This window comes from Trichocoleus sp. ST-U2, from assembly GCF_039961875.1.
Taxonomy (GTDB): domain Bacteria; phylum Cyanobacteriota; class Cyanobacteriia; order Cyanobacteriales; family FACHB-T130; genus FACHB-T130.
The window spans coordinates 115,343-173,013 of sequence record NZ_JAMPJY010000005.1 but is presented as its reverse complement, the minus strand read 5'-3'; the positions used below and the strand labels follow the sequence as shown (position 1 = coordinate 173,013).

39 protein-coding genes and 1 pseudogene (1 of these 40 cut by a window edge) are annotated in these 57,671 nt (G+C 46.9%); 19 read left to right on the top strand and 21 right to left on the bottom strand.

Annotated elements, in window-relative coordinates; translation table 11 throughout:
* Both NC996_RS05115 and ureC read left to right on the top strand, forming a co-directional pair.
* Positions 1-2,141 carry the 3' portion of a DEAD/DEAH box helicase gene (locus NC996_RS05115; RefSeq protein WP_190688504.1) on the top strand. The gene continues 379 nt to the left of window position 1, outside the view, so only the last 2,141 of its 2,520 coding nucleotides appear in the window; its start codon lies off the left edge, out of view; its stop codon occupies positions 2,139-2,141.
* Positions 2,142-2,203: 62 nt separating this feature from the next.
* Positions 2,204-3,928 (top strand): urease subunit alpha, encoded by a 1,725-nt coding sequence (ureC, locus tag NC996_RS05110; protein WP_190688502.1) that lies wholly within the window; start codon positions 2,204-2,206, stop codon positions 3,926-3,928.
* A 59-nt stretch (positions 3,929-3,987) separates the two neighbouring features.
* Here the strand turns inward: ureC and NC996_RS05105 are convergent, their stop codons facing one another.
* Positions 3,988-4,422: a hypothetical protein gene (locus NC996_RS05105; protein ID WP_190688499.1), complete on the bottom strand. Its 435-nt coding sequence runs from the start codon at positions 4,420-4,422 to the stop codon at positions 3,988-3,990.
* Between the two features lie 610 nt (positions 4,423-5,032).
* Here NC996_RS05105 and NC996_RS05100 point away from each other — a divergent pair.
* Positions 5,033-6,172, top strand: a complete 1,140-nt coding sequence (locus NC996_RS05100) for a hybrid sensor histidine kinase/response regulator (RefSeq protein ID WP_190410228.1) — start codon at positions 5,033-5,035, stop codon at positions 6,170-6,172.
* Positions 6,173-6,250: 78 nt separating this feature from the next.
* Positions 6,251-7,627, top strand: coding sequence for an aldehyde dehydrogenase (locus tag NC996_RS05095; protein ID WP_190688496.1), 1,377 nt, complete (start codon positions 6,251-6,253; stop codon positions 7,625-7,627).
* A gap of 112 nt (positions 7,628-7,739) precedes the next feature.
* On the opposite strand, the gene NC996_RS05090 is transcribed toward NC996_RS05095, so the two are convergent.
* From NC996_RS05090 to NC996_RS05080, 3 genes are all read right to left on the bottom strand, one after another.
* On the bottom strand, positions 7,740-8,333 hold the full coding sequence (locus NC996_RS05090; protein WP_190440199.1) for a sulfite oxidase-like oxidoreductase: 594 nt from the start codon (positions 8,331-8,333) through the stop codon (positions 7,740-7,742).
* 124 nt (positions 8,334-8,457) lie between these two features.
* Positions 8,458-8,631: a 50S ribosomal protein L32 gene (rpmF, locus tag NC996_RS05085; RefSeq protein WP_190410231.1), complete on the bottom strand. Its 174-nt coding sequence runs from the start codon at positions 8,629-8,631 to the stop codon at positions 8,458-8,460.
* Positions 8,632-8,796: 165 nt separating this feature from the next.
* The gene (locus NC996_RS05080; protein ID WP_190688494.1) at positions 8,797-9,729 is read right to left on the bottom strand and encodes a hypothetical protein; all 933 of its coding nucleotides are present in this window, start codon (positions 9,727-9,729) and stop codon (positions 8,797-8,799) included.
* A gap of 170 nt (positions 9,730-9,899) precedes the next feature.
* On the opposite strand from NC996_RS05080, the gene NC996_RS05075 reads away from it, so the two are divergent.
* Together NC996_RS05075 and NC996_RS05070 are read left to right on the top strand one after the other, a co-directional pair.
* On the top strand, positions 9,900-10,448 hold the full coding sequence (locus tag NC996_RS05075) for a DUF2808 domain-containing protein (RefSeq protein WP_190688490.1): 549 nt from the start codon (positions 9,900-9,902) through the stop codon (positions 10,446-10,448).
* Positions 10,449-10,614: 166 nt separating this feature from the next.
* Complete coding sequence (locus NC996_RS05070; RefSeq protein ID WP_190688487.1) at positions 10,615-12,210, top strand: DUF1565 domain-containing protein; 1,596 nt, start codon at positions 10,615-10,617, stop codon at positions 12,208-12,210.
* An 82-nt stretch (positions 12,211-12,292) separates the two neighbouring features.
* Here NC996_RS05070 and NC996_RS05065 read toward each other — a convergent pair whose 3' ends face one another.
* Positions 12,293-13,924, bottom strand: coding sequence for a chemotaxis protein CheB (locus NC996_RS05065; protein WP_190688484.1), 1,632 nt, complete (start codon positions 13,922-13,924; stop codon positions 12,293-12,295).
* A 568-nt stretch (positions 13,925-14,492) separates the two neighbouring features.
* Here NC996_RS05065 and NC996_RS05060 point away from each other — a divergent pair.
* Positions 14,493-15,674 carry a GNAT family N-acetyltransferase gene (locus NC996_RS05060; RefSeq protein WP_190688481.1) on the top strand — a complete coding sequence of 394 codons (1,182 nt, stop codon included), beginning with the start codon at positions 14,493-14,495 and terminating at the stop codon, positions 15,672-15,674.
* Positions 15,675-15,784: 110 nt separating this feature from the next.
* Positions 15,785-16,168 carry a DUF4346 domain-containing protein gene (locus NC996_RS05055; protein WP_190410237.1) on the top strand — a complete coding sequence of 128 codons (384 nt, stop codon included), beginning with the start codon at positions 15,785-15,787 and terminating at the stop codon, positions 16,166-16,168.
* On the opposite strand, the gene NC996_RS05050 is transcribed toward NC996_RS05055, so the two are convergent.
* Positions 16,165-16,890, bottom strand: a complete 726-nt coding sequence (locus NC996_RS05050) for a TPM domain-containing protein (RefSeq protein ID WP_190410238.1) — start codon at positions 16,888-16,890, stop codon at positions 16,165-16,167. The genes NC996_RS05055 and NC996_RS05050 overlap by 4 nt on opposite strands.
* A 176-nt stretch (positions 16,891-17,066) precedes the next feature.
* On the opposite strand from NC996_RS05050, the gene NC996_RS05045 reads away from it, so the two are divergent.
* Both NC996_RS05045 and NC996_RS05040 read left to right on the top strand, forming a co-directional pair.
* On the top strand, positions 17,067-17,306 hold the full coding sequence (locus NC996_RS05045; RefSeq protein ID WP_190410239.1) for a hypothetical protein: 240 nt from the start codon (positions 17,067-17,069) through the stop codon (positions 17,304-17,306).
* Positions 17,307-17,705: 399 nt separating this feature from the next.
* Complete coding sequence (locus tag NC996_RS05040; protein ID WP_190524250.1) at positions 17,706-18,695, top strand: pentapeptide repeat-containing protein; 990 nt, start codon at positions 17,706-17,708, stop codon at positions 18,693-18,695.
* A 289-nt stretch (positions 18,696-18,984) separates the two neighbouring features.
* On the opposite strand, the gene NC996_RS05035 is transcribed toward NC996_RS05040, so the two are convergent.
* Together NC996_RS05035 and NC996_RS05030 are read right to left on the bottom strand one after the other, a co-directional pair.
* The gene (locus NC996_RS05035) at positions 18,985-19,314 is read right to left on the bottom strand and encodes a DUF3140 domain-containing protein (RefSeq protein ID WP_190410241.1); all 330 of its coding nucleotides are present in this window, start codon (positions 19,312-19,314) and stop codon (positions 18,985-18,987) included.
* 9 nt (positions 19,315-19,323) lie between these two features.
* Positions 19,324-19,536 (bottom strand): DUF2945 domain-containing protein, encoded by a 213-nt coding sequence (locus tag NC996_RS05030; RefSeq protein WP_190410242.1) that lies wholly within the window; start codon positions 19,534-19,536, stop codon positions 19,324-19,326.
* A 777-nt stretch (positions 19,537-20,313) separates the two neighbouring features.
* Between NC996_RS05030 and NC996_RS05025 the strand changes: the two genes are divergently transcribed.
* The 4 genes from NC996_RS05025 to NC996_RS05010 all read left to right on the top strand — a co-directional run bounded on the left by NC996_RS05025 (position 20,314) and on the right by NC996_RS05010 (position 25,589).
* Complete coding sequence (locus NC996_RS05025; protein WP_190535936.1) at positions 20,314-21,771, top strand: heme peroxidase family protein; 1,458 nt, start codon at positions 20,314-20,316, stop codon at positions 21,769-21,771.
* Positions 21,772-22,136: 365 nt separating this feature from the next.
* A complete protein-coding gene (locus NC996_RS05020; protein ID WP_190430038.1) occupies positions 22,137-23,594 on the top strand; it encodes a sensor histidine kinase in 1,458 nt (485 codons plus the stop codon).
* A complete protein-coding gene (locus NC996_RS05015) occupies positions 23,587-24,033 on the top strand; it encodes a response regulator (protein WP_190410245.1) in 447 nt (148 codons plus the stop codon). Before NC996_RS05020 ends, NC996_RS05015 begins: the two co-directional genes overlap by 8 nt.
* 8 nt (positions 24,034-24,041) lie before the next feature.
* The gene (locus tag NC996_RS05010; RefSeq protein ID WP_190688479.1) at positions 24,042-25,589 is read left to right on the top strand and encodes an ATP-binding protein; all 1,548 of its coding nucleotides are present in this window, start codon (positions 24,042-24,044) and stop codon (positions 25,587-25,589) included.
* A gap of 106 nt (positions 25,590-25,695) precedes the next feature.
* Here NC996_RS05010 and NC996_RS05005 read toward each other — a convergent pair whose 3' ends face one another.
* From NC996_RS05005 to NC996_RS04990, 4 genes are all read right to left on the bottom strand, one after another.
* Positions 25,696-26,994, bottom strand: a complete 1,299-nt coding sequence (locus tag NC996_RS05005) for a response regulator (protein ID WP_190688476.1) — start codon at positions 26,992-26,994, stop codon at positions 25,696-25,698.
* Positions 26,995-27,176: 182 nt separating this feature from the next.
* Positions 27,177-28,988, bottom strand: coding sequence for a GGDEF domain-containing response regulator (locus NC996_RS05000; protein ID WP_190688473.1), 1,812 nt, complete (start codon positions 28,986-28,988; stop codon positions 27,177-27,179).
* Positions 28,989-29,260: 272 nt separating this feature from the next.
* Positions 29,261-33,967 (bottom strand): MHYT domain-containing protein, encoded by a 4,707-nt coding sequence (locus tag NC996_RS04995; protein WP_190688470.1) that lies wholly within the window; start codon positions 33,965-33,967, stop codon positions 29,261-29,263.
* Between the two features lie 717 nt (positions 33,968-34,684).
* Positions 34,685-38,434 (bottom strand): hydantoinase B/oxoprolinase family protein, encoded by a 3,750-nt coding sequence (locus NC996_RS04990; RefSeq protein ID WP_190688468.1) that lies wholly within the window; start codon positions 38,432-38,434, stop codon positions 34,685-34,687.
* Between the two features lie 248 nt (positions 38,435-38,682).
* Between NC996_RS04990 and NC996_RS04985 the strand changes: the two genes are divergently transcribed.
* Both NC996_RS04985 and NC996_RS04980 read left to right on the top strand, forming a co-directional pair.
* Entirely contained in the window at positions 38,683-39,612 is a 930-nt protein-coding gene (locus NC996_RS04985; RefSeq protein ID WP_190688466.1) for a ribonuclease D, read from the top strand.
* A 129-nt stretch (positions 39,613-39,741) separates the two neighbouring features.
* On the top strand, positions 39,742-41,724 hold the full coding sequence (locus tag NC996_RS04980; RefSeq protein ID WP_190535920.1) for an alpha-amylase family glycosyl hydrolase: 1,983 nt from the start codon (positions 39,742-39,744) through the stop codon (positions 41,722-41,724).
* A gap of 47 nt (positions 41,725-41,771) precedes the next feature.
* Here the strand turns inward: NC996_RS04980 and NC996_RS04975 are convergent, their stop codons facing one another.
* The 3 genes and pseudogenes from NC996_RS04975 to NC996_RS04965 form a co-directional block, all read right to left on the bottom strand.
* Positions 41,772-42,371: a metalloregulator ArsR/SmtB family transcription factor gene (locus NC996_RS04975; protein ID WP_190535918.1), complete on the bottom strand. Its 600-nt coding sequence runs from the start codon at positions 42,369-42,371 to the stop codon at positions 41,772-41,774.
* Positions 42,372-42,444: 73 nt separating this feature from the next.
* The gene (locus NC996_RS04970) at positions 42,445-43,284 is read right to left on the bottom strand and encodes a M28 family peptidase (RefSeq protein ID WP_190688464.1); all 840 of its coding nucleotides are present in this window, start codon (positions 43,282-43,284) and stop codon (positions 42,445-42,447) included.
* A gap of 13 nt (positions 43,285-43,297) precedes the next feature.
* Positions 43,298-43,462: pseudogene (locus NC996_RS04965) on the bottom strand (DUF4351 domain-containing protein); the annotation flags it as partial.
* A 150-nt stretch (positions 43,463-43,612) separates the two neighbouring features.
* Here NC996_RS04965 and NC996_RS04960 point away from each other — a divergent pair.
* Entirely contained in the window at positions 43,613-44,554 is a 942-nt protein-coding gene (locus NC996_RS04960; protein WP_190688463.1) for a DUF5996 family protein, read from the top strand.
* A gap of 273 nt (positions 44,555-44,827) precedes the next feature.
* On the opposite strand, the gene NC996_RS04955 is transcribed toward NC996_RS04960, so the two are convergent.
* From NC996_RS04955 to NC996_RS04930, 6 genes are all read right to left on the bottom strand, one after another.
* Entirely contained in the window at positions 44,828-47,119 is a 2,292-nt protein-coding gene (locus NC996_RS04955; RefSeq protein WP_190688461.1) for a nitrate reductase, read from the bottom strand.
* 102 nt (positions 47,120-47,221) lie between these two features.
* Positions 47,222-48,067, bottom strand: a complete 846-nt coding sequence (locus tag NC996_RS04950; protein WP_190430024.1) for a nitrate ABC transporter ATP-binding protein — start codon at positions 48,065-48,067, stop codon at positions 47,222-47,224.
* A 79-nt stretch (positions 48,068-48,146) separates the two neighbouring features.
* On the bottom strand, positions 48,147-50,147 hold the full coding sequence (locus NC996_RS04945) for a nitrate ABC transporter ATP-binding protein (RefSeq protein ID WP_190430023.1): 2,001 nt from the start codon (positions 50,145-50,147) through the stop codon (positions 48,147-48,149).
* Between the two features lie 179 nt (positions 50,148-50,326).
* A complete protein-coding gene (gene ntrB / locus NC996_RS04940; protein ID WP_190440140.1) occupies positions 50,327-51,169 on the bottom strand; it encodes a nitrate ABC transporter permease in 843 nt (280 codons plus the stop codon).
* Between the two features lie 90 nt (positions 51,170-51,259).
* Positions 51,260-52,594 carry a CmpA/NrtA family ABC transporter substrate-binding protein gene (locus tag NC996_RS04935; RefSeq protein ID WP_190440138.1) on the bottom strand — a complete coding sequence of 445 codons (1,335 nt, stop codon included), beginning with the start codon at positions 52,592-52,594 and terminating at the stop codon, positions 51,260-51,262.
* An 80-nt stretch (positions 52,595-52,674) separates the two neighbouring features.
* The gene (locus NC996_RS04930) at positions 52,675-54,210 is read right to left on the bottom strand and encodes a ferredoxin--nitrite reductase (protein ID WP_190688459.1); all 1,536 of its coding nucleotides are present in this window, start codon (positions 54,208-54,210) and stop codon (positions 52,675-52,677) included.
* 474 nt (positions 54,211-54,684) lie between these two features.
* On the opposite strand from NC996_RS04930, the gene NC996_RS04925 reads away from it, so the two are divergent.
* Both NC996_RS04925 and NC996_RS04920 read left to right on the top strand, forming a co-directional pair.
* Complete coding sequence (locus tag NC996_RS04925; protein WP_190688456.1) at positions 54,685-56,934, top strand: DICT sensory domain-containing protein; 2,250 nt, start codon at positions 54,685-54,687, stop codon at positions 56,932-56,934.
* Between the two features lie 171 nt (positions 56,935-57,105).
* Positions 57,106-57,531 carry a photosystem I reaction center subunit II PsaD gene (locus NC996_RS04920; protein WP_190425504.1) on the top strand — a complete coding sequence of 142 codons (426 nt, stop codon included), beginning with the start codon at positions 57,106-57,108 and terminating at the stop codon, positions 57,529-57,531.
* The last annotated feature ends 140 nt before the right edge of the window (positions 57,532-57,671 follow it).

The following is a 57,671-nucleotide window of genomic DNA, read 5'->3' as shown; positions in this document are numbered from 1 at the left end:
TTCTTATCTGTACCTATCAAGCTCTTTTTAACGGTCGTAGCCGATTTGGAGTTCGTGGCATTAAGCAGGCTCACATGGCAGCAGCCATAATACTTGACGATGCCCATGTTGCTTTTTCAGCGATGCGTGATACGTTCACGCTACGTGTTGATAAAGACAGCCAACAAGAGAATTACACCTATCTGACGAATTTATTTCGTAATGATTTTCAAATGTTTGGCAAGTTAGGAACATTTGATGACCTTGTGAGCGGGGCAGATCATGGCATTTTGGAAGTACCCTATTGGAGCTGGCAAGCAAAATCGACTGAGATAAGGGAATTTTTACGCAGGAAATCTGAGTCTTATCAATTTGTTTGGTCATTTATCCGAGACAATTTTGATTATTGCCATTGTCTCATTAGCCGCAAAGCTTTCGTCATCACACCAATTTCTCCATTAGTAGATATGATTCCAACGTTCGCAGATTGCCCCCGCCGCGTCTTTATGTCGGCAACAATCAGCGACGACAGTGCTATTGTACGGACATTTGATGCAAACCCTGATTCTATAGCCAAGCCCATTACGTCAAACTCATTAGCTGGTGTGAGCGAACGAATGATTCTTGCCCCAGAACTTATGCCGTTCTCTAGCGATGATGTGCCGCAAATGCTCAGAGAACTGGCTAAGGAGATGGCTAATCAACAAAAGGTAGGAACAGTAATTCTTGTACCGTCTAATGCTTCCGCCAAGCTGTGGGAGGATGTTGCCATTTTTTCAGATTCAACTGAGAAGGTAGCTGCCCATGTCAAAGAACTTCAAGAAGGCAAATCGCATGGGCCTTTCGTGTTTGCCAATCGCTACGACGGCATAGACCTTCCTGGTTCAGCTTGTAGACTGCTGATTTTATCTGAGTTACCTATTGGAAGTAGTGAGTACGATCAATATCGGGCAAATACTTTCATAGGTGGATCTGAACTTAGTAGTGCTTTAGCACAGCGTATTGAGCAAGGCATGGGAAGGGGAGCGCGGGGCGGTGCTGACTATTGTGTAGTGATAGTTACTGGTAAAAACCTCACGGCATGGCTTGGTCGTGAGGGTCATCTTAAGTTCTTGACAAAGAGTACCCACGCTCAGTTTGAAATGGGAGTAGAGATCAGTAAAAGTGTTGCTGATAAAAAAGATTTGCACGAAACGATTATGCGCTGCTTGGAGCGCGATAAAGACTGGATTGAATACCACGCAGAAACATTAGCTGAGCTGACTGAAGCTACTCAAGAAGATAATAACTTCCTAACTCAAGCTGCGGTAGAGCGAAAAGCATTCCAACTGATGCGTGACGGTTATCTTGAGAAGGCAATTGCTAAGTTAGAAAAGCACTGGCAGGAAGCAGTCGAACTTGATCAAAAGAGCAGAGGATGGCTGAAACAACTTGCAGCTCGTGCAGCTTATTACTGGGGCGAAACTGATAAAGCTCAACAGCTTCAGCAGCAAGCATATGCTGATAATAATAATTTGTTGCGTCCTCAAGTTATTCCTCCATATGTACCACTTACAATACCTGGCAAGCAAGCTGAAGCAATTGTAGAGCGGTTTGCACAATATAAACCCCATCGACGTGCTTATATTGCATGGATTGATCAACAAGTATCGCATCTGGTTCCAGAAGCATCGGCTAGTCAATTTGAGCAAGCTTTAGAAAACCTTGGCTATATGCTTGGTTTTTGTACACATAGACCGGAAAAACTATACCGCAAAGGGCCAGACATTCTGTGGTTGTTAAACGATAATGTAGGTTTAGTTATTGAGGCGAAGAGCCGCAAACATCAGAATAACGTCCTCACCAAGAATGAACACGGTCAACTATTGAATGCAGAACAATGGTTTAAGAAAGAATATCCGAATCACTCTTGCATACGTGTTTCAGTTCATCCAAATATTGGGGCTACAAAGAATACGGTAACTAACGATTCCAAGGCTTTAACCCTTGAAAAGTTAAATCAACTCATCACTGACGCACGTACTCTGCTTGTAGAGCTATGTGAGTCAGTCGTGTCTGAAGATGAACTTGTTGTTAGGTGTGAGCAACTTTTGGCTGATTCTACACTAAGACCTCAGTCACTTATTGAGCAGTATCTTGTGCCATTCGAGGAGATGGAGTAATTAATTGTAAATACGATTAGTGGCAGTAACGTGAATTTTTTCTAGACAATTAGGAGTAAAGGATGAGTTATAGAATGGATCGCCGCGCTTATGCCGAAACCTATGGCCCGACAGTAGGCGATCGCGTTCGTCTTGCTGACACCGAATTATTCATCGAAGTCGAACAAGACTTCACTACCTACGGCGATGAAGTGAAATTCGGTGGCGGCAAAGTCATCCGGGATGGTATGGGACAATCCCCCATTTCTAATGCCGACGGTGCCGTCGATCTGGTGATTACCAACGCCTTAATCCTCGACTGGTGGGGGATTGTCAAAGCCGATATTGGTATTAAAGATGGCAATATTTTCAAAATTGGGAAAGCGGGAAATCCCTATATTCAAGACAACGTAGAGATTATTATTGGCCCTGGAACCGAGGTCGTTGCCGGAGAAGGAATGATTCTCACCGCAGGCGGGATTGATAGCCACATTCACTTTATTTGTCCGCAACAGATAGAAGTCGCGATCGCATCCGGCATCACTACCATGATCGGCGGTGGTACTGGCCCCGCTACGGGTACAAATGCGACCACTTGCACTCCTGGCCCGTGGAATATGTACCGGATGCTGCAAGCCGCTGACGCCTTCCCGGTAAATCTAGGCTTCTTGGGGAAAGGGAATAGCAGCCAACCCCAAGGACTAATCGAACAAGTCTTAGCCGGGGCGATAGGTTTAAAACTGCACGAAGACTGGGGCACCACACCCGCGACGATTGATACTTGCTTGAACGTTGCGGATAATTATGATGTGCAGGTAGCCATTCATACCGATACCTTGAACGAAGCCGGTTTTGTAGAAACCACCATCGCCGCCTTTAAGAATCGCGTTATTCACACTTACCACACCGAGGGAGCCGGGGGCGGTCACGCGCCGGACATCATCAAGGTATGCGGCGAAGCGAACGTCCTGCCCTCTTCCACTAACCCGACGCGCCCTTATACCGTCAATACCCTAGACGAACACCTAGATATGCTGATGGTGTGCCATCACCTCGACCCCAGCATTCCGGAAGATGTCGCCTTTGCCGAGTCGCGGATTCGCCGGGAAACCATTGCCGCTGAAGATATCCTGCACGATTTGGGCGCATTCAGCATGATTTCCTCTGATTCTCAAGCGATGGGGCGGGTAGGAGAGGTAATTATTCGCACCTGGCAAACGGCACACAAAATGAAAGTGCAGCGGGGAAACCTCTCCCCATTGTTACCAGGAGCGGGGCAAGAAAGAGCAGATAATTTCCGGGCGAAGCGCTATGTTGCAAAATATACAATCAATCCAGCGATTACCCACGGCATTTCGCAGTATGTTGGTTCCGTAGAAGTGGGGAAACTGGCGGATTTATGCCTCTGGCGTCCGGCATTTTTTGGCGTCAAGCCAGAGATAGTCATTAAAGGCGGGGCGATCGCTTACGCTCAAATGGGCGATGCCAACGCTAGTATCCCCACACCGCAACCCGTGCATATGCGCCCGATGTTCGGCAGCTTTGGAGGAGCGATCGCTGCCACTTCTCTAACTTTTATTTCCCAAGCGGCACTCGAACAAGAGATTCCCAGCCAGCTTAAGCTACAAAAGCCAGCCGTTGCCGTCAGCGGTACGCGGCAGCTCAGTAAGCGAGACATGAAATTAAACGATGCCCTGCCTCACATGGAAGTAAATCCGGAAACCTACGAAGTGCGAGCCGATGGGGAATTGCTGACTTGCGAACCGGCAACCGTTCTCCCATTAGCACAACGCTACTTTTTATTCTGATTAAATTGGTAGTAGAGAAGCGATTAACTTGCTAGAGATGCAACTAATCGCTTCTCTACTTATCTATTTTTCAAAACTAATACCCCTTCCGGATTCACCTCGTATTGTGCCCCCACATAACCAGTGCGGTCATACAGAATTTGGTGAATGTGTTGGTCTAGTTTTGCTTCATCAGAAAATTGAGGTCGATAATATTCCTTGATTTGCTCCTCGACGCCCATTACCTCAAGACGGTCGTGAAGTGCTGCGGGTTCTCCTGCTAAATAAGCATTTCGTGCCGCATCATCGCTCAAGAAGCTCATCAAGATTGGCAACGGAACCCCGCCAATCGTCATCCTGCCACTGCTCAGCAGTAGCACCCCTAGAAAGATAGATAAAAGTATAGAAAAGTAGATGCCCGCGATCACTTTTACAGGAACTTTAGGCGAAGGACGGTAATCAGGGCGTTGTTGTTTGCGAATGGTTCGACTAGATTCAGGTGCTAAGCGACCCATACTTTCCAACTTTAGAATCTTCTCTTCAATTGATGACTGAAATTGGGGGGGTCGGTCAATCTATCCGGAGGCGTAAAAATTTAAAGAGTGGGGAAACAACGCAGTCAACATAGAACGCAGACCGCTAAGTAGCGGAGCGTTTAAAGCGATCGCTTCCACGTCCATCCTGTAGATAAAGCTGTCTCATTACCAACCACTCAAATTTCTATCTTGAGCGCGATCGCCCAAAAGACCTCTTTTACCTATCCATCCGCACGAGGAAATTGACTTCGCTACTGCCTATCTTTCCCGTTTTGCTTAATTTATAGATGTAAATAAACTAGATATCTGCGATTTTTTCTTTCCAGCAATGAGCAGCCAGATGTATCAGATGACAGAAAAGTATGACCGTCATCCTAAAGGTTTATAATTAATTTTCTGTTGCTAAGGTCATTTGGCTAGTCCAGACACTGGATAGAAGCCAAAGAAGCAAAGATTCGGTAAAGATCCTCAACAATCCTTCTGTAGAATGAGGCAAAATGATACCTTAGGCGTAAAGAATGTTACGTGATGCACGATTAATTTACAAAAATTAATTTCAATAAACTTGAGTTGTTAACCTATCGCTTCCATGAAGAATCATTCGAGTCTCAATCAACCTTCTAAAACTGACCGCATTCTCGTTGTGGATGATTCTCCCGATAACTTGTTTTTGGTTCAAACCATTTTAGAAGAAGAGGGATATCAAATTACCTTGGCGGAAAATGGTCGTTCTGCCTTAAACGAGATTGAACAATCTCCACCAGACTTGGTCTTGTTGGATGTGATGATGCCGGGGATGGATGGATATGAAGTCACGAGGCGAGTCCGTGATAATACTAAGTTGCCATTTATCCCGATTTTACTGATCACAGCCCACGATCACGCCAGCGTGGTAGAGGGATTAGATACCGGAGCAGATGATTTTATTCGCAAGCCAGTGCAAGTTGACGAATTGCTGGCGCGGGTGCGATCGCTTCTGCGGCTGAAGCATAGTGTGGACGAACGCGATCAAATTGCCCGTCAGCGAGAAGATTTCGTTTCCTGGCTCACCCACGACTTGCGGACGCCGATCGTCGCCGCAGAGCGGATGCTGGCTTTATTTAGGCAAGGAGCCTTAGGAGAACTCTCGCCAGGAATGCAAGAAGCGATCGCTACAATGGATCGCAGCAACCGCAACTTGCTGGCGATGGTGAATACTTTGTTAGAAGTCTATCGCTATGAAGCCGGTCGTAAAACCCTGAGCTTCTCACCAATTGACCTGCGGAAACTACTTCAGGAAGTAGTTCAAGAACTTTCTCCCTTAGCAGAGGAAAAGAACCTCACCCTGAAGCTGGATTTAGGGGACAGCGCCGACAATCATCCGCTTGATTTCAAAGTAGTCGGCGATCGCATGGAAATCCATCGGGTTTTAACGAACTTAATCGGAAATGCTATCAAATTTACAGATAACGGTTCAGTTGCTGTCCATGCGTCGGTAGGCTCCCATACAAGTAACTCCGCTAATCCCGCCATCGTGATTGACGTTAACGACACAGGTCCTGGCATCACCCTAGAAGACCAGAAAGTTTTATTTGAGCGGTTTCGCCAAGGGAACCACAAGCGTTCTGGCAGCGGTTTAGGGCTGCATCTATCGCGTAGAATTGTGGAAGCTCACCAAGGTGAAATAGAAGTCAAATCCGAGTTGGGTAAAGGTAGTTTATTTAGAGTTCGCTTGCCTGCTCAAATATGAAATTTTATTGTTGGATTTTAGATTTTGGATTTCAAAGGGTATAGAGTCTAAAATTTAAAATCCAACATTGGAGAAAAAATGCTAGTACCACCAAAAGTTAGTAACATCGTATTTCAGCAACGAAAGTTTTTTGTAACTGGAAAAACTAAAGACATATCATTTAGAATTCAACATTTAAAGCTTTTAAAAAGAGCATTATTAGAGAATGAAGCCGCTATTTTTAAGGCTCTGCAAACCGACCTGAACAAATCAGTGTTTGAAGCTGCTTTATCAGAAATAGGAGTTTGCTTAGAAGAAATTAATTATGCGTTAAAAAATATTAATACCTGGACAAAACCCAAGAAAATAAAGGCACCAATTACCCAATTTATAGCCTCCGCTCAGGTTTATTCTGAGCCGTTGGGTGTAGTTCTAATCGTGGGAGCTTGGAACTATCCCTTGCAGCTACTAATTTCCCCTCTAGTGGGTGCGATCGCAGCCGGTAACTGTGCGATTCTAAAACCGTCAGAACTCGCTACAAATACATCGCATCTATTAGCTGAGATTATCCCTAAATACTTTAATCCAGAAGTAGTGGCTGTTGTAGAAGGCGGTATCGAAACCAGCCAGCAGCTACTGGAAGAAAAGTTTGACTATATCTTTTTTACAGGCGGCAGCGAAGTTGGAAAAATTGTTATGGCGGCAGCAGCCAAACATCTGACGCCCGTTACCCTAGAATTGGGCGGCAAAAGTCCTTGTATTGTAGATGCCGATACTCATCTGGAATACACTTCCAAAAGGATTGTTTGGGGTAAATTCATGAATGCAGGTCAAACTTGTATTGCCCCAGATTATCTTTTAGTAGATAAAAGAATTAAAAGAGATTTGCTCGCACAAATCAAAAATTGTATTCACGATTTTTATGGGGATGAACCGGAAAAAAGCCCTGATTATGGCAGAATTATTAATCAAAAACACTTTAACCGTCTTTGTAAATATCTAGATGGGGATGTTTTGATTGGTGGAGAGACTAATCCATCTGAGCGATACATTGCTCCTACCGTCATCGATCGCGTGGGCTGGGAAGATCCAGTCATGCAAGAAGAAATCTTTGGTCCAATTCTGCCAGTCCTAGAATATACAGAGTTGAACGAAGCGATCGCGCTTGTCAACGCCAAGCCGAAACCCTTAGCCCTCTACTTCTTCTCGAAAGACAAACAAAAGCAACAAACCGTCTTGCAACAAACCTCTTCAGGGGGTGTTTGCATCAATGATACCGTTATGCAAGTTGGCGTCCTAGATTTACCCTTCGGTGGCGTTGGAGAGAGCGGCATCGGTCGTTATCACGGCAAGGCAAGTTTTGAGACATTCTCCCATCAAAAAAGCGTACTCAACAAATCTTTTCTCGTTGATATGAAGTTGAGATACGCTCCCTATAAAGACAAGCTCAAGATCCTGAAGTGGCTGATGAAATAATTAGTTAAGAGGAAAAAGTTTTAAATTGTAGAGGCGCGATTTATTGCGTCTGAGTTTTGAATTAAAGAATTCTTTTATAACTCAAAACTCAAAACTCTCTTTTCCTACTCCCTTAATAGCTATATCGCTCTTCTGCCCACGGTTCTCCCCGCCGGTGGTAGCCATTGCGCTCCCAAAAACCCGATTCCTCTTGCGGGAGAAATTCTAAGCCGTTAATCCATTTGGCGCTTTTCCAGGCATAAAGGTGAGGGACAACTAGCCGCATCGGTCCGCCATGTTCCGCCGGTAGGGGTTCCCCAAATAGAGTGTGAGCAAAAAAGTTTTCTTCTCGCAGAAAGTCTTCTAAAGGAATATTCGTGGTGTAGTCGCCGTAGCAGTGTTCCATAACATGAACGGCTTTCGGGTCAACTTCCACCAGCTTCATAAAGTCTGTCACCTTAACGCCAGTCCACTGCACGTCGAGTTTAGACCAGCGGGTGACGCAATGGAAATCGGCAGTAAAGTTATGTTGGGGCAGAGCCATAAAATCTGCCAAGCTGAAAGTCTTTTCGGTTGCCAAACCCCAGACGCGAAATTGCCAGTTGTCAGTATCGATCTGCGGAGTGTTGCCGTAGGTCAGCACCGGGAAGCCTTTCGTCAGATATTGACCGGGAGGAACCCGTTCGCTCTGCTCCGATTCTGGTTTTTTGAAAAATTTTCCTAGCATGAGTCTAGTAGAGATGGCGTTTTTTGTACTCTAATTCTTAATATGCACTTATATCCAAAAAAATAGCGCCCAAAGGCGCTCGGAAATTCTAGGAGGCTGAGACGAAAAGCAACCTCTAGGATAATTATTCTTCTTCGGCTTCTTCTTCCTGCGTTGGATACACAAACTTAGAACGCCCAGTCAGAATCGATTTGCCCAAAGAGAGAGCTTTCTGAGCTTGAATTGTCGCCTTGTGCTTCCAGGTAGCTTTGCGCTTATCGCGCTTGGATTTTGATGTTTTCTTCTTAGGAACCGCCATGATCGTAACTCCAGCAATCGTTTACAGCCTTCCTATTCTAAGAGATCCCTTGACCAGTTCAATCTAGCCGGGCGAATTTCTCGACTGTCTCACCCTTGTTCGTTCCCGATGAGGCACTGAGCAGAGAGGTGTGCGCGGTGGTTCACACGCTGATTTGGGCGGTTTTTATCGCCCCTGTCCGGTGGTTCCCGTTCCAGTGGTTGGCGTAGTGGGATTGGGAATGTTCTCTGTTGGATTGGGAATGTTTTCTGTTGGATTGGGAATCGTTTCCGTGGGATTTACATTACCGCCAGGAAATGCTGGTGAAGAGGGAATCGTTGGCGAGGTGGGAGCAGTTGGTGCATTTGGTGCAGTTGGGGCTGCGGTTCCGGGTGCCTGGTTCTGAGGAGTACCGGGGGCTGCGGGAGCGGCTGTTCCCGGTGTCTGGTTCTGAGGAGTCCCTGTAGCCGCTCCGGGCGCGACATCCCTAATGTTACCGGGCACTGCGGTTGGTGGGGGAGGTGTAGCAGGTGCCCCCTGTGCTGGTGCTGGGGGGGGTTCGGCAGTAGCAGGAACGGGCTGATCGGAAGGCGTCACGTCATCCACAAAACCGAGTAAAGACTTGGTATTGGGGAAGTAGGTTGCCCAGCGGGGGGTATCGGGGCGGCTTCTCCAGGCTCCGCGAGTTACTTTTAAAGAAAGAATCGGCGCGATCGCTCCCTGATTTTGCCCCAGAATCATTACGGCAACATCAGTCACTAAGATGTCGCGATCAAAGCTGCGCTGCGCCGCCGCCCTAGCCACTACCTCGGCTCTGCGGACAAAACCTTCGTAAGTTTCTGCTGGCTGACGAACCAAGGCAACTTCAGAGCGAGCAGTGTAAGCTTGGGCAATCTGCGGTATAAAAGCAGCCGTTGCCAGCCAAGTTGCTCCCCCACAACCGAGCAATGTCACTAAACTAATGGGTGCAATTCGCTTAGCTGCAAAAGACTTCATCCAATTAGCAGTCCTCTGACTCCACCCTCTCCCTTGAAACTCGATTGCTGATAAAACCTTCAAACCATCAGAACCCGATTCGTGCATAGTTGCCACCCGGTTTTTGCCCCGCCCTAGAATCACCGATTTTCGCCTTCCTACTTTAAAGATAATGCCCAACAAAAATGTAGTTCATCTACATCATGGCTGAGAATTACCTCCCACTGTAGAGGGATTTTGCCATAGATCACGACAAAATTAAATTCAAAATAGTTCCGAGTAAATGAATCTTTTCTTGTCTTTGGTACTTGGCTATGCGTTCTTTTTTAGTTTTCAGCTCAACCCTAGCGGTAATAGCTAGCATTTGGGGAGTCTTGAGTCCTTCATCTAGGGCGATTCAGCTAGCAGATGGAACTGTTTCCTTTGAAAAACCGCCTCGCTTAATAGATGCTACGACTACCTTTGACCGGATTAATGTCTGGGGAGCTACCTATTATTTCACCGTCAGTCTGCCAGAAAATGCTGGTGAACCGCTTGGGCAAGTGACGATTACCCAAAACGAGGGATTAGAGATAATTCGATTTAAACTTAACGACAGCGAAGCATTTGTAGGGAAGCCTGAAAACAAAGGTGAGAAGTTAGGGCTGGGAAAAGTCATAAGAGATAGCCAGACAAACACCATTTCAGTCATGTTTTATCCTCCCGTACCTCCAGGTAAAACCGTTACGATTGGTCTCGATCCGGTACGTAACCCCTTCAGTAGCGGCGTATATCTGTTCCGAATCAAAGCTTTTCCAGCCGGAGAGAAAGCTTACGGTTTAGATTTGGGAGTAGGACGCCTGCACTTCTATTCGCCCTTTTAAAAGCTTGTCTTTCTCTTAACCATCATTGCCGAATTTTCCGGATAGGCTCTTATAGGGGATGTAGCCGTCTGAATTGCTTGCATAAAACAAGTAAATTTGCAAGCGAGCGCTACTCTGGTTGCAGATTTTTGTTACCACACCCCAATTACTCTGTTTCAATATCACTATGGCTCAAACTTTTTTTATCAATCCAGCGACCGGAAATGATAGCGCTGCTGGCAGCCAGTCAGCGCCGTTTAAAACGATTACCAAAGCTCTCCAACAAGCACAATCTGATACGACCATTCAACTGGCAGTCGGGAACTACAATGCAGCCAGCGGTGAAGTCTTTCCCCTCAAGGTGCCGGCTGGGGTCAAGGTTGTGGGGAATGAAGCCAATAAAGGCAGTGGCATTTTGATTGAAGGAAGCGGAACCTACAGCAGCCCCAACTCTTCTGGCGGTCAAAATGTGACGGTCACTTTAGCCAATAATGCTCAACTCCGGGGCGTCACTGCAACCAATCTGGCTACACGCGGAACTGCTGTCTGGATAGAATCAAACGGCTCCACGGTTGCCAATTGCACCTTCACCAATAGCAAGCGCGAGGGAGTCTTTGTAACGGGTGATGGCAACCCGGTCGTTACCAATAATGTATTTACTAAAAATCTGGGCAATGGCATTTCGCTAGCAGGAAATGCCAAAGGCGAAATTCGAGGCAATACTTGCCAAAATACGGGTTATGGCATGAGCATTGCGGATAGTGCCTCTCCATTGGTGGTAGATAACCAAATTTCAGGCAACCGATCTGGGATTGTCATCTCTGGAAATGCGCGTCCCAAGCTGCGGAATAATCTGAGCGAACGAAACTCTGATGATGGTGTGACAGTGATTGGAAATGCCTTACCGGATCTGGGCAGTGCCACCGAAGCAGGAAAAAATATCCTGCGCTACAACACTAAATTTGATTTACAAAATAGCAGCTCAAACCAGCTGGTTGTGGCGGGAAATCAAATGAATCCCGACAAAGTAAAGGGAAGCGTAAACTTGCTCGACAATCAGCTTCCTCCTACTGATACGGCTGGCGGTGGCGGTGGTAGTGGCGGTGGTAGTGGCGGTGGTAGTGGCGGTGGCGGTGGCAGTGGCGGTGGCAGTGGCGGTGGCAGTGGCGGTGGTAGTGGCGGTGGTGGCGGTGGCTCTCCAGTCCTTGAGCTAACCGATATTAAAGGTCATTGGGCTGAGACTTTTATTCAAGAATTAGTGAAGCAAGAGATTATCAGCGGTTTTCCTGACAAAACCTTCAGACCCGATGCCAGTCTGACGCGAGCGCAATATGCTGCCTTATTGACAAAAGCCTTTACCCCACCTGCCAAACGAGAAGCGATCGCTTTCAAAGATGTGGCAAACAGTTTCTGGGGTTACGCTGCGATTCAACAAGCCTATCGCGGTGAATTTCTCTCTGGGTTCCCCGATAAAACCTTCAAACCGAACGACAATGTCCAGCGCGTCCAAGTGATTGTCTCCTTGGTGAATGGACTAAAGTTAACCGGGGGCGCTCTCACCGCGTTAAACTTCTTCGATGACCGCACGGGCATTCCTGACTATGCCAAGGACGAGGTCGCAACAGCCGCCCAAAAGCAGCTGGTTGTCAATCATCCAACGCTCAAAAAACTTAACCCCACCCGCGATGCAACGCGGGCGGAAGTAGCGGCAATCGTTTATCAAGCCTTGGTGAATGCTAACCGAGTCTCAGCTATCAACTCACCCTATATCGTGACGGCTTGATCGAGGCTGGAACTGCTTGACCTTGATTAAATGTTTCGACCGCCTTTAGGGGCGAACAGTTGTTCGCCTCTACTTCTCAAATCTACACTGGAGAAACCACGAGATTTACGAGGGTAGACCCGATCTCGTGGAGGGGGAGAACGAAATCTACACTTCCCGTCTCAATGGCGGCGCGAGGCATCTCAAAAAATTCCGATGTACTTTCATCTTGGGCGATCGCTAATCCACCCATCTTATGAATTGCCTGCACCCCGGTTGCACCATCGCTGCCAATTCCAGAGAGAATAACCGCGATCGCCCGTTCTTTAAAACTCGCCGCCAGTGACTGCAATAGCAAGTCAGCAGAGGGGCGTGCAAAGTCCACGAGTACCGCCCCAGACAGGCAAAAAGTCCCCTCCGGGGTGACGAGTAGATGCTGATTTGGAGGAGCCACGTAGACCATCCCCGGTTTTAATGGCTCTCCTTCTTGTGCCTGCTTGAGTGGCAAGGTCGTAGGGCGATTTAAAGCGTCGGTTATCAAACTGGAGGCAGACTGAATGTCGGGTTTTTGCACCACAATAATCGCTGCCGGAAAGTCCGGGGGGAAGGCAGGCAGGATGTGGCTTAAGGCTCTCAGCCCCCCCTCAGATGCCGCCAGCACCACTACTTTGAAAGGGGAGTGCGAATTTCCATTTCCGTCTGCACTCTTGCCTGATTGCTCACTCTCGGCTAGGGGTACTGTCGCAGGCAATTGACCTTGGAAAAGCCCCTGCCGGATGAAATCAGAGCGTTGTTCCGCTTCTTTAGCTTTTGCTTCATAACGCTGTGCTGACAAGGTTTTGTTGCGATCGCGCGAATACTTCGCCATCTTATACATCAGCTCCGCACGCTCTTCTAGAGAACGGATTGCGGCCCACAGCGCCTCCTCCTGAGCCTGAGACTGCCCCGCTACCAGAGTCTCTGCTGAATAAGCGTGCCCCACGCGACAGCGGTACTGGAGCAATCCTCTCTCATTCAGTTGGAACAAACTCCCGCCACAATCTGGACAAGTAAAGCTTGAGTGGGTTCCAGGCTTTCCCCGTTCCCGTAAAGCGGCTCCATCCACTTCCACAATATCGGTATCCGTATCAAATTCGCTTTCGCTAGACACAGTGCTGGCTCCTTCCTCTGCCACAGTTTCATGGGCTAGACGCACTAAAGCAGGGGCGATTGACGACAGCGGCAGGATAAAATCAACATCTGCGTGTTCGATGGCGCTCTTTGGCATCCCTGAGAAAAAAGCGTCCGTTGGGTCTTGAACGACTGCCACGCCCCCTTGCCGCTTTAAATCGATCAGTCCCGCCGTGCCATCGTCGAGGGTACCCGACAATACCACCCCGACTACTCGGCGTTTGTACGCTCTCGCTGCGGTGCGAAACAGGGGATCGACTGCCGGACGAGCGTTGTTTTCTTTTGGCCCCTGCACCAAGCGGATATATCCGCGCTTCACCAGCAGGTGATAATCTGGCGGTGCTACATAGATTCGCCCATACTCAATCTTCTCATTGTTTTTAGCATGGTCTGCGTGCAAGGAACCATTCAAAAGCTGCGGCAGAATACTCTTACCCCACGCTGGAAAGTGAACGACGACGAAAATCGCAGCCGGAAGATCCGACGGCAAATCAGCGACCAATTGAGTCAAGGCTTCTACCCCCCCGGCGGAAGCTCCAATAACGATAATGTCGTGACCAGGCATTTGCCTCTCCTGATGGAACACTGCGGAAAAATCCATCCGATTGATGGAATGGGGTGAAAACTCTGCTCAATTAGTGATGATTGTACCTACGGCAGTTTTAGCTGAATTTCTACAAGGAAAATGTGCTTGGCGAGAAGCTCTATCCTTCTCTCGCCAAGCATCTTCTTGAGAGAACCACTATTTTCTGCCTCCCCTGTAAAGCTTGCAAGGCAGTGGAATTTTTAAAGCTTTGGCTTACTTATAACTAATGTAACTACTCGTGTTGCACCCATCTTCTAGCTGGGGAATGAGTTCACTATGAACTTCATAAGTGACCATAAATACAAAAAGCCTTGATGATTTACAGCACTAGAAGCTTGGTACTAGCGGCTGCTTTTTATTAAATTGCGTCTTGAAGCAGCCAGCAGACGTTGCTGCGGATTCAAAATAAATAATTTATAAGTTTTTGCACAAGCGATCGCTTTCTCTTTGCTTTCTCTTTGATGAGATCGGGAAAGTTCCATTACCCTAGAAGAGGCTTTCTCATCCAGTCTGAGTCGCAACCAACGCTCTACCCCCAATTTCTTAAATGGTGGAACAACTTAAACCCCGCTATTCTGTTGCTTGGATTAGTAAAATCGCTGAAGTGCCCCAAGCCGAGTGGGACGCGATCGCTCTGCCGTTGAAAACGCCTTTCCTAGAATGGGATTGGCTCAACAATATGGAAACTTCTGGTAGCGTCGGCGCTAAAACGGGTTGGCTACCCACTCACCTAACGATATGGCGAGACAGGCAGCTAATTGCGGCTGCACCGCTCTATCTGAAAGGGCATAGTTATGGTGAATTTGTATTTGACCATCAGTGGGCAGATTTAGCCCAACGCTTAGGGGTGCAATACTATCCAAAATTACTGGGAATGTCTCCGATGACCCCAGCGGAAGGCTATCGCTTCTTAATTGCCCCTGGCGAAGATGAGGATGAACTAACTGAGCTAATGGTGGAGGCGATTGACCATTTTTGCCAAAAAAATCGGATTAGTGGCTGTCATTTCCTCTATGTAGACCCCGAATGGCGACCGATTCTGGAACGACACGGTTTTACGCCGTGGCTGCACCATAGTTTCATTTGGCAAAACACGGGCTTTAATACTTTTGATGATTACCTGGGCGCGTTTAACGCGAATCAGCGCCGCAACATCAAACGGGAACGCAAGGCGGTAGAAAAAGCCGGTTTGCAAATCAGAACCCTCACGGGTGATGAGATTCCAAAGCCGCTGTTTTCGTTAATGTATGACTTCTACGCCGATACGTGCGACAAGTTTGGCTGGTGGGGAAGTAAGTATTTAACTCGGCGATTTTTTGAACAGTTGTATCCCCAGTATCGTCATCGAGTGTTATTTGTTGCTGCCTACGACGAGGAGAATGACCTGCACCCCATCGGAATGTCTTTTTGCCTCACCAAGGGCGAGCAACTATATGGGCGTTATTGGGGTAGCTACCAGGACATTGACTGTCTGCATTTTAATGCCTGCTACTACGCACCAATTGAGTGGGCGATCGCGCATGGCATCCAAAGCTTCGACCCCGGTGCCGGTGGACGTCATAAAAAACGTCGCGGTTTCCCAGCTACTTCCAACTACAGTATGCATCGATTCTATAATCCGCGTTTGGGTCAAGTTCTGCGGACTCACATCCATCAAATCAACGAAATGGAGCAACTGGAAATTGATGCAATTAACCAGGAGTTACCTTTTGCCCAGCGCGATGAATAAAACAACCTTAAGAGGCACGAAAGCTCTGGAGAAATAGAGGAACGAACTAAACTTGAGATAGGCTGTAAGCCTGTTTACAGTGTCGATTGTTTAGAAATCTCTTGATTTTTATGCCTCAAACTGCTCAAGATTTAGCTGCCATTGATGACCAGCTTTCCAAACGTTATATTCACCTCGATCCGGCTGGATATTTCATCATTTACCTGGATCGGGAAGCGGGGCTAATTTGCGCTAAACATTTCACGAATATCATTAACGAACGCGGTTTAGCAGTCGATCCCGAAACTGGCAAACCCATCCCGGTGCGAGGCAAGGTAGAACGTACCCACACCGCTGTCTATAGTGGCAGAACAGCTAAAGAGCTTTGCATAAAAATTTTTGAGCAAACTCAGTCCGCCCCACTCACCATGCTGGATCATGCCGCTTATTTGGGGCGCGAATTTGTCAGGGCTGAGTTTGCTCTAATTAACGGGCAGGAGTACGTTCAAGACTAGCCGGAGAAGCCTTGATAGAAAAAGTAAGTCACCATTGGAATGACAGTGGCAGCGAGCAGTAAGCCAACCACCCAGATAGTCGCGTTGCCAGTGTCGGTTTCTTCTGCCTTTTTAAAGGTTCTTTCGACGTTAACCGTATCTTTGACTTCCGGCGGACCTGGGTCTGGCTCACCTGTTAGTACGGCAATTAAGCGATCGCCTGCATCCGAAAAAGCTTGATTGTATTTGTCGCCTTCCCGCAGTGGCACCAGCACGGTTTCTTCGGCAATGCTCTTGGCGATATCATCGCTCAAGATAGACTTTACCTTTTCACCTGTGCGAATCGCAGTGTTGTTCGTAACGCTATCAATCACCAGTAAAATTTGATTCGCTTGCGCTTCTGGCGTGGGAAACCATTTTTCAAACAACTGATTGGTAAAACTTTCCACTGTTTCGCCATAATCGAGGTGGCGGATGGTCACAAATCGGACTTGATTGCCTGTGTCGTTGGCTAATTTATCCAACTCGGTGTTAATTTGACCTTCGGTAAGGCGACTGAGAATTTCAGCTTTATCGAGAATCCAGTTGCGATCGCCTGCTGCTAAATTGGGAATTTGATAAACGCCTGTAGCATTTACTGGCGCTGCGATTAGCTGAGTAGCCAGAACCATCAGGGCAATGGCTACTATCAGGCGCGTCTGGAATTTTATTCGGCGAAAGACTTGAGTGAGGAATTGTCTCATTGGATGAAATGACAAAAATGACTTTTTTCAAAAAATACTACACAAACTCCCCGAAAACTCACTTTCGGTGAAGCGAACGTGTTAGTTTTTAAAAATAGCCTTTTTTCGGTTATATCGAAAGTGAGCGCGATAGGTTAGCAAAATAATCAATAAAATCGCTCTGGGTGGTATCAGCTATGAGTTCACCAGAAATTTACAGGGGTTGGCTAATTGAAGCACGACCAGTATTCTGCGTTCAGGTTTGGAGTGCTGGTGGAGAATGCCTGATTCCCGTCCATAATGCCAAAACTGAGGCAGAAGCACTGGAGTTGGCGAAGCGTTGGATCGACCTGCAAACAGCACCAGAAAATCCTCAGCCCAACTCGTTCGATCCATTTTCCAATGAGATTGACTACGACGATGATATTCCGTTTTGAGCGATCGCATCCTTTGAGTAATCTCATCGCACTGACGCGAGCCTAGAAATAAATTTCGACGAGAAGCTAAAGTAAGCTTTAGCTTACTGGTAAGCGGTTGAACCCGTTTCAACGGATGTTAGCTTTTAGCCCATTTAGTTCGGGGCTGTAGTCCGCGACTTGCTCTTGGCAATGGAAAGAGAGCGATCGCATCTAGAGTGGCAAAACTCGGTTCGCTTCAGTCAAGAGAATTGAGCCACTAACAAAGCGATCGCATTGTCTTAATTTTTATGTAAAAAAATTCATAAAATTTAAACTACTTAAATCAAAAAATGACCCAAAAGTTAATGCATTTTTGGCGATATATTTGGGAACTCTAAAAATAGACAAGTTATCTGTAAGTGAATCTGGAGAAATCCTATGGATGCACAAGAACTGAAACAGCGCTATGAAGAAGGACAAAGAGATTTTAGCGGCGAAAATCTTATAGGGATAAACCTGGAAAGAGCCAATCTATCCGGGTCAGACTTTTCAGGAGCCTATCTATCAGCGGCAAACCTTAGTCGCGCAGTCCTAATCGGAGCAAACTTCAGTGGAGCCTGCCTGCATCGAGCCGATTTGAGTTTTGCCAAAGTCAACGAAGCACGATTCATCGAGACAGACTTGACAAAAGCCAACTTAAGAGGAGCTGTCCTCGTTAAGTCGGTGCTGGTCGGAGCAAAACTAAGTGGTGCAATCCTAACATCAGTAAATCTGCGTTTGTCAAACTTGCGCGGAGTTAACCTGTGCGGTTCGGACCTGCGGGGGATAAACTTGCGGTCGGCTAACTTGGTGGATGCTAACCTAAGTTGGGCAAATCTGAGTGGAGCCAGATTGAGCGGCGCATTGCTGCGAGGAACGATACTCAACGGCGTACACCTGAGAGGAGCTTACTTAAATGGCGTCGATCTCAATGGCATAGACTTGGATGGCGTCAACCTCAGCGAGACCAAACTGAATGGAGCTAATCTGAGTGGTGCCAACCTAGCAGCCACAAATCTGTCTGAAGCCCAGATGCGTGTAACGATTCTATCTAGAGCAAATTTGCACGCATCCAATCTAAATCACTCCTCACTTGCCAAAGCAGACTTATGTGAAGCGAACTTAAGTAAGGCAGACTTGAGCCAAGCCAATTTGAGTGAAGCTGACATGACGGGAGCAAACCTGAATATGGCAAGCTTGCGTGAAGCCAACCTAAGTGAAGCAAGTTTGCGGGGAGCCTATTTGTGGGGAGCTAACTTGAATGTGGCAGAAATGCGTGGAGCCGACTTGACTGGTGCTAGCCTACGGGGAGCCTACCTGGAAGACTCTGATTGGCAACAAGCAATCTTAACGGGTGCAATCCTCCCTGATGGCACAGTCCACGAATAAGTTATCTGGCGGGCATCCTGGGCGATACTTCTACCATTTGTATCTCTGGCTACAACATGAACTAAAGGGTAATTGGTAATTGTTTTCTCGTTACAGCTCATGAGCATTTATTTGTAGCAGGCATTTATAGAAAAAATGGTTTTAACACTCGAAGCGATACGCGCTAAGCGTATCGCTGCAATTCTATGTCGGTGCTGTTAATTGTAGGTTCTCGTTTCCAGGCGTAAGAAACGAGAAATTTTTTTGGGAAATTGGAGAGAGTTTTTGCAATTTCTTGGTAAAACTACAGTTACTTGAGCGGATCGTGACCCCAATTCATCAGTGAGTAGCGCCAGCGCGTGTGTTCTATATCGCCTGACGGCTGCTGTGCGCTGTGGCGGTGGACGTAACTAATCACTTTCTTAAGGTGCGATATATCATCTTCGCTGTACTCATCCTTCTTCTTGTGCAACAGCTCGATGATACGCTTACCAGATTTGTGACCTGTTGATTCTTCCTCTCCATCCTTCTGCCCAACAGCTTTAGAATCTTCAGTTTTAAGCCAGGACTCAAGTTCCTGCGGAGTCATGTTAACAACGCTGTGAAACTCGTCGATGGCTGATTTCACATCATTATTCATAATTCAGCATTACTCCTCTTTCTTGAGGGATTCAGGCTTGTGAGCAGCTTCTTTCCCAGTTTTTTCGCTTTCAACTAGATACTCAGGATTATCTTTGGATGCGGCGACGTGGTGTCCTTTGATATCTGTGGGTGAAGTGAGTTTTTTCTTCACAGTGCCGCTGGTTTCACCTTGTGAGGTCTTCCATGTAACCTTGTCGCCTTTCTTTAATTGATCGCTCAAAGTTTGACTCCTGCTTAATATTTCTTTATCTACTAACTGTCACATTATGGTGGCTGATTTCCAGGGAGTAATCAGTCTAGTTACAGATTAGCCGCCCGAAGTTTGCTACCACAAATATGCCTTTTGTAAGTGGTTGATTGCTAGGAAACTGATTAGTTAATTGCAGAGTAAATTGAGCGATCGCAAGTGCGCCTAGAGGCAAGTACAGCTCAATACATTAGTTCGTACTGAAATTTACCTGGTAGCGATCGCGCCCAATTGCTTGATTTTGCTAGCACAATATTAAAAATTTTTCAAGTCGCCCAATCGACTGACACCCAACTGAGTTACCAAAAATAAGCGACTGGCAAGAAACTTTCAGCAAAGGTTATATCTGTAAAGCAAAGGGATTTGGCTGGCAACCTGAAAATTAGTATCGGCTGAGAGCAGTACCATCTTCTTTTACGATTGCCGATTTAAATTGCAGAAATTAATTACTATCTAATCTTTCACAATCTGCAATTTTAAATCGTCTAACTAGATACCAGTTTCATAAATCCCCATTTTTTTAAATTACTGACAAGTAGGGTAAATTTCAAATTGATTTTGAGGAATCCGAATTCTTCAACCTCTTCCTAAATCGATAATCAGAGCGAGATTTTTCAAAAAAATTAGCCGATTAGAAACACTGAAAATTCAATTTTGTGGAATCTGGACGCAAGAAAAACGGAAATTTCGATCGAGGTAGAGGTCAAAACCAGCGCCACATAAAACGGTAATCAACAAGGAGGAAACATAATGACTAGACACGGACAACTCTATCTAAGAGACCAAGTTCCACCCCGCTCCACTGCTTACGATCAAGGAAAGTTTGGTCGGCTATTCCCGTCCTTGCCTCCCTTTGCTAGTGACTCCAAATCAGTGCGCCAGAGGCTGATGGAGCTTGGAAAACCAGGCGGTTTGATGGATGCAAAAGACGATTTAAACGCAACAGACCCCGTACCTGGAAGTCCTAGCAACACCGATAACCCCAATATGACCGCAGGGTTCACTTTTTTGGGGCAGTTTCTAGATCATGATATGACCTTCGATTCCACCTCTAGCCTTGAGCGACAAAATGACCCGGAATCTATTGAAAATTTCCGAACGCCTTTCTTAGAGCTAGATAACGTTTATGGTTCGGGTCGTGCAGCCAGTCCTCACTTGTATGACAAAACAACGGGAGGCATCAAGTTCCTGATTGAGAAATTGGGTGGGGAAGGGTCGAAGGACGATCTCCCTCGAAATAGCCAAAATATGGCGCTCATCGGCGACCCAAGGAATGATGAGAACACGATTATTTCTCAGATGCAATTGGCATTTCTGAAATTCCACAATCATGTTGTGGATTACGTCATCGATAGTGGAATCAAAGATCCGAATGATGCATTCACCGAGGCACAGAAGCTAGTTCGCTGGCACTACCAGTGGATTATCGTGCATGAGTTCCTGCCCACAACCGTAGGACAGGATTTGGTGGATGACATTCTGAAAAAAGGTCGGCGGTTCTACAACTGGCGCAACCAGCCATTTATCCCAGTTGAGTTCTCGGTCGCTGCCTATCGCTTCGGTCACAGCCAAGTCAGACCGGGATACATCGCCAATCATGGCACTCAGGATATGCCAGAGTTTAGGGCACCAATTTTCAATTTCAGTTTAGACCCTAATCTTTGTGACCCGGATGACCTGCGCGGTGGGAAACGCGCACCCCGACGATTTGTTGACTGGGATACCTTCTTTGATTTCAAAAACGGAAAAGTCAAGCCCAACAAAAAGATCGATCCTAAACTCTCAAGTGCATTATTCACGCTGCCTTTTCCAGCACCCGGTTTGCCAGGACAAGAAGAGCCAATCCGGTCGCTGGCGCAGCGCAATCTGCTGCGTCACCTCACCTTCAGCTTGCCGTCTGGTCAGGATGTAGCCAGAGCGATGGAAATCGAGCCTCTGAGTCCATCCGATCTGCGCGACCTCAAAGATTTGGGATTCGACAAGCGAACACCCTTGTGGTTCTATATTTTGAAGGAAGCGGAGCTGAGAGCGCAAGGCAAGACACTGGGTCCTGTCGGCGGACGCATTGTTGCGGAGGTGTTCATCGGTCTGCTACAAGGCGATCGCAAATCCTATCTTCGGCAAGACCCCAAGTGGAAGCCAGTTTTAGGGCAAAAGCACGACTTCAAGATGGTTGACTTGTTAAAGTTTGCGGGACTTGCTCCATAAGGAACGACTGAGTGCGGAACGGCTAATTTTTGGGTACGCGATTGCGCTTGTGCGTGCTGCCAATCTCTCACAAGCTACGCACGCAAGCAAAATCTATTCTCCACTAAGAGATAAGCGGTTGGATGAAAATCTGCCCGCTTTTTTCTGTAGCAAGGTTTAGCGATTCGCGTCCGGCTTGTTCCCTAAGTGGGTGTTGTTCAAATGAATCTATCGACTGCTAGATTTTTTTTAGTTGTTTATAGTATTTCTAGGTCATCTTCATCTGCTCAAAGAGATTGAGCCTTCGTTGGGACGGAAACTCACGTCGCTCCCTATCCCCAGCGTTGCCAATTGCACTAGTCAATCGCTCGAAAGAAAAAACAGGCATGAAAGAACCATCAGAAAAAATGGTTAGCGGTGGATTTACTCTGGCGCTGCTTTTGTTGTTTGGCGTCGGTGTCACTTTCTCCTGGAGCGTCCAAAGGCTGTTGAATAACTCTAGATGGGTAGATCACACTTATCAAGTCCGGGAAGAGATCGAGCATACCCTTTCGGGAATCAACAGTGCCGAAAAAGCAAGGCGAGGCTACATCATCACAGGACAAGACACTTACCTGATCAATTACCGGCAGGGCATTCAAGAAAGTAACCGGGGCTTCACAACCCTTCGGACATTAACGGCTGATAACCCTCTCCAACAGCAGAGGCTCGCTCTCCTCGAACCTCTGATTGCCGAAAAACTGAAGGGGCTGCAAGAATCCATTGAGCTGCGACAGCGGAATTTAGGAGAAGACAGGAACGCTCAAATTGCCTTTACAGATAGGAACTCAGCGATATACGAGAAAATTAAAGAGCTACTGGCTGCAATGCAAAAAGAAGAGCAAATGTTATTGCAGCGTCGCGCAGCGGCAACAAATAGAAGCGTTCGTTATACCATTCTGGTTGTTTGCATTGGCGGTTTGTTGAGTTTCAGCCTACTGATTGCGATTTACTTTCTATTGCGAAAGCAAATTCGCGATCGCATCCTAGCAACCGAAAAACTTGCCCAGACAAACGCTGCTTTAGAAACTGAGATTGCGGAACGGTTAGAAGCAGAGCGGAAATTAGAGCAACTCACAACCAACTTGCAGCGCTCCAATCGAGAACTAGAGCAGTTTGCTTATGTAGCTTCCCATGATTTGCAAGAGCCATTACGGGCAGTGTCAGGTTATACCCAACTGTTAGTGCAGGAGTATCAAAACAGTCTGGATGAGTCTGCACAGGAATATATGGCTTATGTAATAGACGGTGCAACGCGGATGCAGCAGTTGATTCAAGACTTGCTCGCCTATTCCCGCGTCAGCACTCGCACTCAAGCATTTGTCTCCATTGATGGGGAGAAGGTGTTGCTTCAGGCGATAAACAATTTGCAAGTCGCGATCGCAGAAAGTAACGCCACCATCACCCACGACCCTCTGCCCCAAGTAAACGGTGACAAAACCCAATGGCTCCAGTTATTTCAAAATTTAATCGCCAACGCCATTAAGTTCCGCCGTGAGGAACCGCCCCAAGTTCACATTACAGCGGAGTTAAAAGATCGGGAATGGCTTTTTTCGGTACGTGATAATGGAATTGGTATCAAGCCACAGTATCTCGATCGTATTTTTGAGATATTCAAGCGTCTTCATACCCGTCGAGAGTTTCCTGGTACTGGCATTGGTCTGGCTATGTGCAAAAAAATTGTCGAGCGTCACGGTGGAAGCATCTGGGCCGAATCGCAACCAGGAGTAGGAACGACATTTTACTTTACCATTCCCCTCACGCCTGACCCTTCACTCTTAGAAGCCACGAACTCGCATGAATAGCCGCTATACCTTCCGATCCGTGGAAATTTTGCTGATTGAAGACTCTCCCAGCGATGCGAATTTAACCATCCGAGAATTTAAAAAAGCTAAGATTGCTAACAACCTGCACTGGGTTGAATATGGCGAGGCGGGAATGGAATTTCTGCGACAGGAAGGTGAATATGCCAATGCTCCACGTCCAGACCTGATTTTACTCGATCTCAATTTACCAGGGATGGATGGGCGAGAAGTCCTTATGGAAGTCAAATCAGACCCCGATCTTAAACGTATCCCAGTTGTCGTTCTCACCACCTCAGCCGATGAAGAGGATGTACTTAAGTCTTATAACCTCAGTGCCAACTGCTACGTAACCAAGCCGGTTGATATGCAGCAATTTATTCGGATTGTGCAATTGATCAATGATTTCTGGCTGGCAGCAGTAAGACTCCCACTAGAGTAACCCCAGTTATGTACAAAACGCCGATTCAAGTCCTCCTAGTGGAAGATAGCCCCAGCGATGCCAACTTGCTACGCCAACTGTTCTCGCGCTCAAATCAGGAGGGATGGCAATTAGTACACGTTGAGCGGCTGGGCGACGCAATTGATGCTTGTAGCGCTGATTCCTGGGATGTTGCTTTATTGGATCTTTCTCTTCCTGACTCGGATGGATTGGACACAGTAGCACAATTCCGGATAGCTGCACCAGATATCCCCATTGTGGTGCTGACCGGGTTTGATGATGAGGAACTTGCCCTACAAGCGGTGGCAACAGGGGCACAGGATTATCTCGTCAAAAATCAAATTACAATGCAATTGCTAGTGCGGACGATCCGCTACGCCATTGAACGCGGACAAATTCTCAAGCAGCTGCACGAAAGCGAACGACGCTTCCGAGGGATTTTTGAGCAGACATTTCAATTAATGGGGTTGTTGACACCAGAAGGAAAGATCCTGGAAGTTAACCAAACAGTTCTTAACTTCAGCGGTCTTCAATTAGAAGATTATGTTGGTCACTTGATGTGGCAGACAAAATGTTGGAATTATTGCCAGGAAAGCCAGGATTGGTTGAAAAATGCGATCGCCTACGCCGCGAACGGTCATTTTGTCCGTCATGAGATCCAGGTACAGGGCGAACTGAATGTGATGCTGTGGATTGATTTTTCCTTAAAGCCCTTGACGGACGAAACGGGGAAAGTGGTGTTGCTGATTGTGGAAGGCAGAGATATTAGCGATCGCAAACTCGCAATGACAGAAATCCTCAAAGCCCTGGAACAGGAACGAGAACTCAACCAACTCAAATCAAACTTCGTTTCCATCGTTTCCCATGAGTTCCGCACTCCCATGACGACAATTCGGATGTCTGCGGAGTTACTTCGAGCCTACAATCAAGGCTTAACCGAACAGAAGAGAAATGAATACTTCGAGCGGATTGAAGGTGCCATCGGCAATATGCTCCACCTATTAGATGAGGTATTGATCTTGGGTCAAACTCAGGCAGGTGGACTTCAGTTTAAACCCGCACGACTCGATTTAGAAAAATTTTGCTGGGATCTCACAGCAACTTTACAAGCTTGTGCTACTAGACAGCACAACATTATCTTTACCTGTCAAGGGAAACGCCCCCAAGTTGAAATGGATGAAGTCTTGCTGCGGCATATCTTCACTAATTTACTTTCCAACGCGATTAAGTATTCGCCCCAAGGTGGCAATATCTACTTTGATTTAGTTTTCCAAAACGGAGAAGCTACTTTTCGCTTAAAAGATGAAGGAATTGGTATTCCTTTAAAAGATCAACAACGTCTGTTTGAAACCTTCCATCGCTGTAGCAATGTAGGACCAATTCAAGGAACCGGATTAGGCCTTTCCATTGCCAAAATGTGTGTAGATTTACATCGGGGAGAGATTCAAGTAGAAAGTGCAGTCGGTATTGGCACAACATTTATCGTCACGTTGCCATTCAATCAGCCGTCGGGACGGTTTCCTCCACAGGAACACCATTTACATCACCAATCTTAAGAAATTTAAAAAATTTTGCTTGACATTTCGAGCCTCCAACCGAAGATAAATTGGTGACTAAAAAATTTGCGCGTAGCGTCTCTTCGGCTTTCGGCTTCGTTTAATCCTATGTGGTCTTAACAAGATGTACTGGAATTTCAATCGTAAACTCTGCACCCTGTCCGGGGAATGAATGACACGTCAGTTGACCTTTATGCTTTTCTACTATAATCTCATAAGTCGTCAATAACCCTAACCCGCTGCCTTGACCTATAGGCTTTGTCGTAAAAAATGGGTCGAATAAGCGCGATCGCATTTCTTCAGCAATGCCAATTCCATTGTCTTTAATTCGGATAATTATCGTTTCCCAAGCACTAAACTCTGTACTAATCCAAATTGTTGGGCTGGAAGATTCAGAAAAGTCTTGCCCAATCCTCAATTCTAGAGCATCTATAGCATTATTTAAAAGATTAAGAAAGGCCTGATTTAGCTGGCTAGCATAACAATTAACTAAAGGTAAATCTTCATATTTTTTGATCACCTGAATCTCCGGGCGTTTCCCTTCTCCTCTAAGTCGATGCTGCAACAATAATAAAGTGCTATTCAATCCTTCATGGATGTCTACAGCTTTAATATCTGATTCATTAAGGCGGGAGAAAATGCGTAAAGCCAGGAGCATTGTGCAGATTCGCTCTACACCCGTTTGCATTGAGCCTACAAGGTTTTGAATATCTGAATTCAGAAAATCTAGATCGATTTCTTGAATTGCTTTCTGAATGGAAAGAGTAGGCTTTGGGTACTCTTGTTGATAGATACGAACCAGATTTAGCAAGTCTTGAATATATTTGCGTGCTGGATCGAGATTGCCAGAAATAAAGCCAATAGAATTATTGATTTCGTGAGCCATTCCTGCGGCTAATTGACCCAACCCAAGCATTTTTTCTTTTTGAACCAGTTGTGCTTGAGCCTTCTTGAGATCGCCTAAGGCTTGTTGAAGTTGTGAGTTCTGATTTTTCAACTGAGTTTGAAGGCTTTGAACTGTTAGTTGATTTTGAATCCTCGCCAAAACCTCCTCAATTTGAAAAGGCTTAGTAATATAGTCTACACCCCCAACTTGAAAAGCTTTCACTTTATCTAAAACATCATCCAAAGCACTTAAAAAAATTACAGGTACAGAGGAAGTTTCAGTATCTTTCTTTAACCTTTCACAAACTTCATAACCATTCATGCCCGACATATTAATATCTAACAATATTAGATCCGGCTGAAGTGTCTTAACTGCGGTTAAAGCCATTTGACCATTAATCGATTTACGAACGTTATATCCTTTATCTAACAGCAGGGAAGATAAAAAGCGAATATTGTCTGGTGTATCATCAACTATCAGAATATCGGCTTTGAAGGTATTTGCTAATTTGGAATCCATTAGGCTTTGAATTAAAAGAGTATCAAAATTGTTTACCTGCTGATTATCGCTGCATCCTAAGTAGTTAATATTCGTAAAAAATTAATTGTTATTTTAGCTTTATTAACTATCTTTTTTAGTTTGGCTTTAACTGAATAAACCTAGTTTTATTAACATAAACTACACTTTCACCCTAAATATTATTACTGTGTATCCGATACAATTAAATTTGTGGCTTTTTTTCCCTCTACAGGTTTAGAAAACAGATATCCCTGTCCAAACTCACAATTTAAGTTTCTTAGCTGAGATAGCTGTTCGCCCGTCTCAATTCCTTCAGCAATTACACTCATATTTAGAGTTTGAGCAATCTTCATAATCGCCGGAATCAGTCCCAAACTATCTGTTTTTTCATCTAAATAACTAATAAAAGAACGGTCGATTTTGAGAGTATCAACAGGAAAATTATATAAATAACTCAGAGAAGAATACCCGGTACCAAAGTCATCAATACATAACTGAATCTTACGTTCTCGAAGTTGCTGAATAATCGCTTTTACAGATTGAGTATTATTCATCAGAACACTTTCTGTGATTTCTAACTTCAAGCTTTGAGGATTTAGTTGGGTTTCCGCGAGGATTTGGTCAATTTGCTCAATTAAATCTGGCTGAGCAAACTGCCGCGCTGAAAGATTGACACTCATAAATAGGGGATGATCGATCAGTTTTTCCTGATACCATTGCTGAAGCTGATAGCAAGCTTCCCGCAAAACCCAATTACCAAGTTGGTTAATCAAACCTGTTTCTTCTGCTACAGGAATAAACAATCCAGGCGATACCATTCCTCGTTGAGGATGATACCAGCGAACTAATGCTTCAAACCCAACAATCTTGCTGGTATCAAGGGCAATAATTGGCTGATAGTGGACAATGAATTCTTGTCGTTCGATGGCTCTACGCAGGTCATTTTCAAGCTGTAAAACTTGAATCACAGCATCGTGCATCTTTGGGTCAAAAATTTGGTATTGACCTTTTCCTAAAGTTTTGGCACGATACATTGCGATGTCTGCATCTCGCAATATATGTTCTGCTCGCTCATAATTAGGATTGCTCATAGCAATTCCAACACTAGCGTTGATGAAAATTTCCTGTTTATTTAGTTGAAACGGAGAAGCAAAAGATTGAAGGATTTGATCGGTGATAAGGAGTACACTGCTGATATTTCCAACGTCTGTCAAGATAATCGCAAATTCATCACCGCCCAACCGAGCCAAAGTATGATGTTGACTGAGTAATTTTTCTAAGCGGCGAGCTAAATTAATTAACAGTTCGTTACCGGCAAGATGACCGAGAGAATCATTGACTACTTTAAAGCGATCGCAATCAAGAAACAACACGGCAAACGCCTCTCCTGAATGTTCCTTGGTGCGTTTGAGAGCTTGTTCTAGACGCTCCATGAATAAAGCTCGATTGGGCAATCCTGTAAGATCGTCATAAAGTGCCATTTTTATGAGTTGTTCTTGAAGGAGCATCCGTTCGTTGATTTCTCGCCTCAGTTCTTGATTCGCTACTTCTAGCTGAAAAGTCCGCTCTTTAACTCGTTCTTCAAGTTGAGTATTTAGTTGTTGGTTTTGGATTTTCGCGGCTCTTAACTCTAGTTGATTCTGAACACGAGCTAAAACTTCTTCAAATTGAAAAGGTTTGGCAACATAATCTGCTCCGCCAACCGAAAAAGCTTTTACTTTATCGAAAGCCTCGCTGAGAGCGCTTAAGAAAATTACAGGAATTGCAGCAGTTTTTGGATCGGATTTCAGTTTTTCACAAACTTCATAACCATCCATGCTAGGCATCATAATATCAAGCAAAATTAGATCGGGGATAACAGTTTGTATCGCTGTCAGTGCCATTTGCCCGCTTAATGCCTTGCGAATGGTATAGCCTTGCTTCATTAGCAGACCAGACAGAAAACGCAAGTTTTCAGGGGTGTCATCAACGATGAGAATATCTTCTTTTGCCATAACGAGGGAGAAATTATTTATTTCAATTTTTTCATCATCGATTTTGGAAAATTCGTTGGTTTAGAATATTATTTAAAAGTCATCTTTCTTCTATTTCCTGTTTGCAGTTAATGATAAAAGTTCAAAAAGTCTTGAACTAATTGATTGCAGCGTTAAATATTATTTAACCACTTATCTTAGACATTCTGCAATCATCTTCCACAGGTGTGAGAGTAGAGGAAGGCAATGGAAAAAAACCTATTTGCCATCCTGCAAAAAAATTTTTCAATATCCTACTCCTGCTGGGAATGTGATAGAAGAGGCGAAAAATTGAGGGAGGTTTGCTGTGAGTTTTTACCAGTAAGCTGTGTTTCAGTTGATTGAATTAATTCCATAATTTGCTCAAACTGAAAATTTTCGACCAAATTGGTCAAAGCATTTATAACAAACGAATTTGCTGGGGGAATTTCCTGAAGGAGCTGAAGGAGCAAGAAATCGCTGCCTTGGGAAGCTGCATAGTGTAGCTGTTGTATCCATTCAGAGGGCATAGTGGAAATCTGAAGGGGGATGTCAGAATCGGAAGTCTCTGGTAAATTTTCCTTCCTGCTTTCGGTGGGTAATGCTTCCTCCTCATAGAGATATTGCACCCCTAGATATTTATTCATTTTAAAGAGTAGTTCCTCTTCTCGAAAAGGTTTACGCACGAAGTCATCGCATCCCGCTGACAAGATAATTTGTCTGTCTTCTTCAAAAACGCTGGCAGTTAGGGCAATAATTATGGTTGCCTCACCTTTTAAGGAAGCTCTAATTTTTTTGGTAGCTTCATAGCCGTTCATCACAGGCATCCGCATATCCATCCAGATTAGATGGGGTTCCCAACTCTCCCAAATTGCCACAGCTTCTTGACCATTTTCAGCTTCTTGCACCTCAAAGCCCAAGTAAGTAAGAAGCTTAACTAGGAGGAGACGATTTGTGGGCTTATCCTCCACAACTAGAACACGATAGATGGGTTGGTCAGGAGCTAAACCAATAACTTTTTTATAGATAGATTGGGATGTTTCAATCTCCATCTGCTCAACCAAACCTGCCTGAATGTCAAAGGTAAATTTGGCTCCCTGACCTGGATGACTACTGACTGCGATCGCTCCTCCCCCCATCAGTTGGACAAACTTTTGACTGATCGGTAAACCCAAACCCGTGCCTTGACAGGACTTCAGCCCAACTGAGGTTTGTCCAAAAGCTTCAAATAACCGATCGAATTCATTTGGGTCAATACCGGGGCCAGTATCTTCCACTTCAAAGAGCAGGCGGATAAAAGGCACAGGTGAGGAGTCTGCTTGTTCCCCGACACTCCTGCTTTCCGCCTCTCCTTCCTCCCCTGTAACACGCAGGGTTACGCTGCCTTTGTCAGTAAATTTGATGGCATTACCGAGAAGGTTAATCAAGACCTGACGCAGCTTACTTTCGTCGGTTCTGACGTACTGGGGGACAGCAGCCGTGCATTCAAAGTTAAGCAAGAGTCCCTTGCTTGTGGCTTTGAGTTGTAGCATCTGTTCAAGACTATTGAGCAGACAATACAGGTCAAAGTCATTTTCATGTAGCGTGACTCGCCCTGCCTCGATTTTAGCCATCTCTAAAACATCGTTAATCAATGCCAGCAGATGATCGCCACTGCGACTGATGATCTCCAGGTATTTCTGATGTTCGGCAGATAGGGAGGTATCGAGGTTCATCAATTGGGTAAAACCAAGGATGGCGTTGAGAGGTGTCCTTAGTTCGTGGCTCATATTGGCAAGAAATTCGCTTTTAGCACTGTTGGCAGCATCAGCGGCTTCCTTGGCGATCATCAATTCAAGTGACTGCTGTTGAGTTCGCGCTAGCAATTCTGCCTGTTGGATCGCAACGCCTAACTGTGCCCCAATTTGAACAACCATCTTGATTTCTGCCTCTTGCCATTGGCGAGAACCGGAATTTTGGTAAGTTGCTAGCAAGCCCCACAGTTGATTGCTATGGAAAATTGGAACAATGATATAAGCTCGTGCTTGAAAGCGCTCCAACAGTTCTAGGTAACAAGCGTCAAATCCAGCCTGGTAGATGTCTGGGACACAACGATAACTGGTTCCTTGGCGATAAGTCCCGCCTTGATTTGCTTGCAAATAAGTATCTTGGATTGGCTCCTCTGCACTTCCCAAAGTTTTGCCAGCACAACCCACCTGGTTAACGGCAACCTTGGGCAGCTGAGATTGATGAATTTGTTCGGGAACTAGCAAATTCCAGCCTTCTGCTACCGACTCCGATACAAAATCCCCACTCCAGTCGGGATGGAAACGATAGAGACCAACGCGATCGCAATTAATCGCATGGCGTAATTCTTCAGTCGTAGCGCTAAAAATTTTGTCAATTTCTAAGGTTTGGCGCATTCGCTGAATCACGAAAGCGATCGCTTTTTCCCGTTCTGCACTCTCCCGTAATGCGGCTTGTGCTGCTTGACGTGCCTGAGTCACTGCAATGAATTCGTTGACTAATTTAAGCCAATTAATTTCTTCTTGACTCCAGACTTTGGAAGAGCTTATGGCATCCAAACCCATAAAACCGACAACCGTACCAGCGTAAAGCGTCGGAACGGCAAGCCGGGACTGGATACACTGGAGTTTCGTCAAGGTTGGTTCGGCGGCGACAGGTGGGCGTTCGGCAGGAAATTGAACCGTTTTGCCACTCAAAAGTTGGTTGTGAACCCAGTGGTGATTTTCAACAGGTAAACCTTGAAACCGCTCCATCGCTGGCTGAATGCCAAAGCCGCACCACTCGTGGGTCATATTCCAGCCGTTTTGGCGATCGGAGTAATCAAACAGGTAAGTGCGATCGCACCCCAAAAACTCGCCAACGGCTTGCAGCGTCAAAGCGATCGCAGTATCTAAGTTTTCGTCAATCAGCATCCCAGAAATCCGGCTCAAGCAACTGTCCATCGCTGCTCGTTTTGTCAGCAATTCCTCCGCTAAGTTCCGCTCCAGCTCGGCTCCCGCTCTAGCAACAAAAATTTTCATAATCATTTCTTTGCCAGGATCGTGAGCCATTGGCTGCACATCCAACACCGCCAAATTGCCAATTGTATTGCCAGCCGAGTCTCTTAACGGAATTCCCCAGTAGCTTTGTGCGCCTAACTTCTCTAACGCTTGGAAGTCAGGAAAAAGTTCTTGTACCTCGGATGGATAAAAACCGCTCGTTCCCTTCAAGACGTTTTCGCAAGGACTACCCGACAAGTCGTACTCGAAATTTTCGCCAAAGCCCTCACCCGTCCAGAATGCCAAAGTCCGCACTCTAGTTTCAGTATCATCTGCAAACTTACCGACTACAGCGTAGCGGACTCCCAAAACTTGGGCGAGATAGCGGACACAAGAGCGAAAGAACTCATTGCCAGTTGCAGAAGCTGTTCCCTCAACCATTAAGTGCAGTGCCTCTTCCCTCTGCTTGCGATCGGTAATATCAGTATGGGAACCTGCTATGCGATAGGCTGTGCCGGTTTCATCCCACAATGCCACGCCACGGGTCAGAATCCAGCGCCAGCTGCCATCTTTATGGGATGCCCGAAACTCTACCTCGTAGTTGGGGATTTTCTTAGTTAAATAGGCAAGCATCACCGCTAACACTCGCTCTGAGTCTTCTGGGTGCAGAATTTGGTTGAAAGTATCGATGCTATTCGGAATTTCTAAGTCTTCATAGCCCAACATACTTTTCCAGCGAGGCGACAGATATACATAATTTGCTGGAATATTCCAATCCCAAATCCCGCCATTAACTCCTTCTACCGCTAAAGCAAATCGTTCTTCACTTTGGCGGAGTGCGGCTTCCGCTTGCTTTTGGTTCGTAATATTGCTGAGGGTACAAACAATTCGTTCTACACTCCCATCCTCTGCTAGTTGCGGGTCGGCATTTACTAGCAGCCATCGTTGATTATGGGTCTCAGGATGGTCGATTCTGACGACAATATTATGAATCGGTTGGCGTTGGGCAATGCTGGACTGCACGGGTAGCTCTGGCGTTGGAAAGGGTGTACCATCTTCTTGCTGCAACAGCCAATTTGCACCAAATACCTGATGCGATAAATCCTCTGAGTTGAGATTGAGGAGATTAATTGCAGCTTGATTGTAGGTGAGAATTTCGGCATTAGCATTGAGCAGTAATACTCCTACCTGCATTTCTCGGATCAGCATCCGAAAGCGGTTCTCACTTTCCTGTAACGCTTGCTCTCGAACTAACTGCGCTGTTAAACGCCGATCGAATAGAGAGGTTAATAGGGCTAGGCTCAAAATGAACAAGGTAGCAATCCCGATAGCGATCGCCAACCAAGACTGAGTGATGGGGGGAGACGGCTCTAGTGGAAAGACTTTGTGAGGAGTAAAGTGAGTCGCCCACATTCCCGTGTAGTGCATCCCACTGATGGCAATTCCCATTAGGAGAGCGCTGCCGAATTTCTGCCACAGCAGACCTTTTAAGGATTGCTCTTGTAGCCGAAATGCCAGCCAAAGCGCGGCAAAAGAAGCAATGATAGCGATCGCTACCGATAGGCTCACCAATCTCCAGTCATACTCAATCGTCGCCTGGACTTGCATGGCTGCCATCCCTGTGTAGTGCATCCATGCAATGGCAATTCCCATACAAACCCCACCGCCGATGACCAGCGGGATTGAAACAGCGCGACTCAGCAGCCACAAAGCAATGCTTGAGGCAAGAATCGCGCACATCAGGGAGAACAGGGTGATCCACACATCGTAATTGACAGACTGTGGCAATTGGAAAGCCAGCATGGCAATGAAGTGCATTGACCAAATTCCGGTTCCCATTGCCCCTGCTCCACCCAGAAGCCAGCGCCATCGTCCCCGTTCCACAGCAGACCGCACTCGTCCGGCTAAGTCTAGGGCTGTGTAAGAAGCAATTACCGCGATCGCAAAAGAAAGGATTACTAAACCTAGGTTATAAGTGCCAGCCATTGCGCTATGCATATCTTTTTCACTGTCGCGGATTTCTAAAAATCAATCGATATAAAAAAGTTTTTCAGCGAAAGGAATGCATTTGTGAATGGCTTCCTTAATCTCGCCCCACGAGTTTTTTGGACTTACAAGTCCCGTTTCAATTCCTACCAACCCCCGCATAACGGCACACATCGCTGAGCGCATTCGTGCCGCTATCAAACGGTAGAAAAGAGGGGAAAATATAGTCAAAGCCCATCTTAAAAAAGGAGATTTAGGGGAACCTCCGCGTAAGTCTTATCAGATCAGCCCGCCTAAAGAAAGAACTTGCTCTGTGTTTAGACGAATCAGTAAACGTTCCCCGCATTGGAAATTAAATTTTTTTGGGAATTTGCTTTAAAGTCTGTAATTTTGTACTTGATTTTTTTGATTTCATAAGATATTAATTCAACTAAAGCGTTGGATGGAGACAGTATAAAGTTCTGTCAACTACCTAAACTAGCATTTTTTAATTAAATATGCCTTATTAAGAATCACTTACGGATTGCCGCTGAACTTATTGCTTTAAGCGATTCGTTTACAAGCCGCACAAACAAAGGATTTCAGCAGTTTTCCCAACTCAAGCAAATAAATTACTAAGTATAATTCCCTACTTTTCCTACTTTTCCTACTTGCTGTTTGGGTCGAATATAATCATCTATCAAAGGTCAAGGGTTGCGATCGCGCTTTTATCATGTATCAATTATTAGGTTACAGATTCTTGGCAATTCCATAACCTCCACCTCCTGGTGTTTCGATAACAAATACATCGTCACGCTGCATTTCCACAACCCCTGTACTGCCTAATTCCTCTATAGTTTCATCAGTACGCTGCACATAATTTTTCCCGACTGCACCCGCTTCACCACCATGCAAACCAAAGGGAGAAATGACACGACGACTTGATAAAATTCCAGCAGTCATGGGTTCAAGAAAACGCAGGCGACGGATAACACCATTCCCTCCATGATGATGCCCCTTCCCGCCGCTATTGGGACGAATCGCAAAACTTTCTAAAAGGATAGGAAATCGCCATTCTAAAACTTCTGGATCGGTGAGACGGGAGTTTGTCATGTGAGTTTGTACGGCGTCGGTGCCGTCGAAGTCAGCGCCAGCGCCGGAACCGCCACAGATGGTTTCGTAATATTGATAGCGATCGCTTCCAAAGGTAAAATTATTCATTGTTCCTTGGGAAGCTGCCATTACCCCCAGCGCCCCATACAAAGCATCGGTAATGTTTTGCGAAGTCTCTACATTTCCCGCCACCACAGCAGCAGGATAACGCGGATTTAACATACAGCCTTCGGGAATAATAATTTCCAAAGGTTTGAGACAACCCGCATTGAGGGGAATATTGTCATTCACTAAAGTGCGGAAGACATACAATACTGCTGCCTTGCACACGGCTGCTGGTGCGTTTAAATTACTCGGTTGCTGAGGAGAAGTGCCGGTAAAATCTATTTTGGCGCTGCGAGTCGATTTGTTGATGGTGATGGTAACTGCGATCGCGCTGCCATTATCCAGAGGACAGGTGAAACTGCCATCTTTGAGAACTTCGATAACCCGACGTACCGACTCTTCCGCATTGTCCTGTACAAAGCCCATATAAGCTTGCACAGTCTCTAAACCATAATGCTCCATCATCTTGTGGAGTTCTTGCACGCCGCGTTCGTTGGCGGCAATTTGTGCTTGCAAATCTGCAATATTTTTACTGGGATTTCGGGCTGGATAAGCGCTGGATGCCAGCAGTTCCAGCAATTCTTTTTCTCGAAAATGTCCTCCCTCTCCTAGTTGGAAATTATCAAGTAGCACTCCTTCTTGTTCTACCGTGGTGCTGTTTGGAGGCATGGAACCTGGAGTAATCCCACCAATATCTGCATGATGTCCCCGCGAGGCAACGTAGAAGAGGGGAAGCGTAGGAGGGGAGATTGTAACGCGATTTATCGCGTCTGGAGAGGAAGCAAATACAGGGCTAATTACAGTGATATCGGGTAGGTGCGTGCCGCCGTTGTAGGGATTATTTGAGGCAAAGACATCTCCGGGTTGAATCGTGTCGCCACAGGCGTCAATTAAACTTTTGACGCTTTCACTCATGGAACCCAAATGTACGGGAATATGGGGGGCGTTGGCGACTAACTGCCCGTGTTGGTCAAAAATTGCACAGGAGAAATCTAAGCGTTCTTTGATGTTGACTGAGGAACTGGTATTTTGCAGAGTAATGCCCATTTGTTCGGCGATCGCGCGAAACAAATTATTAAAAATCTCCAGCATCACCGGATCGGGACGCTTGAGGATTCTAGATTCTGGATTTTGGATCGAGAATTGTAAATCTGCCGAACGCTGTAAAATCAGATGATTGCGATCGCTTAGTTGTGCCTGCCAACCGGGTTCAATGACATTCGTACCCGTCGCATCGGCAATAATCGCAGGGCTAGAAATCCAGTCTCCGGGTTGCAAATCCTCTCGCTTATACACTGGCGTCTCGTTCCACCGATCCGCCGCATACATCTGTACAGTTGCCACCGGCGAGGGAAGTTCATCGCTGCGACGCTGAATGACTGCTTCCTCTACTCTCTCTGTCTTCGCCACCACCTCAACCGAAACCGCCTCTACAATCAGCCTTTTATCTTCCACAACAAAGCCGTAACGCTGCCGGTGCGACTCCTCAAACCGCTTCCTCATCGCCGCCGTATTCCCAAAATCCACAATCAGCGCCGAATCAGTCCCCTCATACCGTAAATGCACCTTCCGAAAAACCTCAATCTCAACATCCTCCCTTCTCTCTTCTTCCTCTCTTTCCTCTGCGTCCTTGGCGTCGTGGCGGTTTAATTCCTCCTCCCCCTCCCCTGCCAACTGGCTTAACATCCCCTCCAAACTCAGCACTAACTCCTCACTCAGATGCGCCTCCACCGCCCGTTCTCGCAGCACCCGCATATCTGCCAAACCCATACCATAAGCCGATAACACGCCAGCGTAGGGATGCAGAAACACCTGCTTCATCCCCAACGCATCGGCAATCAGACAAGCGTGTTGTCCCCCCGCGCCCCCAAAGCAGCACAAAGTATATTCCGAAACGTCATAACCGCGCTGGAGAGAGATTTTTTTAATTGCACTCGCCATTGTTTCAACTGCGATCGCGAGAAATCCAGCCGCCACTTGTTCCGGCGTCCGATTGTCCCCAATTTCTGCCGCCAGTTCACTAAACTTTTGCCGCACTACTTCTGCATCTAGCGGCAAATCTCCGTTCGATCCAAACAATTTCGGGAAAAACTCCGGTTGCAACTTGCCCACCATCACATTGCAATCCGTCACCGTCAGCGAACCGCCTTTCCCATAGGCAGCTGGACCCGGATTTGCCCCCGCTGATTCGGGTCCCACGCGATACCTCGCCCCATCAAAAAAGAGAATCGAACCGCCACCAGCAGCAACCGTATGAATTGCCATCATCGGCGTTCGCAGTCGTACCCCGGCAACTTCCGTTTCAAAGGTGCGTTCGTATTCGCCGTTATAGTGGGCGACATCCGTAGAAGTTCCGCCCATATCAAAGCTGATAATTTTGTCGAATCCCGCCATCAAGCTTGTCTGTACCGCGCCGACGATGCCCCCAGCAGGGCCAGATAAAATACTGTCTTTCCCTTGAAACTGTTGGGCATCGGTAAGTCCACCATTGGACTGCATGAACATCAACTGGGGGGAGTTTTGAATTTTGGGTGTTGAGTTTTGAGTTGAAAATTCCGATTCCAAACTGGCTAGCTGACTGGCAACTCGATCTACATAACGCCGCAAAATAGGCGATAAATAAGCATCAACAACGGTAGTATCACCGCGACTCACCAACTTCATCAACGGGCTAACTTCGTGCGATACCGAGACTTGGGTAAATCCAATTTTCCGCGCTGCATCTGCTATTTGTTTCTCGTGTTCGGGATAGCGATAGCCATGCATGAAGACAATGGCACAGGAGCGAATCCCGTCGTTGTACGCTTCTTGTAGAGATGCGAGATATCCTGTTTCTACGGGGATTAATTCTTCGCCTTGGGCGCTGTAGCGTTCCTCGACCTCAATCACTCGCTCGTAGAGCATCTCTGGCAATACAATGTGACGGGCGAAGATATCGGGGCGATTTTGGTAGCCGATGCGAAGGGCATCTCGAAATCCCTGCGTAATGACCAGAAGAGTGCGATCGCCCTTGCGTTCCAGTAGCGCATTCGTCGCCACAGTGGTTCCCATCTTGACAACTGCAATCTGTTCCGATGGAATAGGTGCATCTGCCGCAATTCCTAAAATATCTCGAATTCCCTGTATTGGCGCGTCAGTATACCGTTCTGGATTCTCCGACAGCAGCTTATGAATCACCAGTTGTCCATCGGGACGCCGCGCCACAATATCAGTAAACGTACCACCCCGATCGATCCAGAATTGCCAGCGGTTATTTACGTCGGAAGGTAGATTGGAATGCATAATAAAAAATAATTGCGCGATGTTGATGATAAAATCTTTCTAATTAATTCTTATTATAAATACCGTTGCTAGTTTGTCCGGTTTTAGTTTGAAAACATCCAACCTGTTTTAATAGACATATTTTTTGATATAAAAGTAGCTTTTGTAGCAGGAATATTTATCAATATTAATTGCTGTAACTTTTAAAAGTAAAATAAACAATCTAACCTTTTATTTAACTTTTATTTACAAAAAGGATGTTTTAGAGAATGCTTTACTTCACAGAAACAGAGAAAGCTAAAGTTTTAATTAATGAATATTCAAAACGCCAGCTTTTGTACTTAGATACGGAAGTTGCCGATTATAATACTCGCAAGCCTAAACTCTCTTTAATTCAAATATTAGATGACTTTACCGATGTAAGCGGAGATAGCGTTTGCATTTTAGATGTTTTAGATAATTCTGAAATTGCAGAAATCTTTATTAAAGAAATCATGGTTAATCCTGCAATTGAAAAGGTCTTCCACAATTCTAGCTACGATCTGAAGTTATTAGGTAAAACCAAAGCTAAAAATGTAAGTTGCACCTTAGAGATTGCCAAATCAATCCCTTACTATTTATTGCCAGTACCAAATTTACAATTGAGAACCCTGGCAGAAAAGCTGTGCTATTTTCCCAATATAGACAAAACCGAACAAAGCAGCGATTGGGGACAGCGACCGCTGACAGAAAGTCAGCTACAGTATGCAAAAATGGACCCAATTTATCTGGCTCACGTGCATCAGCGGCTGTTGGAATTAACTCAATTGAGTAGTCCAGATCCAGAACAGGAAGATGTAACAGCTCTAGCCCAACGCTATCGAGAAATTGAGCAGAAATGGAAGTTGCTAGATACCGAAATTGACCACATCCAAAATAGGCTCAAAGCCGCAATGCAGGCACAGGAACTATCAGAGACGAAATATTTCCAATTATCCAGTTATGAGCGAACTACAAAAAAGATTCCGTTTAACCAGTTGGCAAGAATAGCGGAAATTCATGGAATTGATTTAGAGTTTCCGGTAACGCTAACCCAAAATCTTCAGAAGGACTTAGGAGAATTGGTCGCGGAACTTCCAGTGGAAGAAGAGAAAACTACTATCTGGCGGTTGAATCCCAAAGAGCAGGAAGATGAAGAGGATGATGGGATTCCATTTTAAGGAATATTCTGTTAATTCAAGTAACTATCTCTTTCTTCCCGTCTTGAGATTCACCTTTTATCTGGAATAGCAGTCTGTTCTCGTGTGTAAAAGCTCGTAGCTAACCTTCGTATTCAAGGGGTTTCTGTAATGCTTCCTGATTTATTGCATCGCAAACAGACACATTTCGTTTTGTGGCGTCCAGGAGATATTCAACCCCCTCCAACGCTTTACATCGGCAACTTCGCTGGAGATAATCCAAGCTCATTTGAAAATTTTCAAGAATTCGACTTAATCCAATCAACAGATTTTCCAGAACTTTGGGAAATACCAGCGGAAAACTGCAATTTAACAGACGGAGAGGTTTATTTTTACTGGTTTAAAGTCCGCGACACTGACGCCTACACCAACACCCATCGAATTCTCTACTGCACCGATCCTACCGCTTACACGGTGGATCGGCGTTTCTCTGCACCGAAAATCCTTTCAGAAGAGGGAATGTCCGACCTAGATCCAGCTAGCGTCATCCTCTACCGAGATAAAATGCTGGTTCCGTGCGATCCGAAGGGGCAAACAGCGGACTGGGAAGGAGATACGATAGAAAACCTACAACCGAATAATCGGCTAGTGATTTACGAGTTGCCCACTCGCTGGACTCGAATTCGTTCAACTGGGGGAATTCAAGAAGGAAACGGGACTTTTCGAGACGTAGTTTCTCTATTGGTGGAAGAAGCGATCGCACCTACTTTTTCCTCAGTCCGCGCCTTACAAAACCGCGCTCATCTGGTGGAATTAGGTGTCAATGCTTTGGAACTTTTACCGCCATCTGATAGCGATCAAACAGATAATTGGGGCTACGGTACGGCTAATTATTTTGCAGCCGATTATGACTTAGGTCGCCCGGACGGTCAAGAAGCACCTACGGCTTCCATTGATTTAATCAATCTCATCAAAGTTTGTCATCAACACGGCGTGCGCTTTTTTGTTGATGCGGTAATGGCTTTTTCTTACAACAATCCTTACCGCAACGTTAATTATGTAGAATTTTATATCAAGTTTAATAGTGGCGATCCAGAACAAGGAAATCGGGACGGATTTGGCGGTGATTTGTTTAAGTACAACTATTGGGTAGAAGGGTATCATCCGCTTGCAGGTACGCGATCGCGTTTTGTTCCTGCCCGCGAATATATGAAAGCCTACATCGCCCACTGGATGGATTACTATCGGGTAGATGGTTTGCGCCTCGATAGCGTCAACAATATCGGCAATTATGACTTTTTACAGGAATTCAAAGATTATGCGCGATCGCTTTGGCAGGAACGGGAAGGAAGCGGCGATAAATTTCTCGTAGTCGGTGAAGAATTAAGCGTACCTCTCGCTTTAATTTCACAGAATCGTCTCGATGGGTTGTGGAACGAAAAGTTTAAGCATATTATCCGTAGCGTCATTCTAGGACAAAATTCGTCTGATGAGCCTAGCTTTGAATGGAGCGTCCGCAAACTCATTGACTGTCGTAATTTAGGGTTTGCAGATGGTTCTCAAGCAGTTAATTATCTGACTTCCCATGATGTAGGAGGCTTTGGCAACGAACGCTTCTACAGCTACCTAAATAATAATCAAGTTTTTGATACAGAAAAGCGCATCAAGCTAGCATTTGTTTGTTTGCTCACTGCTGTCGGGATTCCGATGATTTTGGCAGGAGATGAATTCGCCGATCAAAATGACTTGCCAACTTCAGATGACCATAAAAAACAGGTTGATCCGGTTAACTACAGCCGTCTGACAGATGATTGGCGACAGCGTATTTTTAATTATGTTTGTAGATTAGTGAAGTTTCGGACTACTTCTGATACTTTAGCTGTAAATGACACTCATTTTATCCATTCTGACTTCAATGAAGGTAAGCGAGTTATCGTCTGGCAGCGAGGCAAAGACGATCGATTAGTGATTGTGGTGGCGAATTTCTCTGAGTACGGGACCCCTCCAGGTTCTGAGTATAAAATACCTAATTGGCCTGCAACTCCGGCAGGTAAACAGTGGAAAGAGATCGCGCAAGATCGTATGGTTCCTGCTGAATGGGTAGGCAGAGAAGGCATCTTCCCGTGGGAAGCGAAGGTTTACGCGCTAGTTTAAACTTATTCACCCTCAGAGGTAGAGACACGGCAGTGTCGTGTCCCTACTTACTCAATACTGGTCTCTAAACGCCAATACACACCATTTTCCCGCTGCATCAGTTTAGAAGCTATCAACTCTCGTCGCAGAGTGGCGGAGTCAGGATGGTGGCGCTTGATGATTTCATTCACCTGAAGTTCTGGGTAATTAATCCCGATTTCAAATTGGTTTGCCAACCACTTGAGAATCACTTGGCGTTTTTTACGACTGGCAGGAATTTCTTTCAAGCGAAGGACGCGATCGCATCCCGCTTCGCTAATCTCCTCAAAAAAGTTCTTCAATACCTTGCTCTCCCATGCTTCCCCTTCTACATCTTCGACGAGAGAAGCCATGTTATCTGGAGTGAAAATCTCTTTGCTAAAGTTTTGCAGCGCCTCGCTATTGAGTCGATACAAATGAGTATTGCCGTCAGGGCGCATATTCACCAAATTGAGTTCTTTCAGTTTACCCAAATGATGGGAGACAGTCGGCTCCTTCAGTTTCACAATCGCGGCTAATTCTTCGACGCTGCATTCCCGATTCGCCAGAATCCCCAAAATCTTCAATCGGCTTTCGTCAGCGAGAACCTTGAAGAAGCGTAGCAGGGTTTGAAATTCCGCTTTTTCCATCGTTTTACTTCTAATTAGATACATATCTAATTAGAAGTTTATCTAATTAATTGTGCGGTATGCAAGTCATCTTTCACAGACGGCTAATACCGGAAGCCAAACCGCGACAGACGCCGGTCAGAAAGTTTAAATCCAGGGTTTCTATGGTGTCGCTCGGTTGATGGTAATGGGGATTTCGCATAAATGCTGTATCTGTCACCATCATTGCTTTATAGCCTAAATCCCAGAAGGGCGAATGATCGCTCAGTCGCGTTGAGCTGACGATTAAACCTTTATTCGGCACCGGCAACCATTCGCTTGGAACTCCAACTTTACGAATGTTGCGACTCAGGTGAATTAGATCGGGAATGCTCGGTAAATTGCCAATCAAAGCAATGTAATCACCCTGATTTGGGTAAAAACGTTCTAATCCGGCCGGATAGCGTTGCGAACCAGGGGCGGAGTTGCAATATCCCAGCATTTCTAAGGAAAGCATCAAACGAAGTGATTGTCCTTGTTGCTTTAAATCAGATGCATATTGCTGACTCCCTAGCATCCCGTATTCTTCCATATCAAAAGCAACCAATCGCACCGGGTATTTTGCAGGTTCTGCTGCGAAAATTCTCGCCAATTCCAATAGCGCGGCGACACCCGTGGCATTATCATCTGCGCCTGGGGTTCCAGGTGCAGCGTCATAATGTGCGCCAATAAGAATCGGTGGCTTCTGATTATTTGTCGCCGCTGGTAGATTCAGAATGAGATTCTGATGATTTTGACCGCGAATGCTGAACTCGTGGGTTTCTACAGTTCCCCATTGTTGCAGTTGTTCGCGGATGTAATGCTGTACGTAGAAATGCCCCGAACTGGCGAGATAAGGGTCGCGATCGCGTACTATCTGGGTGAGATGCGATCGCAAGTTTTCTTTTAAATCCAATTGTCTATTGCTCCTAAGTTTCTAACCAAGCGCTCAAATCATTTACAGAGGAGAAATCCAACAGCGCCTCGCCCAAATCTTCTTACTGGGGAATGGATAATTGCTGAATTCTAGTTTGTAGTTCGGGAGCGATCGCGCCAAACCGACGGGTAAGCTGATGCATAATCAATGCTATCCTTTCTCCTTGCTGTCACTTTTGGCGGATATTTTGATAAATTACCGATCCTTGCATAATCTCCTCTATAAATAATTGGCTAATCAAATTTTTTTCAAAGCCTGATACTGTTTATAGTATCTACCGCCAATCCTGAGCATGGAGATTCATCTGATGACGACTTCCGCTCACCGCTCATCGAACGCTGTTTGGCTCCCTTTGTCACTCTCAGCTTGGCAGGATACCTATCAAACGCTGCATTTGTGGACACAAATTATTGGTAAAATCCGGTTAGCATTAGCCCCGAAAATCAACCATTGGTGGCACTCGACGCTGTATGTCACCACCCCTGGACTTACCACTGGCCCAATTCCTAACGGAACACGTAGCTTTCAAATCACCTTTGATTTTCTCGCTCACCAACTCAAAATCGAGACAAGCGAAGGTACAACCAGAAGTATTGCACTTGCTCCTCGCTCGGTGGCTGATTTTTATCAGGAAGTGATGAACACCCTGAAGGATCTTGGTATCGAAGTGCAAATCTGGACAAGGCCCCAAGAAATTGCCGATGCGATCCCATTTGAGCAAGACCATCAACATCATGCTTACAATCCGGAATCTGCTCAACGCTTCTGGCAAATTCTGGTACAAGCCAATCGCATCATGACGGTGTTTCGCTCCCACTATATTGGAAAGTGCAGTCCTGTCCATTTTTTCTGGGGCAGTTTCGATCTGGCTGTGACTCGCTTTTCGGGACGAAGGGCACCCGAACATCCAGGAGGTGTACCCAACATGGCAGATTGGGTAACGCGAGAGGCTTATTCCCATGAAGTCAGCAGTTGTGGTTTTTGGTTTGGGGGTGGTTCAACAGAAGCCTTATTTTATGCCTACGCCTACCCAACACCAAGAGGATTTAAGGATTATCCAATTCAACCACAGTCTGCATTCTATAGCCCGGAGCTACAAGAATTTGTCCTGCCCTATGAGGCGGTGCGACAAGCAGACGATCCAGATACAGCCGTGCTGCAATTCCTACAAAGCACTTATGAGGCAGGGGCGAATTTGGGAGATTGGGAGCGAGCTGCGTTGGAAGATACTCCAGTAGCGAGTGAATAAAGCGAGTCTGCGATCGCTTCTATTGGTATATGGGATGACACTATCTGTGCTTTTTTCCGCGTCACTTCATAGAGAATTGGTATCACCAGGCGATCTAATTATTGACAAGAGAAGAAATCCAACAGCGCCTCGCCCCAATCTTCTTACTGGAGAGCAGACCGACGTGATTGATAAAAAAAGGGATACGGTAATGCCGTCCCCCTTTTTTAGCCTAAAAAAATTGAATTTCAAACGCCAGAATTGAGAATAAATTACCTCAGCTTAGGGGCAATTTTAAACAGACAAAGCGGAGGAAAAAGCCTTGGACTGAGAGGGGTGGAGTAGATACTCAGAGTCAACTTTTTCAGCAGTCAAAGGCACCAGTTGCACCGCACAAGCTTTCAGTTCCGGTTGCAGTGATTCGGGACAAGATTCGGCATGGGTGAGGGCGTTCGCTTCGGCACCATCTGCCCAAAGAGCGCCCCAGTGCATGGGGACAAAGGTAACACCGGGAGCGATCGCTTTGGTCACTCTGGCAGGGAATCGCGCCGTGCCTCGACGGGTTCGCACTTCCACCCAATCATTCTCCTGAATCTTCAGAGAAGCCGCATCGCGGGGATGAATTTCAATGAATGGCTGCGGGTGCATCTGCCGAATTTTATCAATTCGTCCGGTACGGGTTTGGGTGTGCCAGTGTCCGTAAAGTCTGCCCGTCGTCAGAACGAAAGGATAATTAGGATCGGGCGGTTCTGCTAGTCCCCGCGAATGATAGGCTCCAAACCGCGCCCGTCCATCCGGCGTCGGAAAGAGAAAATCAGTGTAAAGCCGTTTTGAGTTTTGAGTTTTGTTAGCGTAGCGGTGCGTAGCACATTTTGAGTTTTGAGTTGAAGAGTTTAACGGAGAACTCAAACTTGGGGGATCAAAACTACGATCGGGACAGGGCCACTGAAGCGGACCTTCTTGCGCCAGTCGTTCGTGACTGAGACCGCTCATATCGCAGACGCGATCGCGTGTCAGCTTCACATATTCGGCATAGATGGAGGCTGGCGTCTCGTAGGGAAATTTGTCTGCAAAACCTAAGCGCCGTGCGACTTCTGTAAATATTTGCCAATCGGGTTTGGCTTCTCCTGGGGGAGTGCGAAATGCCTGACACAGCGTGACCACTCGCTCGGAGTTAGTCATCGTGCCAGTTTTCTCGCTCCACTGCGCCGCCGGGAGCAAAACGTGAGCAAAGGCGGCGGTTTCAGTGGGGTAGTAGGCGTCTTGATAGACCGTAAAAGGCGATCGCTGCAATGCGGCTTTCGCACGTTCCAAGTCAGGTAAACTGACAGCCGGGTTCGTAGCGGCAATCCAGAGAACGCCCACATCTCCGGTTTCCAAACCCGTGATAATGTCCCACGCCGTGCGACCCGGATAGGGCGAAATTTGTCCGGCGGGGAGTTGCCAAAACGCTTCAAGTTCCGCTCGATGTTGGGGATTTTTGACCACTCGATATCCGGGCAGAATGTGGCAAAGACCGCCGGTTTCCCGACCGCCCATCGCATTCGGTTGACCCGTCAGCGAAAACGGCCCTGCACCGGGTTTGCCAATCTGAGCCGTCATCAGGTGCAGATTCACGATCGTTCGCACCTTGGCAGTGCCTTCAGAAGACTGATTCACGCCCATCGACCACAGAGACAGCACGCGCTTCGACTGTGCCCAGTATCGAGCTGCTGTTTCCAGGTCAGAGATGGAAATACCGCATCGTTCGGCGACCACTTCCGGTGGATAGTGCTGGATGACTTCTGCAAAAGCCGGAAAATTCGTCGTGCAATCCTCAATGAAATAAGTATCAATTGCGCCCCAACGCATCAGCAGGTGAGCGATGCCATTGAGTAGATCCATATCGGTGCCTGAGCGAATCGCTAAGTGCAAATCTGCTGCCTCAGCGGTGTTCGTCCGGCGCGGATCGACCACAATCATTTTGACGTGGGAATTTTTTTTGTGGTGTTTCCGCAGGCGGTTAAAAACGATCGGGTGACAGTCGGCGGTGTTGCTGCCGATGATAAAAGCACAGTCGGTTAAGTCTAAATCTTCGTAGCAGCAAGGGGGGCCATCTGAACCAAAGCTTTGCATATAACCCGCAACGGCGGAGGACATACACAAGCGCGAGTTGGAATCAAAATTATTCGTGCCCAGACACCCTTTGAGCAGTTTCTGAGCAACGTAGTAATCTTCAGTTTGCAGTTGCCCGGAGCCGTACATACACACGGCGTCCGATCCTTGAGTTGCCAGAACATTTTGAATCTTGCTCGCGACGAGATCCAAGGCTTCCTCCCAGGTGGCGCGCCGGAAAGGTTCATCCAGGGAGTCGCGGATCATCGGATGGAGAAGGCGGTCTTTGGAAAGGGACTCGGCAACGGTAGCACCTTTGACACACACCATCCCGTGACTGGAAGGGTGCGCGCGATCGCCCTGCACTTTCCAGATGGGATTCCCTTGAGCATCCCGATGCGTTGGCTTACCGGCTTGCGCTGGAGGTGTCACCTCCAATCCACAGCCGACGCCGCAGTAAGGGCAAAGGGTTTTTGTACTGTCAGTTGTCATTCGTCAGTCGTCCGTTGCTAATTGCTAATTGCTAATTGCGATTAGCCATACTTTCATCGCTTGTTGGGTATTACCCATTGGATAATACCCAACAAGCGATGACTAATCATCATCATGAGCAAATCGGTTGAACAGGAAGTCGAGGGCGTAGTTTCGCAGGTTGTAATATTCCGGGTCTTCCATAATCCGGGCGCGATTCCGGGGGCGGGCGAAGGGAATTTTCAAAACTTCACCGATGTTTGCCGATGGCCCGTTGGTCATCATCACCAGCCGATCTGCTAGGAAGAGTGCTTCGTCGATGTCGTGGGTAATCATCAAGACAGTAACTTGATGTTCGCGCCAGATGGTCAGCAGTTCTTCTTGTAATTCTTCCTTGGTGATGGCATCCAAGGCTCCGAATGGCTCATCCAGAATTAATACTTTAGGGCGAATTGAGAGGGCACGCGCGATCGCGACTCGCTGTTTCATCCCTCCAGACAGCTGAGATGGTTTTTTATCTGCTGCTTCAGTCAGCCCCACCATTGCGAGGTGATCCCGAACGATGGTGACTTTTTCCGATCGGGGTTTGCCAGGATAAACAGAATCCACTGCTAGGTAAACGTTCTCGAAGGCAGTCAGCCAGGGAAGCAAGCAATAATTCTGGAATACCATCATCCGGTCTGGGCCGGGTTCGCGGATTTTCAGGGTTTCCAGGCGTACTTCACCGTCAGTTGGCTTATTGAAACCTGACACCATGTTTAACAGGGTGGATTTGCCGCAACCAGAGTGACCGATCAGGCAGATAAATTCGCCTTCATAGACGGTGAGGTTTACCCCATCTAGAACGGTATACGGTCCGGTAGGAGTGGGATAAACCTTGGAAACGTCTTCAATGACCAAAAACGGGTCGCGGTTGACGGTTTCTTGGGTTAGTTGGGTGACGACGCCAGTGTTGTTCAAAGTGTGCATGGGGAGGTGAAGGTTGTTAATAGCTAATCGCGAATTGTTCTTGCCATAGTTCCATTAGCGAATGGCTAATGATTAATAACTAACGACTCGCAACTAAGGGGTCGATGTTAATCTCTTCGATACGAATTGGACGCTTAATTTCCAAGCTATTGAGGTACTTAATGGGATCGTCGGGATTGAAAATGGTGCCATCAAACATTTGCATGGGTGCGCGATCGCGTCCGATATCCATTAAGCCGAGTTCCCGCGCCGCTTCCCTAAATACATCAATGCGCCGCACTCGTTCTTGAATTTCCAGCCAGTTTTTGGGGAACGGAACAATTCCCCATCGTGCTAGCTGAGTCATCACCCACAGTCCTTCCTCCGGTTCTGGAAAGTTCGCTTTATCGACAAAGAACTGGTTGTAACGCAACATCTGTTCGGGTGCTGCGCCCGTCCCGCGAACGTAGGGATCGATAAAGCCGGGACGGGTGTATTCTGGGGCGGAGCCGATGTATTGCGGCTGACACAGTAAGTTGACAATTTCTTCCCGATTGCGTCGGTCATCGCAGTATTCGCAAGCTTCCAAAAGCGCTTTTATCAATGCGATATGAGTTTGCGGGTACTTATTTGCCCATTCTTCCTGGCATCCGAGTACCTTCTCCGGATGTCCCGCCCACAACTCCATATCGGTGGCGATGACAAAACCGAGTTTTTCATGAACGGCGCGAGAGTTCCAAGGTTCGCCGACACAGTAGCCATCAATACTTCCAGATTTCAGATTAGCGACCATCTGGGCGGGTGGAATCACCGTCAAACTGACATCTCGGTCGGGATCGATGCCGCCACTTGCCAGCCAGTAGCGCAGCATCATGTTGTGCATAGAGGCAGGATGCACCACTCCGAGTGTATGGATCTTGTCAGGAGTTTGCGCGATCGCTTCCTTGAAATCTGCCAAGGTGCGAACGCCGCGATCGTACAAATCCTTACTGAAGGTAATCGCATTGCCATTGCGCGATAAAGTCATCGCCGTACACACAGGCAGTGGCGGGCCATCGGCTCCCAAGGTCATTGCCATCGGCATTCCGGCAACCATCTGGGCAGCGTCTAGGCGTCCCGTCGCCACCCCTTGCGCGATCGCTTTCCAACTGGGTTCGCGGTTCAGCGTCACATCTTCTAACCCGTGCTTGGCGAAGAAACCTTTTTCCTTTGCCACCACCAATGGGGCGCAGTCAGTTAGGGGAATAAAGCCAATTTCCAAATTGACTTTCTCCAATCCATTCCGGGCAACCACCGCCGGTTGCGTTGCTTTGCGCTGCTTGGCTTTTTTCTGCTGGTTGAGGAAGTAAATCATCTCATTGCGCAAACCGTAGTAGCTGGGATGATTGACAACCTCCATGCGCTTGCGCGGGCGAGGGATGGAGACTTCCAGAATTTGCCCGATATGGGCATCTGGGCCGTTAGTCAGCATTACGATGCGGTCAGATAGTAGCAGCGCTTCGTCCACATCGTGCGTCACCATGATTGCGGTGACTTTGCTTTCCTGACAGATTTGCATCAGCTTTTCTTGCAAGCCGCCCCGTGTCAAGGCGTCTAGTGCGCCGAACGGTTCATCGAGTAGCAGTAACTTAGGACGAAGGGCGAGGGCACGCGCAATCGCTACCCGCTGTCTCATTCCCCCGGATAGCTGACCGGGTCGTTTATCCGCAGCGTGCCGCAATCCCACCAAATCGATGTGATGCTCCACAATCCCCTTGCGCTCACCTCTGGGCCGATCCTGTAATACTTCATCTACCCCCAGAGCGATGTTTTCCCGCACGGTGAGCCAGGGAAGCAGCGAATAATTTTGGAACACGACCATTCGGTCTGGTCCCGGCGAAGTCACCTGTCGCCCTTCTAAAATCACTCCCCCACTCGTCGGTCTATCTAGACCAGCCACCATATTTAGTAGGGTTGATTTGCCGCATCCAGAATGTCCAATTAAAGAAACAAATTCACCTTGTTTGATTTTCAGGTCAATATTCTTGAGTGCCACATAAGTACCGCCATTGGCAAGCGAGTACACCCGGTCAACATGGTCAATTTCTACAAAGACAGACATAGCAATAGGGTCGAGGTATGAGGACTGAGAGAAGTGAGGACTGAGGTATGAGGGCTGACGACTGAGAGAAGGAACTAAAAGAGGAGTCAGGGATAAGGATTGAGGATGAGTTGAGAAGTTAAGGGCGAAGAGTTTATTTAATACTTCCTACTCAGCCCTCAGTCCTGAGTCTTCAGTCCTTACTTCTGTTCCTCTGGTACAACTTTGGAGGCAACGAAGCCTACTAGCCTATCTAGCAGCAAACCAACAACACCGACATACACAAGTGCAAGAATAATTTGGCTCAGTAAAGAATTGTTGTAAGCATCCCAGATGAAGAAACCAATTCCCACACCACCGACTAACATTTCAGCCGCAACAATTGCCAGCCAAGACAAACCAATACCAATCCTAAGTCCAGTAAAGATATAAGGAACCGCTGCGGGAAAGAGAATCTTAAAGAAATACTTCTGCTTAGAAAGCCGCAACACTCTGGCAACGTTTCGGTAATCTTGAGGAATCTGCTGCACTCCCACCGTGGTGTTAATAATAATGGGCCATATCGACGTGATAAAAATTACGAAAATAGCTGAGGGATTACTTTGTTGAAATGCTGCCAGAGAAATCGGTAGCCATGCCAGAGGGGGAATGGTACGCAGAACCTGAAAGAGGGGGTCTAAAGCGCGGTAAGTAAACTGATTGGTACCAATCAAAATCCCCAACCCAATCCCAACTAAGGTAGACAGAGAGAAGCCAATCGCTACCCGTTGTAAACTGGCGAAAATTTGCAACGCCAAGCCTTTATCCGTACCGCCATTATCAAAAAATGGATTGATAATATAGGGGTTCCAAGTTTCTCTTAGTACTTGGATTGGCCCTGGCAAACCTTTAGAACCCGGAGGGCAGAGGATTTGCCAAAGGATCATAAAAGCTGCAAGTGCTAGCAGCGGTGGCACAATATGTTTAAGTTTCTTCTGAAAGAAGGTTCCGATTAACTTCTGGGGATTATTACTTGAAAGGCGATTCTCAGTTCTAGCGGTCATTCTCGCTCCTAATTATTAATCATATTGATTCGTCATTGGCTAGCGAACAGCGAATAGCGGATTTCTCTTGAACTATTCGCTATTCGCAATTTATGCCTTCTTAATCTTGAGACTCTTCAAGTATTCCTCTGGCTTTTCTGGGTCAAACTTGACGCCATCAAAGAATGTTTCAACACCACGAGAACTGCTAGTCGGAATTTCTGAAGCAGGAACTCCTAGTGCTTTGGCTGCCTCTTTCCAGAGGTCTTCCCGGTTCACTTTGTCAACAAGTTCTTTAATGTTGGTGTCAGCAGGAATATTCCCCCAACGGATGTTTTCAGTTAGGAACCAGGTGTCGTGACTCTTGTAGGGATAAGAAGCGTTATCTGACCAGAACTTCATCAGTAGCGGACTATTTTGCACGACCGGGCGACCATCGCCGTAGTCAATGTTGCCTTTGGAGCGTTCGATAATATCTTTGGCTGGGACTTTAAACCATTTTGCTTGGGAGACAATTTGGCACATCTCTTCTTTGTTTTCTGCCTTGTCGCACCACTGCTGGGCTTCTTGGATTGCCATTAGCAGCGCTTTGGCAGAATTGGGATTTTTATCTACCCAATCAGCCCGCATCGCAAAAGCTTTTTCGGGATGGTCTTTCCACAGTTCTCCCGTTACCAAGGCGGTGTAACCCTGCCCTTGGTTCACCAGCTGGGCGTTCCACGGTTCGCCTACACAGAAGGCTTCCATGTTGCCCGTTTTCATATTCGCCACCATCTGAGGCGGTGGTACGGGGACTGTAGAAATATCCTTGTTTGGATCGATGCCGCCTGCGGCTAACCAGTAGCGCATCCAGAGGTCGTGGGTGCCACCAGGATAGGTAATGGCTGCCTTGAAGTCATTTTTGCCCCCAGCTTTGGTAAAGGCTTCTTTAAGTCCTTTGCTGTCTAAGCCAACTTTGGATTCTTTGTAAGTATTGGCAACAGAAATTGCTTGACCATTGGTATTCAACCGCGCCAGGATGTACATCGGCACTGGCTGCTTGTTCTTGGTTTGTCCCAAGCTCATAAAGTAAGGCATGGGGGATAAAATATGCGCCCCATCAATGCCACCGGCGTTACCGGCTGTGCCTAGCTCCAAGTTATCGCGGGTGACGGGCCAGGAAGCTTGCTTGACAACCTCAACCTCTGTCATGCCGTATTTGGCAAACAACCCTTTTTCCTGGGCTACAACTAGGGGCGCGGAATCCGTTAGAGCAATAAATCCTAGCTTGGCGGTGGTTGTTTCTACTTTCGGCGCGTTGGCTGCCGTGCTGGTGGCAACGGGGGAGGATTTTGAAGCGGACTTGGCGCTATCGGTCGGGCCGGAACTACAGCCATGAGCTAGCAAGCTTCCGGCTGTGGCTGCGCCTGCTGTAATGATAAATTGCCGTCTAGAAACTCTGCTCATATTTCTCTTGGAAGTGGTAACTCGGTGGTACGTAGTCGGGAATTAGTGGTAGGGAGTCGCTAAAAGCTTCTTTGCAACTCCTAGAAGCGAGGAGTCGCCCCAAACTGTTTGATCAATAAATTCCGCAATACAGGTTTGAGGTCTTCGCAGGGAATGCTTTTCTGGACGCAGGTACCCAAATGGGCTTCTTTACCAACTGTGCCTCCCATGTAAAGATCGACACCTTCTAAGGTTTTGCCGTTTTTGCGAACTTTTGTCCCCATCAAACCGATGTCGGCTACTTGAGGCTGACCGCAGGAGTTGGGGCAACCAGTCCAGTGAATCCGCACGGGTTTAGTTAGAGATAATTCTGCTCCCAGTTCTTCAATCGTTGCCAGGGCACGGTTTTTAGTTTCAATTAAGGCAAAGTTGCAGAACTGCGATCCGGTGCAGGAGACTAGCGATCGCGCTAAAGGATCGGGATTGATCGAGAATCGTTCTAGCAGGGGTTCGGCTAAGCAGGCGTCTAAGCGCGAGTCGGGAATATTCGGGATGATGACATTTTGCTCAACGGTGAACCGCATTTCGCCGTTGCCGTAAACTTCAGCCATCCGAGCCAGGTCAAACATATCCTGGGCATAGAGACGCCCCACGGGAACGTGTAAGCCGACGTAGTTTAAGCCGGGTTGCTTTTGGGGGTACACGCCGATGTGGTCGCGCTTTTCCCAGTCAATTTCGTCCTTTTCGGCGGCTGGTTGGAGGGGCTTCTCCAGATATTCTTCTACCAAGGCTCGGAATTGTCCTAACCCCAATTCATCGATCAGCCACATCAGCCGTGCTTTGTGCCGATTCGATCGGGGACCGCGATCGCGAAAAACTTCTAAAACGGCTCGGCATACCTCTACAACATCGTCAGGATGCACCCAAGCGTTAAGGGGAATGGCAGCATCGCACCGTTTGGCAGAGAACAAACCACCGACGAGGACATTAAACCCAAAGATGCCCTCTTTGTAGGCGGGGACGAAAGCAAGGTCGTTGATTTCAGCGTGAACCGAGTTGTCGCGACAACCCGCGATCGCAATATTGAATTTCCGGGGCAGATTGCTGAAAGCTTTGTTGCCTTCCCCATGATTCGTAATCATGTCCTGGACTTGCTGCACAAGACTCCGCGTATCAAACAATTCATCCGCATCAATCCCCGCGACTGGCGAACCTGTGATGTTGCGGACGTTATCCATCCCCGACTGAATGCTGGTCATCCCGACTCGCTCTAACCGTCGGAAAATTTCTGGCACATCCTCGATTCGGACTCCCCGCAGTTGGATATTTTGCCGGGTGGTGATGTCGCCGCTGCCATCTTCGCCGTAACGCTGCACAATCTCGGCGAGCATTCGCATTTGATCGCTGGTGAGGAGACCGCTGGGCATCCGCATCCGCATCATAAATTTTCCGGGCGTAACGGGTCTGAAGAAAATCCCTACCCACTTGAGTCGGTGGTCGCGGTCTGTTTCGTCCATCGCCTCCCAGCCAACCTGGGCAAAATGTTCAATTTCTGCCTTTACCGCCAGACCATCTTTCTCTGCTTTGAATTTTTCAAATTTATTAAGACTTGCTGTGGGCGTGGCTGTGCTTGTCATGGGTGTGTCCTCATTACGTGGCGCTCGAATGCCCGCAAACGGATAATCTTGTGTTTGTCAATTGCTCGTTGATGATAAGTTATGCAAACTCAACTGTGAAATTCGTATAAGAAATTACAAAATGTTAATACGAATGAAGTTTTTGCATCGATCGGATGCCATTTAGTCATGACATCCCCCTTAAGGAGGATTAATGATTTACATAAGAAATTCTTGTGGCGAGGGGTTTTGGGGAAGCGATCGCGACCCCAAAACCCCTATCAATGCAATCATTGAGTTTCCCGCAACTCACAGCCGTCAAATAAGAAAACTCACACAAAAGTGATTTGCCTCCCCTTGAACGTGGAGTTAAGCAATTTTGTGAGAATTTACAATCGTTAAAACCGGATTACCAGGAAATATTCAAACCGTTAGTAGGGAACGCTCTTTTGTACGATAGGCATAGAACGGGTACGAAACTCGGCAAATTACTAAATGATCATCCCGACTTCTGTGCTGGCAGATTTGCTGCAAGTCCTGCCCCAGCTGCGACCTCAAATGTATTTCAAGTCTTCCTTAATCGCCTTATCTCATGCGATGGAAGACCAGGTTCTGGCATCTTTAGACCAGCATCTGGTGATTGCCAGTTTCCAGCGAGAGCGCTTCTATCGTCAGGAAGCTCACCGTTATCGACGGATTGCAGAACGGACAGAGCAGTTATATGTGCTGGCAGCCCCAGAAACCGACTTTAGCAACAGTTCGGAAGCTTACGAAACTGTTGCTTTTGAGCCGACCGATGGTTTAAGTCAAGAGTGGCACTTAGTGGTGATCGGGCAGAATTATGCTACCTGCTTGGTTTGTCGAGAACGAAACCTAACAGAGGATGGGCGATCGCGTCAGGGTGTAAGAGGAAAGACCGCACCTAGAAAAGGAATCGCACCCGCGTTTTCCCCTAGCCGCCGCACTTCTGACCTTCCTCGAACCACCTCCCGATTGCGGATGTCATCGTTTGAAGGGATAGACCCCGCCCGCCGGTTTGAGGGAATCTGGACGTTCGATCGGCAAGTCAGTTGCATCGTTGCTGAATTATTACTCAATCGGATTTCGCAGTACCGTCCGGAATTGGCTCAAAAGCTCGCTCAAGCACGAAATATTTACGGCATTCCTTCGAGGGGAGAGTTTTTAGAAACTTCCTTTGGAAAAACCGATCGGGAAGCAGCGAATCGGCAGAATTTTTTAGTTCAAAACTCCGTACAGCCACAGGCGGCAAAGGAACCCTCCGCCCAAACTCCAGAGTCTCTAACCGACAATCCCGACCCCTTTGTTCAGTGCCTAGTCACTTACTTGCAAGCGGGGCAGTACAAGCTGCTCAAAGCTTATCGCTCAATTTCCGCCCAAGAACGCAAAGAACGCCTAGTCAACTCGATTACGGCTGCCATCCGGCGGGGTAGCCATACGGGACAGCCGTTACACCCGGATGAAATTCTATCCATTGCCGTACAGGAATTAGGACAGGCATTGTTTGCTTGCCGGTGTCTGATTTATCGTGCCGGGGAAATCGATACTTCTGCCACGATTAACCATGAATTTTTGAAAGTGACCGATAACGGGAATTCTCGACTTGCCTCTGCACTCGGTCAGGATTGGCCTTTACAGGAAAATCTTCTATTTCAGGAAGTTGTGCAGAACCGAGAGCGAGTTTATGTTGCCGATACTCATATCGACCCTCGCATTGTAGGAGTGTCGGCAGGAATATCGGTAGGAGTGTCGGAACTTCCTTCCAATCGCCCACTTCAAACTCTGGCGAGCCGCTTTGCTATTCAGTCTTGGCTGATGATGCCAGTGCTATATCAGGATCGACTACTGGGGATAGTAGAGCTGCATCATTGCGGTGCTACCCCCTACGAGTGGCAGGACGACGAACTAGAACTTGTAGAAGCCATTTCTATTCAAATCGCCGGGGCGTTGATTCAAGCCGAAGCCTACGCGAACCTGGAAGACCTCAACCAACAGCTAGAAGCTCTCGATCGCACTCGCAGCAACTTAGTCGCAATTACGGGTCACGAACTCCGCACCCCCCTCTCTACTATCCAAGTCTGCCTGGAAAGTCTAGCGAGCGAACCTGATATGCCCCCGGAGATGCGGCAAGTGATGCTCAGTACCGCTCTCACCGACGCCGAGCGGATGCGTAAACTGGTTCAAGATTTCCTCACCCTTTCTCGCCTAGAAAGTGGTCGGGTGCAATGGCATCCAGAACCCCTAGCGCTGCCAGAGTGCATCGATCTTGCCCTCAGCAGTATCCGCGCCCGCAATTCCGATGGTCAGCTACCAAAGATTATTACTAAAGTGTCTGATTCGCTGCCTTTAGTACGAGCGGATGGGGAGTGGCTGGTTGAGGTGCTTGCCAAACTGCTGGACAACGCTTGCAAATTTACAACGCCTCAAGGAAAAATTACGATACTCGCTGAGTGTAACGACAGCTCAATGCTTGAAGTTACGGTTGCCGATACAGGTCGTGGCATTGAACCCAACCGGCTGGAGGCTGTCTTCGATCGGTTCTATCAGGAAGAAGGCGCTCTGCGGCGAACTACTGGCGGTACTGGTCTGGGACTTGCGATTTGTCGCCAAGTTGTCACGGGTTGGGGCGGTGAAATTTGGGCTGAATCCGCCGGTAAAGACCAAGGTAGTCAGTTTCACTTTACCGTCCCTATCGCGGCAAGACAGTCAGCAGTCAGTAGTCTTTGATGAAATTAGTCAGCAATTAGTAGTCAGCAGTGCTTGACTAATGACCCATGACTAATGACTAAATGACTCATGACTAAATGGCTAATGACAAACTGTTACAGTTCTTGACAGACTCGCAAGACAGGCCTTGCCTCGGTGATAGGATGCCCTAAAACGTTGGGAGAAAAATCTATGCCAGAAACTCTTACTGGACAAACCCCCATATTTGGCGGCGGTACCGGCGGTTTGCTCACCAAAGCTGAACTAGAAGAAAAGTACGCCATCACTTGGACAAGCCCGAAACAGCAAGTATTTGAATTGCCCACTGGTGGCTCTGCCATCATGAACCAAGGTGATAACGTGCTATACCTAGCACGTAAAGAATACTGCATCATGTTAGGCGGTCAGGTACTCCGAGCCAAGTTCAAAATCAACAACTACAAGATTTACCGTGTCTTCCCGAACGGTGAAATGGAGTATCTGCATCCGAAGGATGGCGTCTTCCCAGAGAAAGTCAATCAAGGTCGTCCTTATGTGAATAAGGTAGAACGGAACATTGGCAGCAACCCGGAACCGCCAACGATTAAGTTTAGCGGTCGTGCGACTTACGACGTTTAGCACCTTTTTAATTATTTAGCATCAGTAGGGTGGGCATCCACCCTACTTTGTCCGTTAAAGATGATGCGATAAATGGGCCAAGCAAGGGCAATTCTGTTGGGTTAACAGTTTGAATTCAGATATCGCAATTCTCATTTGGG

Coding starts and splice junctions, on each gene's coding strand:
- NC996_RS05010 (WP_190688479.1), top strand. CDS start 24,042: ATGTACAAAACGCCGATTCAAGTCCTCCTAGTGGAAGATAGCCCCAGC.
- NC996_RS04985 (WP_190688466.1), top strand. CDS start 38,683: ATGCTTTACTTCACAGAAACAGAGAAAGCTAAAGTTTTAATTAATGAA.
- NC996_RS05000 (WP_190688473.1), bottom strand. CDS start 28,988: ATGGCAAAAGAAGATATTCTCATCGTTGATGACACCCCTGAAAACTTG.
- NC996_RS05070 (WP_190688487.1), top strand. CDS start 10,615: ATGGCTCAAACTTTTTTTATCAATCCAGCGACCGGAAATGATAGCGCT.
- NC996_RS04975 (WP_190535918.1), bottom strand. CDS start 42,371: ATGGAAAAAGCGGAATTTCAAACCCTGCTACGCTTCTTCAAGGTTCTC.
- NC996_RS05040 (WP_190524250.1), top strand. CDS start 17,706: ATGGATGCACAAGAACTGAAACAGCGCTATGAAGAAGGACAAAGAGAT.
- rpmF (WP_190410231.1), bottom strand. CDS start 8,631: ATGGCGGTTCCTAAGAAGAAAACATCAAAATCCAAGCGCGATAAGCGC.
- NC996_RS05055 (WP_190410237.1), top strand. CDS start 15,785: ATGCCTCAAACTGCTCAAGATTTAGCTGCCATTGATGACCAGCTTTCC.
- NC996_RS04945 (WP_190430023.1), bottom strand. CDS start 50,147: ATGTCTGTCTTTGTAGAAATTGACCATGTTGACCGGGTGTACTCGCTT.
- NC996_RS05005 (WP_190688476.1), bottom strand. CDS start 26,994: ATGGATTCCAAATTAGCAAATACCTTCAAAGCCGATATTCTGATAGTT.
- NC996_RS05065 (WP_190688484.1), bottom strand. CDS start 13,924: ATGCCTGGTCACGACATTATCGTTATTGGAGCTTCCGCCGGGGGGGTA.
- NC996_RS04920 (WP_190425504.1), top strand. CDS start 57,106: ATGCCAGAAACTCTTACTGGACAAACCCCCATATTTGGCGGCGGTACC.
- NC996_RS05060 (WP_190688481.1), top strand. CDS start 14,493: ATGGTGGAACAACTTAAACCCCGCTATTCTGTTGCTTGGATTAGTAAA.
- NC996_RS04990 (WP_190688468.1), bottom strand. CDS start 38,434: ATGCATTCCAATCTACCTTCCGACGTAAATAACCGCTGGCAATTCTGG.
- NC996_RS05015 (WP_190410245.1), top strand. CDS start 23,587: ATGAATAGCCGCTATACCTTCCGATCCGTGGAAATTTTGCTGATTGAA.
- NC996_RS04930 (WP_190688459.1), bottom strand. CDS start 54,210: ATGACAAGCACAGCCACGCCCACAGCAAGTCTTAATAAATTTGAAAAA.
- NC996_RS04960 (WP_190688463.1), top strand. CDS start 43,613: ATGACGACTTCCGCTCACCGCTCATCGAACGCTGTTTGGCTCCCTTTG.
- NC996_RS04955 (WP_190688461.1), bottom strand. CDS start 47,119: ATGACAACTGACAGTACAAAAACCCTTTGCCCTTACTGCGGCGTCGGC.
- NC996_RS05020 (WP_190430038.1), top strand. CDS start 22,137: ATGAAAGAACCATCAGAAAAAATGGTTAGCGGTGGATTTACTCTGGCG.
- NC996_RS04925 (WP_190688456.1), top strand. CDS start 54,685: ATGATCATCCCGACTTCTGTGCTGGCAGATTTGCTGCAAGTCCTGCCC.
- NC996_RS05050 (WP_190410238.1), bottom strand. CDS start 16,890: ATGAGACAATTCCTCACTCAAGTCTTTCGCCGAATAAAATTCCAGACG.
- NC996_RS04995 (WP_190688470.1), bottom strand. CDS start 33,967: ATGCATAGCGCAATGGCTGGCACTTATAACCTAGGTTTAGTAATCCTT.
- NC996_RS05045 (WP_190410239.1), top strand. CDS start 17,067: ATGAGTTCACCAGAAATTTACAGGGGTTGGCTAATTGAAGCACGACCA.
- NC996_RS05095 (WP_190688496.1), top strand. CDS start 6,251: ATGCTAGTACCACCAAAAGTTAGTAACATCGTATTTCAGCAACGAAAG.
- NC996_RS05090 (WP_190440199.1), bottom strand. CDS start 8,333: ATGCTAGGAAAATTTTTCAAAAAACCAGAATCGGAGCAGAGCGAACGG.
- NC996_RS05105 (WP_190688499.1), bottom strand. CDS start 4,422: ATGGGTCGCTTAGCACCTGAATCTAGTCGAACCATTCGCAAACAACAA.
- NC996_RS04980 (WP_190535920.1), top strand. CDS start 39,742: ATGCTTCCTGATTTATTGCATCGCAAACAGACACATTTCGTTTTGTGG.
- NC996_RS05100 (WP_190410228.1), top strand. CDS start 5,033: ATGAAGAATCATTCGAGTCTCAATCAACCTTCTAAAACTGACCGCATT.
- NC996_RS04935 (WP_190440138.1), bottom strand. CDS start 52,594: ATGAGCAGAGTTTCTAGACGGCAATTTATCATTACAGCAGGCGCAGCC.
- NC996_RS05075 (WP_190688490.1), top strand. CDS start 9,900: ATGCGTTCTTTTTTAGTTTTCAGCTCAACCCTAGCGGTAATAGCTAGC.
- NC996_RS04950 (WP_190430024.1), bottom strand. CDS start 48,067: ATGCACACTTTGAACAACACTGGCGTCGTCACCCAACTAACCCAAGAA.
- NC996_RS05035 (WP_190410241.1), bottom strand. CDS start 19,314: ATGAATAATGATGTGAAATCAGCCATCGACGAGTTTCACAGCGTTGTT.
- ntrB (WP_190440140.1), bottom strand. CDS start 51,169: ATGACCGCTAGAACTGAGAATCGCCTTTCAAGTAATAATCCCCAGAAG.
- ureC (WP_190688502.1), top strand. CDS start 2,204: ATGAGTTATAGAATGGATCGCCGCGCTTATGCCGAAACCTATGGCCCG.
- NC996_RS05025 (WP_190535936.1), top strand. CDS start 20,314: ATGACTAGACACGGACAACTCTATCTAAGAGACCAAGTTCCACCCCGC.